This is a genomic window from Hyphomonas beringensis (genome assembly GCF_000682755.1).
Lineage (GTDB): Bacteria > Pseudomonadota > Alphaproteobacteria > Caulobacterales > Hyphomonadaceae > Hyphomonas > Hyphomonas beringensis.
Window position 1 is genome coordinate 1 of sequence record NZ_AWFF01000087.1, and the last position, 57330, is coordinate 57330.

A 57330-nucleotide genomic window follows, 5' to 3' on the forward strand; every position below is an offset into this window, starting at 1 on the left:
CTGAGGCATTTGGAGCGGCTGGCGGGGTGAAGAGGGCCTGAAGGCGTCAGGACCGGGCCGGTTTGGCGGCGGGTGCTGATGGCGCGTCGAGCAGGTCGTCGATGAAGACGGAGACCAGCATCGCCTGGCTGCTCACGTTGGCTTTGGCGTAAATCTGGCTGAGCTGTGATCGGATCGTTCCGGCTGCCGCACCGCGAAGCCGGGAAATCTCGGCCACGTCGCAGCCCTTGAGGGCGAAGAGCGCGACCTCTCCCTCACCTTTGGTAAGGCCCCACTCCTTGAAACGCAGATCGATATGCTCTGCGAAAGCGCCCCGGGCCCGTGCCAGTGCCTGCTCCTTTCGGCGCAGATCGCGGGTCAGTTGAACGATGTTTCGGGAACTCAGGATAACGCCGGTCAACAATGCCATGGCGATCACGCTTTCCATCGCGAGTTCGAGCTTCAGTCCATTTGTGCTGGCCACGATCCAGTCTTCGATTCCATCTGCAACAAAGAAAGCGGCCGCCACGAGTTGCAGCGTCATGATCCCGATTGGAAGCATCAGCGACAATTCAGGAAGCCGAGCCGTATGGCGGGCGCCGCCTTGGGAAGCATTTTTCATAGGACATCCGCTTAGTAAGACCGCTTTAAGCGCTCGCTTATGGGCTTTTCCACGCGCCATGGTTTAGCAGCGACACAGGATTTCGATCAACCAAGGAGCTGAGGCGTGACTCAAACCGATAAAGACGTATTGACCAAAGTACCCGCGATCACCTTCGGGTTCTGGGTCATCAAGATTCTGGCGACCACGTTCGGCGAGACAGCCGGAGACAGTGTGTCAATGTCATGGCTTGGCGAGACGACGGCCAATGCGTCTACCTCTTTCTGGCAAAGCGGCTATCTGATCGGCACGGCGATGTTCGGTTCCATTCTGGCGCTTCTGGTATACGCTCAGATCCGCGCCAACCGGTTCAACGCATGGCTATATTGGGCAACCATCATAGCCTCGACCACTGCCGGCACGACGATGGCTGACTTTGCCACCCGGTCGATGGGGATCGGCTATCCGGGCGGAGCGCTCGTCCTGCTGGTGGCCGTCCTGGCGTCTTTGCTGGTTTGGCGCAAGGCATTGGGCACCGTCTCGGTCAGTTCGGTGCACGAGCCGAGAGCCGAGCTCTTCTATTGGATAACGATCACTTTTTCGCAGACGCTTGGCACGGCTTTGGGCGATTGGATAGCAGATGGGTCGCTCGGTTATCTCGGCTCTGCTGTGATCTTTGGTTCACTCCTCGCACTGATCGCGCTGGCCTGGTTCCGCACATCGATCAACCGGGTTGCACTGTTCTGGGCCGCCTTCATACTGACGCGCCCGCTCGGGGCCGTCGTGGGGGATTTTCTGGACAAGCCCTACGCGCAGGGCGGGCTTGAGCTGAGCCGCGTCTGGGCGACGGTGGTGCTCGGCAGTGCCATCGCCGCGCTGATCCTTCTGGTCCGTCAAAAAGCGGCCACTGCCGAGGCGCGGGAGGCGTGAAGGTCTGGTAGTCAATGCCCACCCGAAGAGCTGGAGACGCCGGGCGCGGAAGCCTGCCTCTCCAGCCAAACTGATCGGCAAGCCCGAAGGCCGCGCAAGGGAACTGACACTTCAGATGCTGCTGAGGCATTTGGAGCGGCTGGCGGGGTGAAACAGTGAAGCGCTATCCGTGCCGCTTCATCCTTCGACTTCGCTCAGGATGAGTCTGCACGGGAGGGACTCGCCGTGCCTGGGCTGAGAGATGTCGAAGCCAACGCGCAAGAGGGAGCGTGGTAGTCAGCAATATCCCGAATGCAGATATTGGCGTTTCAAGTCATGAAAGGCGGAAATTCGCCGGAAGCGGTCATTAGGCATTTTGCGCCCGGTGTCTCGAATGAGCGCAAAACGAGGTGAAAGATGATGAAAGCCCTTATTCAGTTTCACTTTGCTTTTGGTGCGTTGAAGTCATGAAGTCGATGAAAGCTACAGCTGCCCCTACGGCCAGTCGCGCGTGTCGGGGTTCCAATCCTTTGTGCTTACCATCTCGTCCGTGACCAGAGCCATACAGACCGCGAAGCTCAGCAAGATATTGGCTCAACGCTGAGAGATTTCGAAGTATAAGCCTTATAGTCTCTGCGCCTTTTGCCTCGTTCGATATGCCCTCTGGCACGAGCCGCAATTCAGTGGTCACCATCTTTGTGAGCTTCGGCAGGTCAGTACCATTAGGTACTGTAATATCGCGTCGATCTAGAATGCTCTTACAGCAGCTTTCTAAAAGTTCTTTGGCGGTGCCAATGGCTAATGCTGGATCGGTTTCGATGGCATTCTCTGCGCGCTCTATTTCCTTTTGCATCCAGCTGGCATTTAGCGCATCGGCAACAGTTCGGGCCCTAGAGAAAGAACGTGCACTTGAGTGCTTTACTGAGCGTGGAACGAATCTTGGTCGACCGGCAATCTTCTCTTCTTCAACGAGTTGCCATCCCTCAGGCCTAAGTTGGTCGTTAAATTCGCCAACTAGCTTCAGCGCTTCGTTCCGATCAGGTCTTACTACAGGGTGAACGATTTCACACAGAAATCGAAGGAAGGTGTCAGTTGGTCCGCCCAGCAAATCGAAACGTTTATCACTGTATATCCAGTCGTCTTCCCAATCGAAATTATTAATCCGATGCTGCCAGATGTCGCCGGATGCCGTTTTGAAGCGGCTATCGTCCGACGGAAGCGCTTCTAGGTCGAATATGCGCCCCAGAAAATCAACATCGTTCAACCTACCGCACCAATGCACTTCATCAAGCTTAAGACCATCGACTATATTGCGCCGTGCTCTCATTGAGACTTCGCCTGCTTGCTCTCGCCAGTCCGGCTCCACCGAAGTGCGTGGGGTTAATGTCACATTGAACCAATCGCCACTGAATTGCGCTACGATTGGATCAAGACGATTTTTGATCTGCCCCTGCAGTACTTCCCTTCCGCTGCCGAGTTGGGCGTAGTCCGCAGGATCAATTTCTAAGTAGATAGTCCAGATTCGTGTTCCGCCGTCCCAATTATCGTACCCAGTTTCTTCTACGGATACCTTGGATGAGCGAAGAACGCTTGCCGCTTCGGTCATGTTCTCTGCGTCCAGCATTCTGGCCGCTGTCGCTAAATATGCCTCCGGTTTTTCTGCGATGCGTTTCATCAGCTATAAGTAGTACGCGCAGCCAAAAACGCCACTGCGCAAACTATAAAAAGCTAACGGCTGGTTTCGGGACTTTCTTGTCGTTGGCTATGGGCCAAACTAGAGCGTGCTTAGGGCCAACTCCGGTTGCCGAAGACATTAATTCCTATGCCTCATTCTGCGCCCACCCCAGACTCCATCACCCCAACTTCACCGCCGCTTCTTCTGCGAAATACGTGATGATCCCGCTTGCGCCGGCGCGTTTGAAGCACATGAGGGATTCCATCATGACGCGGTCGCCGTCGATCCAGCCATTCTGGGCGGCGGCCTTGATCTGGGCATATTCGCCGGACACCTGATAGGCCACCGTCGGCACACCGAAGGTGGACGAGACACGGTGGACAATGTCCAGATACGGAAGACCGGGTTTCACCATTACCATGTCCGCGCCCTCGGCGAGGTCCATGGCGACTTCGCGCAGCGCCTCGTCAGAGTTTGCCGGGTCCTGTTGATAGGTTTTCTTGTCTCCCTTGAGAGAGGCGGATGAGCCGATGGCATCGCGATAGGGGCCGTAGAAGCCGCTCGCATATTTCGCCGCATAGGCCAGGATCATCATATTGGTGAAGCCTTCATCCTCGAAAGCCTGGCGGATCGCGCCGATGCGGCCATCCATCATGTCAGACGGCGCGACGACATCCGCGCCTGCGGCGGCATGGGCCAGCGCCTGCTGCACCAGTTTCTCCGTGGTCGCATCATTCGGAATGGTGCCATCATCATCCAGCAGGCCATCATGGCCGTGGCTGGTATAGGCGTCCAGCGCGATATCGGTGATCAGGCCCACTTCCGGTGCGGCGTCCTTCATGGCGCGCAGCGTGCGGGGGACCAGCCCGTCCGGGTCCAGCGCGCCAGAGCCGGTCTCGTCCTTGCCCTCTGGCCCGATATAGGGGAACAGCGCGATCGCCGGAATGCCGAGCTCTCTCGCCCGCACAGCGGCTTTTGCGGCTTCATCCACGCTGAGGCGGTCCACGCCCGGCAGGCTATCCACCGGCACGCGGCCCTCGCCATCATGCACGAAGACAGACCAGATCAGGTCAGCCGGGGTCAGCGTGTTTTCGCCGACAAGCGAACGTACCCATGGGCTCTGCCGAAGGCGGCGCAGACGGGTGGCGGGGAAGGTTTGCGGGAAGTGTGTCATGCCGCATTAAGTGGTGCAAAATCGCGCCGGCTACAACCAGCCAATTTTACGCACCATGAAACAGCGTTTCGACACGTCCAGATCCTCGGCCTGGATCTGCTCCAGTTCCAGCATCCAGTCTGTCATGTCGTTGTGACTGATCTCGCGAAAGCCATGCTTGGCATAGAACGGGCCGTTCCAGGGCAGATCGCGGAACGTGGACAGGGTCACCCGGCGCAGTTTACGGCGGCGGGCTTCGGTCGCCACATGGTTAACCAGCGCCCCGCCGATGCCGCGCTGTCCATGGTCTGGATGTACGCTCAACTGGTCCAGATACAGCGTGCCACCGCGCAGCGAGACCAGCGCGAATCCCACCGGCGTCTCATCTGGCAAACGTGCCACGAACAGGTCTCCTGCTTCGGCGGCGGCGTGCAGAATTTCGTCCGGCACATGGTCTTGCAAAGCCTCTTCCGACAACAGGCCGGTCGGGGCGAATAGCTGGCCTGCCGCGAGATCAATAAGGATCAGGGCCCCCACATCAGATGTGGAAGCCTTCCCGATTGTGTATCCGGCAAGCGCTCTTTGCATTGACTTTCTACCCAGCCCATTCAATTCCCAAGGGACGTCTTAGGCGATTATGAGGGTAAAAGCCAATGAGTGCATTGTTTTCCGACGAACAAATAATGATCCGCGATATGGCGCGGAAGTTCGCCGAGGATCAGCTGCTGCCACACTCTGAGGAATGGGACGAGAAAAGCCACTTTCCGGTGGACGTGATCAAGCAGGCCGCCGAGCTGGGGTTTGCCGGAATTTACGTGAGGGATGATGTCGGCGGCAGCGGCCTGACGCGCACAGATGCGGCCCTGATTTTTGAACAGCTGGCCTATGGCGATGTCTCCACGGCGGCGTTCATTTCCATCCACAATATGGCCAGCTGGATGATTGATACGTTCGGCTCCGATGCGCAGCGCCAGGCCTGGCTGCCGCGCCTCACCAGCATGCAGCTGATCGCATCTTATTGCTTAACAGAGCCGGGCGCAGGCTCCGATGCGGCCAGCCTCAAGACGCGCGCTGTGCGGGACGGCGATGACTATGTCATCACGGGCACCAAGCAGTTCATTTCCGGCGCGGGCACCTCTGACATCTATGTGCTGATGGCGCGCACGTCCGATGATGGCGCCAAGGGCGTTTCCACCTTCATCATCGAAAAGGACACGCCCGGCCTCAGCTTTGGCGCGAATGAGCGCAAGATGGGCTGGAAGAGCCAGCCGACGCGCCAGGTGATGCTGGACGGCGTGCGTGTGCCTGCCGCCAACCGTATCGGCGAGGAAGGCCATGGCTTTCGCTTTGCCATGGCGGGGCTGGATGGCGGCCGTCTGAACATTGCGGCGGCCGCGCTGGGCGGCGCTCAACTCGCCCTCGACAAGGCCGTTGCCTATGCCAAGGAACGCGAACAGTTCGGCAAGCCTATTGCGGACTTTCAGAACACGCGCTTCAAGCTGGCCGACATGGAAACAGAGCTGCAGGCGGCACGTGTGATGCTGTACGAGGCGGCTGGCCGGCTAGACGGCAAGGCGCCGGACGCGACGCGCTGGTGCGCGATGGCGAAGCGCTTTGTCACGGATACCGCCTTCAAGGTGGCCAATGACGCCCTGCAGATCCATGGCGGTTATGGCTATCTGGCAGACTATGGCGTGGAGCGTATCGTGCGCGATCTGCGCGTGCACCAGATCCTGGAAGGCACAAACGAGATCATGCGTGTCATCATCAGTCGGGACATGCTGAAAGACTAGTCGGACGCGCCGGTTTTCTTTCTGCGCTTGTAGATCCATTCCGCGCCAAAGCAGGTTGCCATGATGCCGCCTGCGATCAGCAAATTGATCTTGCTCGTCTGGTAGTTGTGGGCGAGCAGGGCGGCCAATGCGGCAAAGCATAGAATGGCGCCAAAGCCGGGAATCCATTTTGAGCCCTTGATGTCGGAAGCCTTCCGCATGCCGACCAGATTCACAATGGCGAAGATCAGCAGGAAACCGATACTGCCCGTTGTGGAGATGCTCTCCAGCTTCAGCGTGTTGACCAGAACCAGCGTTGCGAGGGTCGTGAACATCAGGCCGATCGGCTGGTTCCAGAATTGCGCCGTGAATTCATGCGGCAGTTCATCATCCTCGGCGATCTCATAGCTGACCCGGCTGCCGCCATAGAGCGACGCATTGATGGCGGAGAAGGTGGAGATCAGCGCCGCAATCGTGATGATCGTAAAGCCCAGTTGGCCCAGCATCGGCTTGGCGGCCTCGGCCAGCACATAATCCTGCGCGGTCTTGATCTGGTCAAAGGGCAGGGAGCCCACGGTGATGATCGCGATGGCCAGATACAGCAGGATGACGAAAATGACCGAGATATAATAGGCGCGGGCGATGTTCTTCTCAGGCGATTTGATGTCCGGCGCGGCATTCGCGATCAGCTCAAACCCCTCATAGGCCACGAAGATGATCATGCCCGCCGTCACCAAAGTGAGCGGGGATTCCCAATGCTCCATGTTGAGCTGGCCGAGATTGGCATTGCCGGGCAGGCCCGCTGCGCCGATGCCGACAAAGCCGAGCAGGATGATCAGCTTGATGATGACGGCGAAGGATTCAATCGAGCCGACAATCTTGATGCTGTAATAATTGACCGCCGTCGCGAGGACGATGATCGCGCTGGAATAAATGTGTGTGTCCAACTGGGTGTTCCCGGTAATGGACCACAAATTCGGCGCATAGGATCCGAAGGCGGAGGCATAGAGCGACAGCATGATGATGTAGCTGACCCAGAGCAGATTGTTGATGCCGCCACTGAAAACGCCTTTGCCAAAGCCCTCATTGATGAACCGCACCGTGCCGCCCCGGTCGGGATAGGCGCGCGACAGGTGCACATAGCTGTAGGAGGTGACGAGTGCGATCAGGCCCGCGAACAGGAACGCGACCGGCGTGCCCCCCTTTGCCAGATCCGCCGCCAGGCCCAGCACGGCAAAGATGCCGCCGCCGACCATGCCGCCAATGCCTATGGAGACCGCTTCGCGCAGGCCGATCTGATCATTGTCCGCCATAATATATGCTTCCCTTCAGCCGCCTTGCTTCCAAAGATATAGGCTGCGTCGCAGGATACGGCCAGACGGGCTTGCTCAGGAAGCATCCATGATGGGCGATCAGGTTCCAGTTAGAGGCTTCCTGCTGCGATTGCACTGGAAAGAGTTTGAACCCTGCCGCGATCTGCGGCACCGTGCAGGCGATGTTTTCAAATCGGGAGAGGTATTTCGTGCGGGCTTTCAAAGGACTTGTCGTTTCGCTGCTGGCAGCGCTCATTCTTCCGGTGGCGGCGGCGCAATCCGGGGATTGGGAAAAGGAGACAGCCAAACTTGTCCACAAGGACGGCTTTGTTGATCTCTATCTGGATAGCGATGGCGGGCGCGTTCTGGCGGCTTTCCCGGCGCCGGATGAAGACGGCGTTTCGCTGCGGGCGATCCATTCCAGCGGCCTGACGGCCGGGCTCGGCTCCAACCCGATTGGCCTTGACCGGGGCCTGGGCGATGGCGGTGCCATCCTGGCCTTCCGCAAGATGGGCAACAAGCTGGTCGCCCAGCAGGAAAACTGGTCCTACCGTGCCACAGCAGACAATCCGCGCGAGCGTAAATCGGTGCGTGAGTCCTTCGCGCAGAGTTTCCTCTGGTCCGGCGAGATCATCGGTACCGGCGCCGAGGGCGAGTTGCTGGTCGATATGTCCAGCTTCCTGACACGCGATGCCCTGGATGTGCGGGCATCTTTGAGACGACACCCGAAGGGCGGATCGTTCCAGCTGTCGCAGAGCCTGTCCATGCCGGATGTCTCCGCCGCGCTGGCCTTTCCGGACAATGTGGAGTTTGACGCCTTCCTGACCCTGACGAGCGACGATCCGAAATCTGAGGTCTGGGCCACGGCGGCTGATCCGCGCTCTGTCACGCTGGTACAGCATACGTCCCTCGTGCGTCTGCCGGATGATGGCTATACGCCGCGCATGTTCGATCCGCGCAGCGGCACCATCGACATGCCCTTCTATGATTTCTCCGCGCCGCTGTCCGGACAGGTGCGTCAGGCCTTTGCGCGCCGCTTCCGCCTGGAAAAGCAGGACCCGACCGCAGAGAGCAGCCCGGCCAAAGAGCCGATTGTCTTCTATGTCGACTCCGGCGCACCCAAGGAAATCCGTGATGCGCTGATCGAAGGCGCATCCTGGTGGGCAGAGGCCTTTGAGGCCGCAGGCTTTCCGGACTCCTACCGCGTAGAGGTTCTGCCCGAAGGCGCGCATCCGCTGGACGCGCGCTACAATGTGATCCAGTGGGTGCACCGCCAGACACGCGGCTGGTCCTATGGTGGCGGCGTGGCAGACCCGCGAACGGGGGAGATGCTGAAGGCGAATGTCATCCTCGGCAGCCAGCGCGTGCGTCAGGACCGGATGATCTTTGAAGGCCTGGCTGGTGCATCCAAAACCGGCACCGGCGCAGCCGATGATCCGGTAGAAATTTCCCTCTCCCGCATTCGCCAGCTGGCCGCGCATGAAGTGGGGCATACGCTGGGCTTTGCCCATAATTTTGCCGCGTCTACGAACAATCGCGCCTCGGTGATGGATTATCCTGCGCCGCTGGTCTGGGTTGGTCAGGATGGCAATCTGGATTTCTCGGATGCCTACGCCACCGGCATCGGCGTGTGGGACAAGGTTTCCACCATGTGGCTCTATCGCCAGTATGCGCCTGGCACGGATGAAAAAGCGGCGGGCGGTGATCTGCTGAAATCCGCCTATGCCAGCGGCCTGCGCTTTGTGGACGATCCTCAGGGACGCGGCGTCGGCACGGCCAACCCCTATGCCAGTGTCTGGGACAATGGCGCAGACCCGGTGGCCGCGCTGATCGAGGCGATGCAGGTGCGCAAGGTGGCGCTGGACCGGTTTGGCCTCGACTCCGTGCGCGCAGGGCAGCCGACGTCACACCTGCGCGCCGTGATTGTGCCCGTGTATCTCTACCATCGCTATGAGATCGCGGCAGCGTCCAAGATGATTGGCGGATATGATTTCCGCTATTCCGAAAAGGGCGATGGCGGTGAGCGCGGCAAGGTTGTGCCGGCTGACCAGCAGCGCGGGGCTCTGACAGCCCTGGTCGCCACGCTGGACCCGGCCGTGCTGGACATGCCGGATGCCACGCTGAACCTGCTGACACCGGCGCTTGGATCCTTTGGCTCAGGCGGTGGCGGTGCGGAATATTTCCCCGGCACAACAGGCGCGCAGTTTGATCTTCTGACCGCCGCAGACACCGCCGCCACTGAAACACTGACCGCCTTGCTGAATCCCGCCCGTATCGGCCGTCTGGTTGAGCAGGAACGCCGCAACCCGAAGGCCCTGACCTATGAGGACGTGCTGCGCGAGATTGAGCAGGCCCTGTTCGAGAGCGCTGACACGCCGCGCCAGGCAGAGATCCTGCGCCGCGAACAGATGCGCTATGTGTCAATGTTGATTGATCTGGCGGCGGGTGGACAGGCGACGCCGGAAATAACGGCCCGCACCAATGCCTATCTCAGCGCGCTGGGCCGTCGGGTGGTTTCACGCTCGCGCAAGGCAGACCCGGTCGATGTTGCCACGCGTGACGAGATTGCCCGCCGCGTGCTGGCGCATCTGGACCGGCCGAGCCTGCCGGCGATGCCCGTGTCACCTGCGGTCGACGTGCCGCCGGGCAGCCCGATTGGCGCAGGCGCTTCGGAAGGCTGCTGGCATTGTGATACAACACTGCTGACAGAGGGGCCGTAAGCGCTCCGCAGGGAGACCCGCATGACGCATTACCATCCGCAGGCAGAGCTGGAGACGCACACCGTCTCCAACCAGCCCGCCCCCTTTGGCGACGTGAACCTGTTTGCCACAGATCGGGCCTTGATAGGGGCGGTCAAGGCGGCAGGGTGCAGCGTGCATGCCGGGCACCTGTCTGAGTTCGGGGCAAAATGCGGTGCGTTTGAAACGCTTGAATGGGCCCGTCAGGCGCAGGAGAGCCCACCAAAGCTGAAGAGCTTTGATCGGTTCGGCCACCGGCTGGACGAGGTGGAGTTCCACCCCGCCTATCACAAGCTGATGGCCATGGCGCTGGACAATGGCCTGTCTGCCGGGGCGTGGACGCAGCCGCAGGCGGGCCATGTGTTGCACGGCGCCATGATGATCCTGATGAACCAGGCCGATGCTGGCGTGACATGTCCCATGTCCATGACCTATGCCTGCGTCCCGGCGCTGATGGCAGAGCCGTCTGTTGCCGAAGACTGGGTGCCCCGGGTCAAGGCATCTTCCTATGACGGACGGTTCCTGCCGGCAGAGCAGAAGACTGGCGTTACCATTGGCATGGCGATGACGGAAAAGCAGGGCGGCAGCGATGTTCGCGCGAATACAACTCGCGCCGTGCCGGACGGGCAGGGGGATTACATCCTGACCGGTCACAAATGGTTTTGTTCCGCGCCTATGTCCGATGCCTTTCTGACGCTGGCCTATACCGAAGAGGGGCTGACTTGTTTCCTGGTGCCGCGCTGGCGCCCGGATGGCACGCGCAATGGCATTCACATCATGCGCCTGAAGGACAAGATGGGTGACAAGTCCAATGCATCCTCTGAGATTGAGTATCATGCTGCCTGGGCCCGGCGCGTCGGCCCGGAAGGGCGCGGAGTGCGGACCATCATCGAGATGGTTCAGCACACGCGCTATGACTGTATTCTCGGCTCGACCGGTGGCATGCGCGCCGCGCTGGTTCAGGCCCTGTGGCATACTTCCCAACGGCGTGTGTTCCAGAAGACCCTGCAGGATCAGCCCGCCATGCGCGCCGTGCTGGCAGACCTTGTGATCGAGAGTGAAGCGGCCACAGCCATCGCCCTGCGTATCGGGGCCAGCCTGGACCGCGCCGCAGACAATGCGCACGAGGCGGCCTTCATGCGGCTGGCCACACCAATTGCGAAATACTGGGTGTGCAAGCGCCAGCCGGGCTTTGTCTATGAGGCGCTCGAATGCCATGGCGGCGCGGGCTATGTGGAGGAAGGCCCGATGCCGCGTCTCTTCCGTCAGTCGCCGCTGAATGCGATTTGGGAAGGCAGTGGCAATGTCATCGCGCTGGACGTGCTGCGCGCCCTCTCGCGGGAGCCGGACAGCCTTGAAGCCGTGCAGGCAGAGCTGAAAAAGCCCGTCGGGGCGCATGGTTTCTATGATGCACATATTCAGCGTCTGTCAGACTATCTTCAGCCCGGCAGCCTGCATGAGGGCCGTGCCCGCGCCTTTGCGCAGGATATGGCGCTCGCCTTGCAGGCCGCCGCGCTTCATGGTTCTGCACCGGACTTCGTGTTTCAGGCCTTCTGCCTTCAACGCCTGGACCCGGCTCGCAAGGGGCTGATGTATGGCGATATCGCAGAAGGCGTCGATCAGGTGCGCCTGATTGAGCGGGCGATGCCAACGCCCTGATGGGCCCTCTCGTAGAGGAAAGGATTTCCTCATTGCGTACAGCCTCTATAGTGGTGGCTGCAGATGCCAAAAATGGCACGCAAGGGAGGAAACCATGCAGATTGAGACCTTGCCCGGTGTGGGCGCGGAGATTACCGGCGTTGACCTGAAACGCCTCAGCGATGCGGAATTTGACGCGATCCGGCAGGCTTATGCCGATCATGGCGTCATCTTCTTCCGCAACCAGGATCTGAGCGAAGACGACCATATCGCCTTTGCCGAACGCTGGGCACCGATCAATGTGAACCGCTTCTTCGCCGCGCACCCTGATTATCCGCAGATCGCCATGGTCGTGAAGGAGAAGGACCAGAAAGACAATATCGGCGGCGGTTGGCACACGGACCATTCCTATGATGAGGAACCGGCCATGGGCTCCATCCTCGTCGCGCGCGAGCTTCCGGAAAGCGGCGGCGACACGATGTTCGCCTCCATGTACCGGGCCTATGAAACGCTGGACGATGCCACGAAGAAAGAGATCGAAGGCCTGCGCGCCGTTCACTCCGCCAAGCATATCTTCGGCTCCGGAGAGGACACGTTTTACAAGACCACGGATGCTGGCGGGATACGTATCGGCAATGCGGCGGCGGCGGATGTGCTGGCCGATGTCACGCACCCGGTGGTCATCACCCATCCGCTCAGCGGCAAGAAGGCGCTTTATGTGAACCCGGCATTTACGGTGAAGATCATCGGCAAAAGTGATGAGGCCTCAAAAGAGCTGCTCTCGCGCCTCTATGCCCACGCCATGCAGCAGGAGAATGCCTATCGCTTCCAGTGGCAGCCGGGCTCGGTCGCCTTTTGGGACAATCGCTCCACCTGGCATTGGGCGCTGAATGATTATCATGGCCAGCGCCGCATAATGCACCGCATCACGCTGGATGGCTGCGCGCTCCACTAGGGGCCGCGCCCCTTGTTCATGTGTTGAGACCAGCTGAGACTAGATGAATTCGATGCCGGTTTCGCGGCCACTCTGCCAGCGACGCAGGCAGGGGCGTGCGCGTTTCTGGCGGGCAATGCGAATGGAGAATTCTTCTGGCAGGTCCATGCCATTCGGGGTAACGATGCGCGCCCCGCCTGAGGAGAGATCACGGATCTCGCATTGCACCTTCTTGAACAGGCCCAGTTTCAGGGTGCCCTTTTCAATCACCGGCGTGCGGCGGCCACGTTGGTCTGGCCCGGATGCGTTGTGTTCTCTCATACTCAGGACTTATACCTAATATGTGTAAATATTCGCGCATCGGGAATTTCGCGAATTCAAGAATCTCGTTCGGATATTGTTAAGAATTTCCCCGTGGGCAGACTTGATCGCGCGAATCGCGGCGGTAGGTCTACGGGGCAAGGCAACAGAAGGTGCGCGCAAGGCGCCAGGATAAAGGGTTGGAGTATGTCAGACGAGGTATCGATCAGTGTGCAACGCGGTGTCGGGCATATCACCCTGACCCGGCCAAAGGCTCTGCACGCCCTGAACGCCCCCATGTGTGAGACCATTCTCGCCGCGCTGGAGCGGTGGGCCGATGACCCGACCGTCTATCTCGTCATGATTGACCATCAGGACGATACGCGCGGCTTCTGCGCCGGGGGCGACATCCGCATGCTGGCCGAAAGCGGGCAGCGCGACGCGAGTGAGGCGCGCGCCTTTTTCAATGTCGAATACCGCATGAATGCGGCGCTTCAGTCTTTCCCCAAGCCGGTTCTGGCCATCGCGGATGGCGTCACCATGGGCGGCGGAGTTGGCCTGTCGGTTCATGGCTCTCATTGTATCGCGACCGAGCGCACCGTCTTTGCGATGCCGGAAACCGGCATCGGCCTGTTCCCGGATGTCGGCGGAGGCTGGTTCCTGCCGCGTCTATCGGGAGAGCTTGGCACCTGGCTGGCGCTTACCGGGGCCCGCCTCAAGGGTGTGGATGTGGCCGCGGCGAAAGTGGCAACACATTACTTGCCGTCCGAACTGGTGCCCAATCTGAAGACACAGATTGCACGGGCAGACTTCTCTATTGGGGCTGCTGAGATGCTGAACGAGATTCTGGGCAGTCTGACCCATGCCGTTCCGGCCGGCAGCTTTGAAGAGCATCGTGACATCATTGATGCGTGCTTTGCCAAGGATACCGCCGAAGAGATCGTCGCGGCCCTGGAGGCCGAAGGGGGCGACTGGGCGCTGAAGCAGGCCGAGACGATCCGCACCAAGTCGCCGGAAACGGTGAAGGTCGCGCTGCGCCAGGTACGCGAAGGCGGTAAGCTGCGTGACTTTGAAGACAATATGCGGATGGAATACCGCATTGGCTGGCGCAAGGTGCAGAGCCATGACTTCATCGAAGGCGTGCGCGCTGTGATCATCGACAAGGACAATACGCCGAACTGGAATCCGCCCACGCTGGAACAGGTCAGCGACGCCGATGTCGCCCGCTATTTTGAGCCGCTCGGCGAGGATGAGCTGACCTTCGGGGACTAAGCGGGTAGACAGACCCTGTCTTCCTGAGTGTATATATTGCAGCAGTTCAGGGTGGCAGACATGCGCGGTCAGGTATTGAAAGCAGACTCCAATAACGGACAAGGCCTGATCCTTGGCGATGACGGAGTCCGGTACAGTTTTACCCAGCAGGAAGCCCGGGATGGCAATCGTCTTGTGCCTGGCCATACCGTGGATTTTGTTCCAACCGGTGGAGAGGCGCGCGACATCTATCTGTTGGGCGCGGGCCATGCCGCCGCGCCGTCGGCAGCGCAGCCGAGCTATGTTCACCCTGCCAATACTTACTCGCCCCCAGTAACGCAGAAGAGTGAAGGCATCTTCACTTACTTTCTGAGGGCGATCTCTGTCAGGTACTTCAAGTTTACAGGGCGGGCACGCCGACGGGAATATTGGGGCTATGTTCTGTTTTCCTGGCTGGTGACAGTCATGGCCTTTGTTGTCGACATTGCGATCATGGCCAGTCTGTCTGAAATGGCCTCAAGCTCCGATGCCTTCTTCTTCCCGATCTTCACCACACTCTGGGTGCTCTACAATATCATTCCGGGGATATCGGTCACGGTGCGCCGCTTGCACGACCAGGATCTGTCGGGATGGATGTATTTACTTAACTTCATTCCCTATATCGGCTGGTTGATCGTATTGGTCTTCATGTTCATCGACAGTCGTGCCGACCCGAACAAGCACGGGCCCAGCCCGAAATATGGCATTCGCAGCACAGCCGACACATTCGCCTGAGCGAATACTACAGACTTATCCACAACTCAGCGCGCTGAAATCGTTACGCAATAGTAACGGTTAATGTATTCGTCCGAATATTAACCATCATCACTTGAAAAAGAGGCATGCTTATCAATTCATTAGGATTGGCGGTGTATTTCTATTCAAACTACAACAAAAGTTGAGTGGTGGTGAAAATGATGATTGCTGAATTGCAGGAAACTGCAGACCTTTCCCTTGGTGAGTCTTTCCTTAAGTCTCTCTCTTTACTTGAGCAGGCGCACCGTCGTCTTCATGACGTCGTTAAAGACGATCTGGAGCGCGCCGGTGAACGGTCTCTGACCGGTGTCCAAGCCCTGCTTCTTTACGAAATTGGCGAAGGGGAAGCTCCGGCATCCGTCCTGCGTGCCCGTGGCGCTTTTGCCGGCACCAGCCTCTCCTATAACGTGAAGAAACTTCAGGAAGGCGGCTATCTGATCCAGACCCGCTCTGAAGACGACAAACGTACCGTGACGCTGCGCCTGACCGAGCGCGGCCTGAAAGTCCGCAAGCGTGTTGAGTCCCTGTTTGAAAAGCAGGCTGGCGCCCTTGAGCCGACCGCCAGCGTTCGTCCGGACGACCTGTCCCAGCTGAACAAGACCATTTCGCGCCTTGAGCGCTTCTGGTCAGACCAGATCCGTTTCCGCCTCTAAGGCCCCGAACGGTTCCTGCATGATGAAGCCCTGCCAGCTTGCTGGTGGGGCTTTTCGCATTTGGCCGCTCGCCCAGCCAGGAACACCTTCTGGTGTTCTACGTGCCGGAGGCCCACGCGTTGCAACAGGCGGTTGCGCAAATGAAGGCTGCGGGCTTTCTGCCGGTAGTCTCTCTAAATTCATACTGGGACGAGGTTGGCTACACATTTGAAGACCCGGACGGGTACCGGACTGTTCTGGAGGGGCGGGCCTGGCCCGTCTGAGCAACAAAACTGTTTTCAACCTGAAATTCCTGAATTAAATAGTAAGGGATGAGGGGTTTTTGGGGGATCGCATGCGGGGGCCTGTGCTTGGCCGAGCCAGCTTGGGCTGGGCCATGGGCACAGGAGCAGGGCAATTGGTACCTGCAAGCCACCGTAACGCAGGAAGAGCTTGAAGACATCGATGGAAATCGGGTCGAGCTTTATGGCGAATACGGCTTTGCGGATGGCTGGCTGGTGACCGCAAAGTCCGAAGCCGTGACCTATGACAGCGATTATGATCTGGACAAGGAGGCCGCCCGTCTGACGGTGCGCCACCAGCTGCTCTCCCACAAGGGGTGGGCCGTCGGCGCAGAGGGCGGCCTGGTCTATGGCAGCTCGGTGGCAGGCATCTTTGGCTGCGATGCCTGGGGCGCCGAGGCGCGGCTCAGCGGCGGTCTCTCGGGTGTTCGAGGGGCACGCAGCTTCTACACGTTTGCGGATGCCGCCGTGGTTCATCACGAGGATGGCTGCACACGCTATCGCGCCGAGATCGGCTATGGCGTGGATTTGTGGAAGAATGTCTTTCTCAGCCAGCAGCTCTGGATCGAACGTGGCAATGATACAGCGGACTCAAACAAGTATGAGACCAAGCTCGGCTATCACTTTCCCTGGGTCGATCTGGCCCTTGGCTACCGGCAGGAATTTGCCGGGGAGTATGACGAGCAGGCCATCCTGCTCGCCATGACTGTCAAACACTGACTATTCGTCAGCCGGCATCTTGGATGCGTCATATCCGGTTTCGGACATCAGATAGGCGACGACCGCGACCCGGTCTTCCGGCTTGCGCACGCCGGCAAAGGTCATGCGGTTACCGGCCAGGAAGGTGTTCGGGTTTTCCAGCCAGTGATCCACCTTGTCCGGGGTCCAGATGAAGTCAGCTTCCTGCAGGGCCGGGGAATAGGCAAAGCCTTCCAGAGAGCCAGCCTCACGACCGAACAGGCCGTAAAGGTTCGGGCCGACCAGATTGCCGCCGCCTTCCTTCAGGATGTGGCAGGACTGGCAGAGCTTGAACGTGCGGCGACCGCGATTGTAGTCAGCCGTGTTGTACGGTGCCGGCAGGTCTGCGAACGGAGAGGCCGCATCCGCAATGGCCGCTGACGTATCGGCGGCAGGCGTAGCTGCTGCTGTGTCGGTCTCTGCAGCAGGGGCCGGGGCCGTTTCGGCGGGGGCTGCAGCAGGCGTTTCTGCAGCCGGGGTTTCGGTGGCCGCCGGCGGCGTCGGGTCAGACGCAGGCGCGTCCTGCTTCCCGCAGGCTGCGAGGGCCAGGAGAGAGGCCGCTGCAATGGCGGTGGAATGATAAATCTTCATGGGAAAACAATGCTCCAGCTGTTGTCCGGCCGCATAGTGGGCGTGTACGCGGCAATTTGCAAACTGCGCTGCAGCCTGCCGTGAACCGGCTTATAATGCAATGAATACAACAGGTTTGGTCGCAGAGTGGGGTGTGCGCTTGTGCGCTGCGGCAACAGGCCGCCGCTAGGGAAAGCCCGTATAGGCAGGCTTTGTGGGCTCGTCTTGAAGGGCGCGGGGACGACGCACGCGTAGGGCTGCGGGCGTGGGTGCGTGGCGGACGGGGACAAAATCCGTCCGCCGCGTTATCCTGTTCACATGCCTGATTCTGTTCGTTCCAGACCCGAAATTCGTAGACTATCCCCTGATGTTGTGAATCGTATCGCAGCCGGTGAGGTGGTTGAGCGTCCGGCTGCCGCAGTGAAAGAGCTGGTCGAGAATGCGCTGGATGCGGGCGCGCGGCGCATCTCCGTTTCCATTGAGGCGGGCGGCCTGAAGCGGATGGTCATCGAGGATGATGGCTGCGGCATGTCTGCCGAGGATCTGGTTGTGGCGCTGGAGCGGCATGCCACCTCAAAGCTGGTGCCGGATGATGCGGGCCGGGTGGACCTGTTGAACATCCACACAATGGGTTTTCGCGGAGAGGCATTGCCCTCTATCGCCTCGGTCAGCCGGATGAGCATCTCGTCCCGCGCGGCGGGCGAGGATGCCGCCGAAGTGTTCATCGAGGCCGGCCGGATCGAAGGGCCGAAGCCGTCTGCCTTTACCGGACGCGGCGAGACGGGCACGCGCGTTGAAGTGCGCGACCTGTTCCATGCGACGCCTGCGCGCCTCAAATTCATGAAGGGTGAACGCGCCGAGAGCATGGCCGTGACGGACACGATCAAGCGCCTGGCCATGGCGAACCCGGAAGTGGCCTTCAGCCTGGAGAATAATGGTCGCAACAGCCTGCGCTATGGCGTCGAGGCCGAGGGCGCAGAGGGCCATCTGGCGCGTCTGGGGGCCATCATGGGGCGGGAATTCAAGGATAATGCGCTGGAGGTAGACGCAGAGCGCGAAGGCGTGCGTCTCAGCGGCTTTGCAGGCCTGCCGACACTGAACCGTGGCAATGCGCAGATGCAGTTCCTGTTCGTCAATGGTCGCCCCGTGAAAGACCGTATGCTGAACGGCGTGATCCGGGCGGCGTATCAGGATTTCCTGGCGCGGGACCGGCATCCACTGGCCGCGCTGTTTGTGGACCTGGACCCCGAATATGTGGACGTCAACGTGCACCCGGCGAAGACCGAAGTGCGCTTCCGCGATGCCGGGAATGTACGGGGCCTGATGATTGGTGCGCTGCGCCATGCACTGGCAGCGGCCGGGCACCGGGCGTCCACTACGGTAGCGGACTATGCGCTGGGCAAGGTGAAGATCGAGGAGGCGACTGCGCCCAATCTCTGGTCTGTGCCGCCTGCGCCAGAGCGGCAGGCTTCGCCCTCTTCCTATTATCGCCAGCCCGTCGGGCCGGATTTGGATGCACCGCTGGAGCCGTCAGGGCTGCATGGGGCAGGGTTTCAGGAAAGCCCTGCGCCCTCTTATGCGCAATCCTACGCCCCTGACTGGCGCAATGATGGCGCGCCCTCTGCGCGGGTGGAGACGGACGCGATGGCGCCACAGGAGACGCCAAGAGACTTCCCGCTGGGCGTCGCCCGGGCGCAGCTGCACGAAACCTATGTGGTGGCGCAGACGGCGGATGGCATTGTCATCGTCGACCAGCACGCCGCACATGAGCGCCTCGTCTATGAGGACATGAAGCGCCAGATGGCGGCAGGCGGCGTGAAGCGCCAGGCCATGCTGATCCCCGATGTGGTGGAATTGTCAGAGGATGAAGCCGAGCGGGTGCTGGAGCGCGCAGAAGAACTGGCCGAGTTGGGGCTGGAGATCGAGCCGTTTGGCGTCGGCGCCGTCTGTGTACGGGCAACCCCGGCCCTGTTCGGGGAGATGGACGCTGCAGGGCTGATCCGCGATCTGGCCGATGATTTCGCCGAATATGATGCGGGCCTTGCCCTGAAAGAGCGCTTCGAGGAAGTGATGGGCAATATGGCCTGCCGGGGATCTGTTCGGGCGGGTCGCCGCCTCAATGGCGAGGAGATGAACCATCTTTTGCGCCAGATGGAAGCGACGCCGCATTCCGGCCAGTGCAATCATGGTCGCCCAACCTATGTGGAGCTGAAACTGGCCGATATCGAGAAGCTGTTCGGGCGCCGGGGCTAGCGGCGCACGGGGCATTTATGTTTCGGCCAGCAGTTTTGCCCGGCATGGCGGTGGCCATCCGGTAAGGGGAGCTGAATTCGGCAGAAAGTTCCGTATCAGGACGTGTTGGGGGCCGGCTCGCGGTAAGCCGTGCGCAGTTCTGCGATTGTCGCGTGCAGTGCGTCTGTCAGCGCGTTCAGGATGAACGGCTGGGTATCTTTGGCAAACTCAATTGGCAGATCGCTGCCCAGCGCCGGGCGTTCCCAAGCGGGCACAGCGGGCGCTTCATATTTGTAGAGATTCTTTGGTTTTGGCTTCGGGCGGTCGGACGCATATTTCAAATGGACGGAGCCGTAGCGTGTGATGCGCAACAGGAAGTGCTGGCCGGTCTCTTTCTGATATTTCGCGATGGCCCAAAGCTGCAGCCACAACCACGGCCAGAAGACCGGGTGGACATAGGCAAAAGCCGGGGCGAAGCGCGGATCCGTCATGTTCCCAATATACACCGGGAACGGAGGGTGTCGGACAAGTTTATTTTTACCCCAGTGTTTGCTGCAGGTTGGGGGTGATTTTTTGTCGGATAAGTTCTGTGATGTGTCATCCCGGCCAAGCGCTGCGAAGAGCCGGGACGCTACGAAGGATGACAAGGATGGCGCAGGCCCTATTCCATGATGGAATAGATTTCCGGGGTGCAGGTGCCTTCGGTGATGAGGTCTCGCTTCACCGTGAACGTATCCCCTACGGAAGGTGTCGTTTCGAAGTCGCTGAGGGACATATAGAATTCGCCATCCGGTCCATCGAAAATGATGTCCGTGTCATCCACTTTGCGAATGGTGGCCTCAAAAACCGTGCTGTCATAGCTGCAGGGGCCGCCGACCACCGGGCCGCGGGGATCGCAGGCCGCAAGGGGAATGAGCAGGCCGAGAGCCAGAAGTGTCGTGCGCATGAAATGTCCTCCCACAAGGTTCAGGCGCAAAGGCTAGTCTCATTCGGGCTTTTCGCAAAGCAGCAAGACTTCTGATTGCCTGATGGGGAAATTGTGCCTAGGCTTGATCCATGAGCCGGGTTGGGAATGCCATTAACATCAGCGATTTGCGTGCAGCGGCGAAGCGCCGCCTGCCGCGCATGGTGTTCGACTATATCGATGGCGGCGCGGAGGACGAGTACACGCTGCGCAGCTCTGTGGAGCGGTTTGCCGATTATGGCTGGCAGTGGGACTCTCTGGTCGATTCCTCTCAGATCGATACGAGCTGCACCGTGTTTGGCCAGAGAATTTCCCAGCCTTTCTTTATCTCTCCGACGGCGGCCTCGCGCCTGTTCCATCCGAGAAAAGGCGAACTGGCCGTCGCGGCGGCGGCGCAGAAGGCGGGCATTGCCTATAGCGTTTCGACGCTGGGCAGCCAGACGCTTGAAGACATTGCCGCCACGGCGCCGGACGTGCCGAAATTCATTCAGCTCTATGTCTGGAAGGATCGCGGGATCGTGCGGGATTTCATGGCCCGCGCCAAGGAAGCGGGCTATACGGGCTGTATCCTGACGGTTGATGCGACGGTTGCCGGGCAGCGCGAACGCGACCCGCGCAATGGCTTTTCCGTGCCACCGAAGATCAACCGGAAAACCGCGACACAGGCGCTGGCAAAGCCTGGCTATCTGTTCGACATGTTGACCTCGTCAAGCATTGGCCCGGCCAATTTCGAACAGGTCGATACGGGCGGGCGCGACGTGATGGGCGTCATCAACGAATTGTTCGATCCAACGATGAGCTGGAAAGACCTCGACTGGTTCATCAATGAATGGGGCGGACCGTTTGCCGTGAAGGGCCTTAGTACGGCTGAAGATGCAAGGCGTACGGTGGACAGCGGCGCCAGCACGGTATGGGTGTCAAACCATGGGGGGCGGCAGATTGATACTTCCGTGCCCGTCATAGATCTGTTGCCGGAGATCCGTCAGGCGGTTGGCGCAGGCGTGGAGATCATTGCCGATGGCGGCGTGCGCCGGGGCGCGCATGTGCTGAAGCTGATCGCGCGCGGGGCCAATAGTGTGGCGCTGGGCCGGGCCTATCTGTTCGGGCTTGCGGCAGGCGGCGAGGCGGGCGTGACCCGCGCGCTGGACATATTGGCGGCGGATGTCAGGCGCGGTCTCGCCTTGCTGGGCGTCAATCGCGTGTCAGACCTGGACGGGCGGCTGCTGCGTCAGTTGCGCTAGGTGCTGATCACGCGCTGCGGGTTCATGATATTGTTCGGATCGATCGCGCGCTTGATGGCGCGCATGGTTTCGGTCGCGGCCTTGGGGCGGATGCGTTCCAGCTCGTCCCGCTTCAGGCGGCCGACGCCATGCTCTGCGCTGATCGAGCCGTCAAAGGCCATGACCTGATCATAGATGATGCGGAAGACCGCTGATTGCTGACCGGCCAGGACATGCTCGCTCGCATCGGCTGGTTCGCAGACGGAGTAATGCAGATTGCCATCGCCGACATGGCCGAAGATGACGAATTCCGATTTGGGGATCAGCTCCAGTATGGCGGCGTTGCAGCTGTCGATGAAATCCGGAATGCGGCTGACCGGCACGGAGATGTCCTGGTTCAGGGCGGTGCCATAGGCGCGCTTTGACAGCGGGATGGTCTCGCGTATGTGCCAGAAGCTTTCAGCCTGGGCGACGCTTTCGGCAATGACGGCATCCTTGACCAGCTCTGCCTCATAGGCTGCCCCCAGCGCCTCTTCGATGACCTCGCGGGCATGTGCGGCGCGCGACATGGACACTTCCATCAGGACGCGCCAGGGCAGGTCTGATGGCAGGGGATCGCGCGTGTCCGGAACATCTGCCTGCACCATGGCGATGGCATTGGCGGGGATGATCTCGAAACTGGTGACGGTGTCGCCTGCATGATCGCGCACGAGGGCGAGCAGGGCGACGACATCTTCTGCGCTCTTGCAGGTGACCCAGGCACTGACGCGCTGGACCTTCGGGAACAGTTTCAGTGTCGCGGCAGTGATGATTCCGAGCGTGCCTTCGGCGCCAGCGAAGAGGTGTTTCAGATCGTACCCTGTATTGTTTTTACGCAGGCCGGAGAGGCCGTTCCAGATCTCTCCGCTCGGCAGCACGACTTCAAGGCCGAGGATCAGATCACGCATCATGCCATAGCGCAGCACGGCAACGCCGCCGGCATTGGTGGAGATCAGCCCCCCAATCGTCGCTGTGCCTTCCGAACCGAGCGAAAGCGGGAAGAGGCGCTTCGCCTCATCGGCGGCCTGCTGGGCCGTGACGAGGGGCGCGCCGGCCTCTATCACAAGGGAATTGTTGACGGCATCGACCGAGCGGATGGCCGTCATGCGCTGCATGGAAATGCAGATCTCGCCATGCGGGGTGCCTGCATCGACAAGGCCGGTATTGCCGCCCTGGGGCGTGATCGCGACGCTGTGCTGGTTGCACAGTTTGACGAGGGCGGCGGTCTGCTCTGTCGTTTCCGGCTTGGCGAGGAATGGCGTTTCGCCCTTATAGGTGCCGCGCCAGGGAGAGGCGACCTTTTCCAAATCTTCCGGGTTTTCGCTCCACCCTTTCGGGCCGAGAATGTCTTTTGCGGCGGAGAGAAAGTCTGGGCTGAGCTGTTTCATGGTTTCAATTTATGCATTTCGTCAGCGATTGCGAGGCTGAGCGGATCAGGCGCGTCATTTAGCGCAGAGATCACTCCCTGACGCGCGGCTTCGGGTTTGTTCTGGTTCAGCTTGCGGATGCCTTCAAAGCGTGTGGCTGTCAGCTGGAAGCCGGTAATGGCGGTCAGCATGCGGGTGAACTTTGCGGGGTCCATCTTGTCGCGTGTCCAGGCGGGCTTTGGCGCAAGGGTGGCCTCGTATACAGCAGAGAGGTCGTCCAGCAATTGGGTGGTGCCATCGGCAGTGAGCGGCGTGGCCGGGCCTTCGGCCTCAACCGAGATATAGTTCCAGGTGCCGACCTGATCTTCCTGCCCGTACCAGTCTGGTGAGACATAGGCATGTGGGCCGGTAAAGACGACGAGCGCTTGCCCCGACTGTTTCAGGGCCTCGGTCGCCGGGTTCGCATTGGCGAGGTGGAAGCGGAGCTGGATATCCTCACCGGCCTGATCCAGCAGGACCGGAGCATGCGCCGCAAACGGGCGATTGTTCAGGCAGCTGATGATGAGGGCAAAGGCGTTCTGCCGGGCCGTTTCCAGCAGCAAGGCCCGGTCATGTTCGTGGAAGACGCGGGAGGGGTGCATGGCCTGTCAGTCCCGATAGGCGGCGCGGGCGAGGCGGTCATTGATGGCTTCGCCGAGGCCTTCATTCGGGATGCGCGCAACGGCGATCCGGTCAAACCGCGCATCCAGGGCGCGCAGCATGGCGAACAGTTTCGTCGCCGCTTCGGCAAGATCTCCCGTGGGGGAGAGGTTGAGGCCAGTATGGCTGTCCGGGCCGAAGCCGAGCCAGGCTTCGCCTTCTTCCGGGGCGTCTGCATTGAGGCGCAGGGTAGCGTCTGGCGCGTAATGGCTTTTCAGCTGGCCGGGCGCGACGATGGAGTCATCTGTGTGCAGGGCGAGGTGTCCGCCAATGGCTGCGTTCAGGGCAGATGTTTCGATGCCCCCTGTGCGCAGCAGGGTGGGCGTCTCCCCCGCGAAGGAGACGATGGTGGACTCGATGCCCGTGGCGCAGGGGCCGCCATCGATGATCAGATCGATCCGGTCTCCCAGATCTTCCATCACATGCTGGGCGCGGGTGGGGCTGACATGGCCCGAGCGATTGGCCGAGGGCGCAACGACCGGCTGCCCGAAGGCGGCGATCAGGCCCTGCGCTGCGGGATGGCGTGGATAACGGATGCCGATCGTGTCGAGGCCGGCGCGGGCGAGATCACACACCGTTCCGGTGGCTGCGCGGGGCAGAACCAGCGTCAGCGGGCCCGGCCAGAATTGGCGCGCGACGGTTTCGGCCTCCTCGGACAGCATGGCTTCCTGCTTTGCCATGTCCATGGCAGCAACATGGGCGATCAGCGGATTGAAATGCGGGCGGCCTTTGGCCTCGTACAGCCGGGCGACGGCCTGCGGATTGGAGGCATCACAGGCAAGGCCATAGACGGTCTCGGTCGGCATGGCGACGAGGCCGCCCTCGCGGAGGATTTCCGCAGCCAGGGCCAGCGTCTGGGGCAGTACGGGGACAATCTGCGCAGTCATGAAAGCGGGCTTACCACCCATGGGCAGGCCCCGGAAGGCGCGTCCGTCACTATTTGCGGGTCGCTGTGCCGGTCACGGTGACGGTGATGTCCTGGCCAACCCAGCTGCCGGAAGGATCCGAGGACTGGCCGAGGTCCAGTGCCTTGCGGTTCAGCACGGCAGAGCCATCCAGCGTGGCGGTGTCTCCGTCGATCTGCAGGGTGAAATTCAGCGGCACGGTCTGCGTGATGGATTTGATGCTGATTTCGGCGTCCGCGACATAGCCCTCGGCGGTTTCGCGGAAATTGGTCAGACGGATATTGGCGTCCGGATGCGCATTCGTGTCGAACCATTCGGCGCCCTTAAGACTGTCATTATAGAGCTTCTTGCCGGCATCTGCCGATGCGGTGCGGACGGTGACACGCACATCTGACTTGGCGAGATCATCCGGATAGAAGGCGACATCGGCGGACCAGTCATCAAAGGTGCCGGTGAATTCCTTCTTGTCGTAAATGCCGGTGAAGCGGATTTCGGAAGTGTCGTAATTGACGTCCCAGTTTGACTGGATGCCTGTTTCAGCGGCGGCCGGCTCAGGGCTTTGCGCGGCGGACCCGCCAGAACCCATCAGCGGGATGGCTGCGATCAGGCCGAACAGAATAATGGCCGTGCCGAAGGCGACGGGATAGCCACGCGCGGCGCGCTGGGGGCCGTCCGTCTTGCCGAACAGGCCGGGGATCATGCGTTTGACGACGCCTTTTTCGGCGCCGATTTCATGCTTCACAGCGCCCGCGACGTGCAGGGCCAGAAGTACGATCAACACCCATGCGCCTTTCGAGTGGATGTTCTCGATAATCACATGGGCGATGTCGGAATGTAGAAAGCCGGGGACAGGCAGGTGCGGCCAGCTGATCGTGCCATAGAGCACGGTCGGCACCTTGAACTTCGAGGTCGACACCAGGAGCCAGCCTGCCAGCGGCAGGATCACCATCAGACAATAGAAGGCCATATGCACAAGATGCGAGGCGAGCTTTTCACGGGCTGGCATGTCATCTGGCAGGGGAGGCGGCGGATTGCGCCATCTCCACAGGATGCGCACGACTGTCAGGAACAGGATCGTGATGCCGATGGATTTGTGCAACTGAAAGCGCACTTCATTGTCATCCATGTTCCAGCCAAGCCAGATCATGAACAAAAGAAGTGCCGCCATCACCCAGTGAAGGATGATGGCGACGATGGTGTATCTTGAAGATTCTGCCTGCATGGCGAGTCAGATAACCTTATTCGGAGGCTGCGTCAGCAAGTTCGAATTCGGTTTCGATCACGATTTCAACTTCATCACCCAGATTCGGGACCATGATGTCGAGGCCATAATCCGAGCGCTTCAGCGTTCCGGTGGCAGAAAAGCCGATTTTCGGTTTCTCTGGAGCCCATGGGAAGGTCGCCGTGCCATTATAGGTGACGTCCAGCGTTACCGGCTTTGTAACGCCCCGGAAGGTCAGGTCGCCGGTGACGGTGCCAGTGTTCGGGCCGGTGGTTGTCACTTCGGTGGATTTGAATGTGATTGTCGGGAATTCGCCGGAATTGAAATAGTCTCCGCTCTCGCTGATTTCCTGATCGAACGTGTCGTACGGGGAATCCGGGTGGCCTGCCTTGAAGTCTGCCGGATAGTCGGTTTCGACAGAGGTCGGGTCGATGGTCACGTCGAGAGAGGTGGCGGAGGCATCATCGGGGTTAAAGACCAGCGTGCCGTCGACCGAGTTGAGACGGGCGGTATAGTTGGACAGGCCGAAATGGTTCACTTTCCAGATCAGGGAGGTGTGCGTCGGGTCCATGGTGTAGGTGCCGGCCGGGCCCATTTCCGGGGCTTCAGCAGCTTCGGCTTGTTCTGCCGGGGCAGCTGTCGGTTCAGCGGTTGTGGTCGCCGGGGCTTCCTGGGATTGCGCCGGGGCAGTCGTTTCGGAAGCACCGCAGGCCGCAAGGGCCAATACAGATGCGGAAAGCAGAATATTACGCATTTAAAATCATCTCCTGAGTGTGTGGTATTGTGTCTGGGGGTGATTATAGGGCGCAGTTGGCGACATGCCAGTGGCGCGCTAAGGGCTAAGTTGGATATGACTTATGTGGATTCTGGGAGAAATAGATGGCCTATAATGCCCCGCTTGATGATATGGCGTTTGCGCTTCAGTCCGTTGCCGGGTTGCCAAAGCTGCAGGGACTTGAGGCTTTCGAGAATTACGATCCGGACCTGATCACCCCGATTCTGGATGAGGCGAACAAGCTGGCGCGGGATGTTCTGGCGCCGCTGAACCAGTCCGGCGATGCGCATGGTGCGGTGCTGACAGATGACGGCGTGACGGCCGCCCCCGGCTTTGCCGAAGCCTATGCCCAGTTCCGCGATGGTGGCTGGATGGGGCTTTCCGCGCCTGAGGAATGGGGTGGGCAGGGCCTGCCGAAAGCCCTGGCGCTGGCCGTGATGGAGATGTTCCATTCCGCCAACATGGCGTTCGGCCTGTGCCCGATGCTGAGCTTTGGTGCGATTGAAGCGCTGCTGGCGCATGGCACGGACGATCAGAAGCAGACCTATCTGCCCAATCTGGTTTCCGGCACCTGGACCGGCACGATGAATCTGACCGAGCCGCAGGCGGGTTCCGATGTCGGCGCGTTGAAGACAAAGGCCGTGCCGAAGGAAGACGGCAGCTATGCCATCAGCGGCCAGAAGATCTACATCACCTGGGGCGACCATGACGTTGCCGACAACATCATTCACCTCGTCCTGGCGCGCCTGCCGGATGCGCCTGCGGGCTCTCGCGGTGTGTCTCTGTTCCTGGTGCCGAAATTCCTGGTGAAGGAAGATGGCAGCCTGGGCGAGCGCAATGGCGTGAAATGCATCGGCCTAGAGAAGAAGATGGGCATTCATGCCTCCCCGACCTGTGTGATGGAATATGAAGACGCGACAGGTTGGCTGATCGGGCAGGAGAACAAGGGCCTCGCCTGCATGTTCACGATGATGAACTCGGCCCGCCTGAATGTTGGCCTGGAAGGCGTTGCTGTGGGCGAAGCGGCCTATCAGGCCGCGTTCGACTATGCGCAGGAGCGCAAGCAGGGCAAGGCCTCTGGCGTTGATGGTCCGGCGCCGATCCTGCACCACGCCGATGTGCGCCGTACCCTGACGACCATGCGCGCCCGCGTCGCAGCGGCCCGGGCGATCTGCTATGCCTGCGGCGTGGCGGCGGACCTTGCCGAAGCGGCGCCGGATGAGAGCACCCGCGCCTCTGCCAAGCTGCGCGAAGACCTGCTGACGCCGATTGCCAAGGCTTGGTCCACGGATATGGGCGTCGATGTGGCGAGCCTGGGCGTGCAGATCCATGGCGGCATGGGCTTCATGAACGAGACACTGGCGGCGCAGCTTTACCGCGATGCGCGGATTGCCCCGATCTATGAAGGCACGAACGGCATTCAGGCGATTGACCTGGTGGGCCGCAAACTGTCGGGCACGAATGGCGAGTCCATGCGTGTGATGCTGGGCGAGGTTGAGGCCACGGCAGCGAGTGCGCGGGCAACAAATGATCCGCAGCTGGTGCAGATTGCTGACCGGTTGAGAGAGGGCGCCGAAGCGCTTCGTCAGGCTACGGACTGGATGCTGGAAGCCATGAAGGAACGCGACCAGGACAAGGCGCTGGCCGGTGCGACGGCCTATCTGTCGCTGGCCGGGGATGTCATCGGCGGTCACTTCCTGACGCAGGCGGCGGTGTCCGCGCGCGGCGAAGAAGGCGGCTTCCGTGCACGTCAGCTGGCGCTGGCAGGCTTCTTTGCAGAGACCGTACTGGCGACCGCGCCGGGCCGCGTCTCCGGCATCACGCAAGGCGGCGACAGCTTCCTGGAGAACAGTGAAGCGCTGTTCGGGGTTTGATGGAGGTCAACTGCTGACCGGCCAGACTGAATTTTCTGTAGCGTTCATTCGTACGCTCTGGACTGATCCGATGGCCGGGATGCCGCGTAGAAGAGGCATGAAAAAGCAACTTCCCGCCTTCGCCGCCCTCGCCCTCATCACGGCCTGCGCCACACGGCCGCCTGTGCCGGATGATGCCGGGGGCAAGACCTTCGTCATCGAACGGGACCTTGCCGGCGCCCATGTGGCGCGCGGCGAGTTCAACTCGATCACCGGCGTGCAGCGCCCCTTCACCGCGCAGCTGAATGGCACCTGGGACGGCGAGACGTTCACACTGGTCGAGGATTTCGCCTATGATGATGGCGAGACGGACACGAAGACCTGGAAGCTGAAACGTGTCGCGCCGGGCGAATATACTGGCACCCGCGAAGACGTTGTCGGCACGGCGCGTGGCTATCAGGACGGGCGTGCCTTCCGTCTGGAATATGACGTTCGGCTGCCATCGGAAAATGGCAAGGGCCGCAAGGTTGGCTTCCGGGATGTGCTGGTCAATGATGGCGGCGGAAACGTGCTGAACACGGCGACCGTCGGCTGGTTCGGCTTCCGCGTCGGGTCCGTCTCGCTGATCATGGAACCGGCGCAGGAAGAAGCGGAATAGGCCTCCAGCTACAGCAACTGGCCAGACCCGCGAGAAAAACGCCGTCCCGATGGGACGCGGCTTTTCCTGACTTTATCGTCCGGTGAACAGTCGAAACACTCATCCATATGTTGCGACCGCAGGGCCGCACCGATATGACGGAGCCAATTGTGCAGGAGGCGCGCACGGCCATGAGCTGGACCAAGACATATACCGGCGCGGAAGCTCTGCGGATCAACAAATGGCTGGCCGAAGAGGGCGTCTGCTCTCGGCGTGAGGCCGACGCGCTGATCCTGAAGGGCCTGGTGAAGGTTGACGACGAGACGGCTGTGGCGGGTCAGAAGATCATGGCCGGGCAGACGCTGACCATGGCGGGCAAGGCCGGGCGGCAGCTGGACAACCAGATCTCCCTGATCTTTCACAAGCCTGTGGGCATCGTTTCCGGCACGCCAGAAGAGGGCGAAATTCCCGCCGTGCGCCTGATCACGCGCGACAGCCTGTCCGGCAAGGCGCGCGCCATTCCAGGACGCTACAACAAGCTGGCGCCGCTGGGCCGTCTCGACAAGGATTCGCGCGGCCTGCTGATCATGTCTGAGGACGGCGTGCTGGCGAAGGCGGTGATCGGGCCGGAGAGCGAGCTGGACAAGGAATATATCGTCAAGGTGAGGGGCGATGTGACGCCCGAGAAGCTGGCGAAACTGCGCCACGGGCTGGAGCTGGATGGCCGTCAGCTGAAGCCTGCCATCGTGGAGCAGCTGAAGGCCCAGGAACTGAAATTTGTGTTGCGGGAAGGGCGTAATCGCCAGATCCGCCGCATGTGTCAGCTGGTGGATTTGCGCGTGGTGGATCTGATGCGCACGCGTATCGGGCCGCTGGAACTGGCCGGCCTGCCGGAGGGCAAATGGCGCCCGATTGGCGGGCGCGAACGCGCGGCCTTGCTGAAGGCTGAAGCCCCGCGCGAGCGAAAGCCGCGTCCGGAGGGAGACCGATCTGATCGGGACCGGCCAGATCGGGAGCGGCCTGCACGCGCCGAACGACGCGATGGGCCACCCAGAGGCGACCGCCCGACACGCGGTGACCGTCAAGGCGGGCCGCGTACCGGCAAGCCTGGGGGCAAGCCAGGCGGCAAGTTTGGTGGCAAGCCGGAACGTTCAGAGCGTTCAGACGGCAAGCCTGACAACACGGTCTCACCGATGAAGGGCGAGAAGTTCAAACGCACCAAGCTGGGCCCGCGCAAGCGGACGCCGATCAAATGAAAGAGCTGATCGTCATCATGGGCGTTGCTGGCAGCGGGAAGACCTCTATTGCGTCTGCGTTGGCAGGACAGACCTGGTGGCCTTTCATGGAAGCGGATGAGCATCACTCCGCCGCCAACAAGACAAAGATGGCCGCTGGCACACCGCTGACCGATGAGGACCGGGCGAGTTGGGTCGACAGTATGTGCAAGGTATCGGCGGCCATGCCGGAGCCCCGGATCGTGCTGGCCTGCTCTGCGCTGACGCCCTTTGTGCAGGCGGGGCTAAGAGAGGGCAGTGGTCGGCGGTGCCGGTTCGTGATGCTGGATGTTCCGAAAGCGGAACTCGCCCGGCGGATTGCGGCGCGGGCCGATCATTTCATGCCGGTCAGTCTGCTCGATAGCCAGTTGGAGGCGCTGACCGTGCCGGAGGATGCCCTGCGCATTGCAGCTGACAGAGAGCTGGAAGACATTGTCGCGGATATCCAGGCCGCTTTGGACGCACAGGCCTGACCTTGCGGAACGGCTCGACGGCCTTGCGGATGCAAGTATCATCCTGAAATGGATGGATTTGAAACTGCCCCGCCGAAGCGGCCCAGGCTGGACTACCCCTTCGGGCGGACCGAGCCGGAAATCGGCAACAGCGTGCAGATTGCAGAGCGTGTCGAATGGGTGGCGATGCCACTCAATTTCTCTCTAAAATTCATCAATAACTGGCTGATCGATGATGGTGACGGGTGGACGATTGTCGACACCGGCATTGCCTATGACGAGACGCGCGATGCCTGGCGCAATTTGCTGGCGGATCGTGTGACGCCGGACAAGCCGCTGAAGCGCGTGATCGTTACGCACATGCATCCCGATCATGTCGGCACGGCGGGCTGGCTCTGCCACAAATACGGGGCCGAGCTGTGGATGACTCGGCTGGAATACACAACCTGCCGGATGTTGGTGGCCGATACGGGCCGCGAGGCGCCGGAGGTGGGAATCGATTTCTATCGCCGGGCGGGCTGGTCCGAAGCGCAGCTGGATACCTACAAGAAGCGGTTCGGCAATTTCGGCCGCGGCGTGACGCGCATCCCCGAATCCTTTTTCCGCCTGTCAGATGGCGACACATTCGAGATGGGCGGCAAAAGCTGGGAAGTGATCACGGGCAGTGGCCATTCGCCGGAACATGCCTGTCTCTTTTGCGAGGAGCTGAACATCGTCATTTCGGGCGACCAGTTGCTGCCGCGCATTTCTTCCAATGTCTCTGTCCACCCGACAGAGCCACTTGCCGATCCGCTGGATGACTGGATCGAAAGCTGTGAGAAGCTGAAGCGACGCCTGCCGGAAGACGTGCTGGTGCTGCCTGCGCACAATGAGCCGTTCCGCGGCGCACATCATAGGCTGCAGCACCTGATCGACGGGCATTATGTGACGCTGGAGCGGCTGAAGGCGAAGCTGGCGCGCGGGCCGATGAAGGTGACGGATACGTTCACGACCATGTTCGCACGGGCCATCGGGGATGATGTGATCCATATGGCAACGGGCGAGGCCCTGGCCCATCTGAACTATCTGATCCATCGCGGCGACGTGACCGTCAGCCGGGGCGAGGACGGCGTGGATCTCTACCATTTGGCCTGACCCGAAGCGGGGCTTTGTAAGGCTTTTACAGCATGCGGGCAGTTTACATCTTCGCAATCATGGGCGCTTTCGTCTAAACAAGTGGCACGTTGCTAGGACGAGAGACGAGGTTCCCATGACATCAGATGGCAGCACCGCCACGCAGGGCGAGGCGGAAGAAGACCTGTCTTTCGGCAGCAAACTGAAGCGGGAGCTGAGGGAATGGGCGATGACGCTCGCCTTCTTCGTGCCGGCCTTCATGCTGTTCACGGGCCTGTTCTACGAGCAGCGGGTGATTCCCTCCGAGAGCATGGTGCCGACCCTGCAGGTGACAGATCGGGTTGCGGTGACCAAGTTTGCTTATGGCTATGACCGCTATTCGCTGCCTTTCTCGCTTGGGCGTTTCATCCCCCTGCCGGCTGGCCGGATCTTTGCCCGCATGCCGAAGCATGGCGATGTCATCGTGTTTGAACACCCCCATACGGGTCGCGTTATGATCAAGCGCCTGATCGGCCTGCCGGGCGATACGGTGCAGATGATCGGAGAGCAGCTGTATCTGAATGGCGAACCGGTCGACAGCGAACTGGTGCGCAAGGTGCGCTACACGCCGCATGGCACGAACATTCTGCGCACCGCCTTTGAGTGGCGCGAGACCATCGGCGACAAGAGCTGGTTCACCTATCGCGGCAACAAGGGCGATTGGGGCGACAATACGGATCTGTTCGTCGTGCCAGACGGCTATGTCTTCATGATGGGCGACAATCGCGACAATTCTCTCGATAGCCGCTTCCCCAGTGGGCACTGCCCGGCGGAAAATGGTGTCGTTGATCGGGCCGGATGCCCGCTGCGTGTGCCTGCAGAAGAGGCATCGATCGGGTTTGTACCGCTGGATCACCTGATCGGACGGGCAGATACGGTGCTGATGAGCTTCTATTCCTGCAAATTGCAGGATGATGAGAAGTGCGCAAAGCGGGTCTGGAAAGGCCTTTGATTGGCGCTTCAGCCCACAAGCTGGAACATGTCTGAGTTGAAAGGTGCCTTGCCGTGCCGGGGCAACCCCGTTAGGGCAATTCCTTGAGTTTTACGCGCGGGTCTCCGCAGGAACGAGTATACGATTGATGGCGATGCCAGACCCGACATCGACAGAACGGAAACGCGGGCCGATCATTGTATCGCGCCATGGCCGCCCGGCGCTGGACCGGACCGCCGGCCCGCGGCTGAACTGGCGTGAGTATCGTGACTGGTGGGACCGGTATGAAGCTGGCGCCCTTGCCGAAGGTCAGGTCGCGCCGGAAGCGCTGAAAAAGGCTGTTGCTGACGCTGATCTGGTATTTGCCTCTGCGCGTCTGAGAGCGCAGCAGACGGCCGCCCGCGCCGCGCCGCACATGCAGGCGCAATATGATGCAGTTTTCAATGAAGCGCCGCTGCCGCCGCCGCTGCTGCCGGGCGTGCGCTATCTGCCGAAAACATGGAATATCCTGGCCCGGGCTGCCTGGCTGAATGGCCACGCGCTGGACGGGGAAAGCGTGAAGGCGGCGCGCCAACGGGCAGCGCAGGCTGCGCAGAAACTGCACGACGCCTCAGAAGATACGAAAGTCTATCTGGCGGCCCATGGCTGGTTTAACCGCATGCTGAGGCCGGAACTGAAGAAGCTTGGCTGGAAATGCGCCTATGATGGCGGAGACAGCTATTGGAGCTTCCGGGTTTACGAATATCGGTGAAACCCGCCTTCAAATGGTTGTGGAGCCCAGACCGGGGCTCTAGTGTCATCTGAAATTCTGACAAGCGAGACATAAGGCATGGCTGACGCAAAAGAGAAACCTGTCGACAAGCTGACATTCGAGGAAGCCCTGGCTGAACTCGAAGGCATTGTGCGCCAGCTGGAAGCCGGTGAAGTCGAACTGGAAAAATCCATCGCGATCTATGAACGGGGCGCCGCCCTCAAGGCGCATTGCGACTCCCGCCTGAAATCCGCCGAGCTGAAGGTGGAGCAGATCGTGCAGGGGGCCAACGGGCCAGCTACCGAACCTGCCAGCTTCGACTAGAGAGGGCCCCGTATGGCGGACGTTGTCGATTTCGAACAGCGCCTGAAAGAGGTTGCCGACAAGGTAACGGTCGCGCTGGACCAGTTGATCCCGCCTGCGAGTGGACCCGAGGCTGATCTGATGCGCGCCATGCGCCATGCTGCGCTGGCCAATGGCAAGCGGATGCGGCCCTTCTTCCTGCTGGAAACCGGCGCGATGTTCGAGGCGCCCGAGAAAACCCTTTTGCGGGCGGCAGCGGCGCTGGAATGTGTGCACTGCTATTCCCTGGTGCATGATGACCTGCCCTGTATGGATGATGATGATTTCCGGCGGGGCCAGCCGACCGTTCACAAGGCCTTTGACGAGGCCACGGCCGTGCTGGCTGGCGACGCGCTGCTGACGCTGGCGTTCAAGATCCTCGCCTCACCTGAGACCCATGATGACGCCACGATCCGCGCCTTGCTGGTCGAGCGGCTAGCCGATTCTTCCGGCGCGCGGGGCATGGTGGGCGGCCAGATGATCGACATGCTGGAGAGCGACAGCCCCCGTGATCTCAACACGATTACCCGCATGCAGCGCCTGAAGACTGGCGCGCTGATCTCCTATGCGACGGAAGCGGGCGCAATTGTTGGCCGGGCGCGGGAGGCTGAGCGCAACGCGCTGGCAGGCTTCTCCAATGACCTTGGTCTGGCGTATCAGATTGCCGATGATTTGCTGGATGCGACAGGCCATGAGGAACATGTTGGCAAGCCCCTGCGTACTGATGAAGAGGCCGGAAAAGCCAATTTTGTGACGATCCTGGGAGTAGACGGCGCGCGGCAGCGGGTGCGTATTCTTGCTGCACAAGCGAAGGAGCATCTCGCAATTTTTCGCGAAAAGGCCCATATACTGCTGCAATCGGTCGATTTTGTACTCGACAGAACACATTAAACAGGACGTCAGAAGACCGAAATAAAAGGTCCAGAGAAAAACATGACCGAGACACGACCGAACCGCTTGCTGGATGCGATCAACTCGCCGGACGACCTGAAAGGCCGCTCGCGGGAGGAACTGAAACAGATCGCTGCCGAAGTGCGCGATGAAGTCATTGACGTTGTGTCTGTGACGGGCGGGCACCTTGGCTCTGGCCTCGGCGTTGTCGAGCTGACCGTAGCGATCCATTCGGTTTTCAATGCCCCGGCTGACAAGCTGATCTTTGACGTTGGCCACCAATGCTATCCGCACAAGATCCTGACCGGGCGGCGCGACCAGATGCGGACTCTGCGCCAGGGCGGCGGCCTGTCCGGTTTCACCAAGCGCGCCGAAAGCGAATATGACCCGTTTGGCGCGGCGCATGCGTCAACTTCCATTTCCGCAGGCCATGGCTTTGCCAAGGCGCGTGACCTGCAGGACGGCGAAAATCACGTTATCTCGGTGATCGGTGACGGCTCCATGTCTGCCGGCATGGCCTATGAGGCGATGAACAATGCCGGGGCCGACAAATCCCGCCTGATCGTGATCCTGAACGACAATGACATGTCGATTGCCCCGCCGGTTGGCGCGATGAGCAATCACCTGTCAAAGCTGGTCTCCTCGCGGCCCTATCGCGGCCTGCGCAAGATCGCCAAGAAGATGGTGTCTCCAATGGGGCTGGAAAGCCCGGCGCGGCGCGCGGAGGAATATCTGCGCGGCTTCGCGATGGGCGGTACCATGTTCGAGGAGCTGGGCTTCTACTATGTCGGCCCGATTGACGGGCATGATCTGGATACGCTGATCCCGATCCTTGAGAATGTGAAGGCGATGCGGGAAGGCCCGATCCTGATCCACGCCGTCACGCAGAAGGGCAAGGGCTATGCACCCGCCGAGAATTCTGCCGACAAGTATCATGGCGTTTCGAAATTCTCTGTCGTCACTGGCGAGCAGTCCAAGCCGAAGCCCAAGGCCCTGGCCTATCAGAAGGTTTTTGGCCAGACGCTGGCCAAGCTGGCCGAGACGGATGACAAGATCTGCGCGATTACGGCGGCGATGCCGTCCGGCACATCCACCGATGTTTTTGCCAAGCAATTCCCTGACCGGCATTTCGATGTCGGCATTGCCGAACAGCACGCGGTGACCTTCGCCGCCGGCCTTGCGGCGGACGGGATGCGCCCTTACGCGGCGATCTATTCCACCTTCCTGCAGCGCGGCTATGACCAGGTTGTCCATGATGTGGCGATCCAGAAACTGCCCGTGCGCTTTGCGATCGACCGGGCTGGCCTGGTGGGCGCAGATGGCGCGACCCATGCTGGCAGCTTTGACATTGGCTATCTCGGCGCACTGCCGGGTATGGTCTGCATGGCGGCCGCCGACGAGGCAGACCTTGCCCGCATGGTGGTGACCGCGAACCAGATTGATGATGCGCCGTCGGCTTTCCGCTATCCGCGGGGCGAGGGTATCGGCATCGAGATTCCGGAAAACCCGCAGCCACTGGAAATCGGCAAGGGCCGCATCATGCGTGAGGGGACGACGATTGCCATCCTGTCCTACGGCACGCGCCTGGCAGAGGCCCAGAAGGCGGCTGATCTGCTTGCTGCGCAAGGCCTGTCCGCGACTGTGGCCGATGCACGCTTTGCCAAGCCGCTGGACGCGGACCTGGTCGAGCGGCTGGCGCGCGAGCATGAAGTGCTGATCACGATTGAAGAGGGCGCTACAGGCGGCTTTGGCAGCTTTGTGCTGGAGCATCTGGCCAAGGTGGGCGCGCTGGACAAGGGTCTGAAGATCCGCCCGATGACGTTGCCGGATGAGTTCCAGGATCAGGATACCCCGTATCTGATGTATGAGGCTGCTGGCCTCAATGCCCGTCATATTGCTGCCCGCGCCATCGAGGCTCTGGGCCGGGGCGACATAGCCGAGATCAACCGGCTGGCCAGCGCCTGAGTTTCTGACTGAAAAGCAATTTGCCGCCGGGCGCGAACACGTCTTATGTGCCGCCCCATGCGATACATTTCTCTTTCAACTGTTGCGGCGGCAGCCTTGCTGCTGGCTGCATGTGCCACAGCGCCGGAAGCGACGGATACGGGCCCTCCGCCGGAAACCGTCATTGCTCAGGCGATTGCGGAGACGAACCCCTATCAGGCCGAAGACAGCCTGACGGAACTTCTGGCCAGATCCAGCCTCACGGATGCACAGCGCGCTGAGGCACTGTACCATCGCGGCAGTTTGCGTCGTCAGGGCGCAGATGATCGCCGGGGTGCGGTAGAGGATCTGGAAGCCATGCTGGCGCTCGCGCCGAACCATCCGCTGGCGGCAAATGCCAGGGCGGAGCTGGAATTCGCCCGCAAGGATGTCGCCGCGATTGAAGCCTCCATGAACCGCTTCCTGACGCTGGCGCAGTGGTTTGACGGCACATGGGTGCTGGGGGATCACGAATTGGCGGTCGAGCGCTACAAGACATCCGGCCTGGCGCCGACGCCGGAACAGGTGAAGACCCTACGTGAGGCGGGCTATATCTGCCAGACGGGCACCAGCGAGTCTTCGCTCAAGAAATTTTCCGGTGACCGGGACGATCTTGATGGCCTGGATTGGTGCGCAGAAGAGCTGACCAGCTGAAAAGTCACACAAAATCCACAATACGGCCCTGTGCGCGCACTGCTTGTTTCTGTACGAACGGGGAAGATCACAGCCCAGTCCTGATGGAGACACCCTTATGATTCGTTCCGGCCTTGTCCTTGCTGCCTCAGCCCTCGCGCTGGCGGCCTGCTCTTCTGCGCCCTCCACGACGGACAGCGCGGCGACCCCCACGGTAACCCAGCCTGTTGATGAATTTGCCCTCGCAATGCAGACGGTGAACCAGCTGGTCGATGCGGGAAACACCCAAACGGCGATTGACCGGCTGACCCAGCTGACCGGTGATCCGGACCTCACCCGTGAAGAACTGGCCGATACGCTGCTGCGCCGGGGCGAGCTTCGCTTCAGCGAACAGGGCTATGATCTGATGGGTGCAATCAGCGACTTTGAAGAGATCATCAACGATCTGCCGGACACCGAGGCCGTTGCCGCCGCAGTTCCGATGCTGGACATTGCCCGCGGCAAGGCGACGTCTCTGAACACGCTGCTGGCGCAGCCGGAAACGACGCGTCAGGAGAAGTTCAACATCCTGATGGAACTGGGCCAGCATCAGGAAGCAATGGATTTGATGATCCAGAGCAATTTGACACCGGACAATGACACGCTGGTGGCGATGTATCAGATTGGCTATCTCTGCGAAGGTGATGAGCTGACCGGTCGCGAATATGATGCGATCGAGCCGGATGGCACCCAGCGCACGCTGCGATTCTGCGATTTCGGGAAATAGGGGCACAGCGCCTTTCCCTGACAGGTTTTGAAAAATATGGCCCCTGAACTTCCCGATATGGGTGGTTCGGGGGCTATTCTGTCGCAGATGCAGTTATTTTGCTGAAAATTCGTCGCTGATCACCGAGTTTTGTCTTCATTCCTCAGCCTTGGCGTGATTGTGTGTAGGAAACATACATTCAGAGGAAACCCATGCCCGCCGATACTTTGCCAAACTGGCCCGCCATGTCGATTGCCCAAGCCAATGAAATGCTGGCTGGGCCGGGCTCTCCGCTTGAACTGGAAGATGCCGTCATCGATGGCGTCGAGATGAAAGTTTACAAGAACGCGCCGCCGACCATTCCGTTTATCCTGGCGCTGGCTGAGACCCAGTTCCCTGATCGGGATTATATCGTTTACGAGGATGAACGCGTTACCTTCAAGGCGATGGCGAAGGCCGTCCGTGCCATGGCCGCCGTGATGCGCGACACCTATGGCGTGAAAAAGGGCGACCGGGTCGCCGTCGTGATGCGGAACTATCCGCAATGGCCGGTCGCTTTTTATGCTGCGCTCAGCCTGGGCGCGATCGCCACCCCGATGAATTCCTGGTGGACGGGCGAAGAGCTGCACTATGGCCTGTCTTTCGCCGAAGTGAAGCTGGCCGTCGTCGATCTGCATCTCTATGAGCGCGTGCGCGGGCACTGGGATAATCTGCCCAATCTGGAGCACATCATCATCGCGCGCGATTCCGATGAAGAGCATAATGATCCCCGGATCGGCTCTATGGAAGACTATATCGGCGACGCCAATAGCTGGAAGGATTTGCCGGACGGCAGCTGGCCGGAAATTGATCTGGGCCCGGAAGATAGCGCCACGATCATGTACACATCCGGCACGACGGGAAAACCGAAAGGCGCCCTGGCAACCCATCGCGCCGTTATCTCCAACATGTTCAATTCCATGACGTGTCAGGCCCGCATGTTCCTGCGCAAGGGAGAGGCCCCGCCAGAGCCGGACCCGGAAGACCGCCGCGCTACGTTGCTGGCCATTCCGTTTTTCCATGCGACAGGTGCATTCGCCATTCTGCTGCCGTCGGCCCTTCGCGGTGACAAGATCGTTTCCATGTACAAATGGGATGCGGACAAGGCGCTGCCGATCATCGAGAAGGAAAAGATCTCTGCCGTGGGCGGCGTGCCGACCATTGCGTGGCAAATCCTGGAACATCCGGACCGGGATAAATATGACCTCTCCTCCATTCAGGCCATCTCCTATGGCGGTGCGCCCTCTGCGCCGGAACTGGTCTCGACGATCAAGAAACGCTTTCCGGAAGCCGCACCCGGCAATGGCTGGGGCATGACTGAAACCTGCGCCACGGCCACGCTGAACATTGGCGAGGATTATGTGAACCGCCCGGGCAGTGCTGGCGCGCCGCCCAAGGCGGTCGTGCTGAAAACATGTGACCCGGACGGCAATGAGGTGCCGGCCGGTGAAGTGGGCGAGCTGTGGTGCAAAGGCCCGATGAATTGCAAGAAGTACTGGAACCGTCCGGACGCGACGGCTGAAACCTTCCGCGATGGCTGGGTTGTCACCGGAGACCTTGCACGCCTGGATGAAGAGGGCTTCCTATATCTGGTCGACCGCGCCAAGGACATGCTGATCCGCGGCGGCGAGAACGTCTACTGCATCGAGGTGGAGAATGCGCTCTATGAGCATCCGGCCATCATGGACGCGGCTGTCGTCGGCATTCCTCATAAAGTGTTGGGTGAAGAAGTTGGCGCCGTTGTGCAATTGAAGCCCGGCATGAAAGTGACGGAAGAAGAGTTGCGCCACTTCGCCGCCACGCATCTTGCGGCGTTCAAGGTGCCGGTCGAAATCCACTTCATGGACGAGCCGCTGCCGCGCAACGCAAACGGCAAGATCCTGAAGCCCGTCCTGCGGGAGCAGTTCAAACCCAGAGGATAAGTCCCCATGGTATCCAAGCGACGCATCGGAGACAGTCAGGTCTATCCGGTTGGCCTCGGCTGCATGAACATCACGCATGCCTATGGGCCGCCCTTGCCGGAAGACGAGGCCAAGGCCCTGCTGGTGCGGGCGCTGGACCTTGGCTATGACTTTCTGGACACGGCCACTCTGTACGGCTTTGGTCGCAGTGAAGAACTGATCGGCGAGGCGTTGAAGGATCGCCGCCAGGAATACTTCCTGGCCAGCAAGTGCGTGCTGGGCTTCAAGGATGGCCAGCGCACGCTGGACGCCCGGCCAGAGACGATCAAGGCGGCCTGCGAAGCCAGTCTCAAACGTCTGCAGACGGATGTCATAGATCTCTACTACATGCACCGCCCCGATCCGAACGTGCCGATTGAGGACTCTGTCGGCGCGCTGGCGGATCTGGTTCAGGAAGGCAAGATCCGCATGATCGGCCTGTCTGAAATGGGAGAGGAGCATCTGCGCCGGGCCCATGCCGTGCACCCCATCGCCGCGATGCAGAGCGAGTATTCCCTCTGGGTGCGCAATCCCGAGATCGCCATCAAGGCGGCGTGTGAGGAGCTGGGCGTGGCGCTGGTCGCGTTCTCACCTGTCGGGCGGGGCTTCCTGGCCGATCCGCCTGTGGATCCGGACAAATTCCATAAGAGCGATCTGCGCGGCACGATCTTCCCGCGCTTCTTTCCTGAGAATTATTCCGGCAATCTGCCGCTGCTGGAAGAGGCTCGCGCCTGTGCCAGCGAAGTCGGATGCAGCGTGGCACAGCTCGCGCTCGCCTGGACGCTGGCCAAGGGCGGCAATGTCATCCCGATCCCCGGCACAACCAGCCTTCAGCATCTCGAAGAGAACTGGAAGGCGGGTGGCATTGAATTGTCGGAGGATATGGTCGCGCGCCTTGATGCGCACTTCCTGCCGGAGAAGGCTGTCGGGCCGCGCTATAATCAAATTGGCCAGTCCGTCGTCACAACTGAAATGTACGATTTTGAGACCTCCCAGTGAGTGACACCCCGGACAAGACCTACCCGAAAGCCGGGGACGGTAAGCCTGTTGCTTTGGAAGCGCGGAATGAGGCGGAAGACGGACGGCGCTATTCGCCCTCGGTCGCGCGCAATCGGGAACCGATCCTGGACGTCTTCCGCCAGCATGTCGCCGAGGCTGGGCAAGTGCTGGAGATCGCCTCCGGCACGGGCGAGCATGGCGCGTTCCTCACCGACTCCCTGTTGGGCCTGAACTGGACCTATTCCGATATTGATGCGGCAAGCCGGGAGAGCCAGGCCGCCTGGCGTGAGGCCGCGTGGCATGAGCGTTTGCATGGCCCGTATATAGTCGATGCCTCGGCCCATTCCTGGGGGCCGGTCGAGTATCCTGACTATTGGGATGTGATCGCGTCGATGAACATGATCCACATCGCACCGTTTGAGGTCGCGCTGGGTCTGATCGGCGGGGCCGGGCGCCTGCTGAAGCCGAAAGGTAAGCTGTTCCTCTACGGACCGTTCGCGCGGCATGGAGAGATTGCGCCCTCCAATGCGGCGTTCAGCGAAAACCTGAAGTCACGTGATGCGCGTTGGGGCGTGCGGGATCTGGATCAGCAGATTGTTCCGCTGGCGGAAGAGGTGGGGCTGAGACTGCAGCAGGTCATCGAAATGCCTGCCAACAATCTCAGCGTCGTGTTTCAGCGTCAGGCCTGATCGCCGCCGCCGAATTGCTCGGTCCATTCCTCGACCTGGGAATCCTCGATCTTCTGGAACAACACGTCCGGCGGCGTGATGGGCGCGCCATGGGGCAGGGCGTCCAGCAGCGCGGCGATGCCGGCATCCGACATGTCTTTCGGCATGTTGCGATGCTCTTCCGGAATGCCTAGCGCGTCGAGGATCTTAGCCGCAGCATTCGGGATGATCGGCTGGGCGATGATGCCGAACAGGGCGGCCAGATTCAGGCCGGTACGTACGCCGACCGCGGCCGCATCGACATCGGTCTTGTACTTCACCCAGGGCTCTGCCTTGGTGAGGTATTCATTGCCTGCGGCCCAGATGGCGCGTGTCTCTGCGGCGGCCTTGCGGAACTCCATTGCTTCATAATACTCGACCAGGCGCGGCAGGCGTTCTTTCAGTTCTGCCACCATCCACGCTTCCGCATCGCCCGGTGTGCCGGCGCCCGGAAGCTGGCCGTCGAATTTTGAGGCCGTGTATTTGGTGATCCGGTTCACGAAATTGCCCAGCACGTTTGCAAGGTCCGAGTTGACCGCGCTCTGGAAGCCTTCCCAGGTGAAGGCCGCGTCAGAGCCTTCCGGCGCGTTCGCAATAAGATACCAACGCCAGTAATCGGCCGGCAGTAGGGACAGCGCTTGGTCCATGAAGACGCCGCGCTTGTTGGAGGTGGAGAATTTACCGCCATACCAGGTGACCCAGTTGAAGGCCTTCAGCTTGTCGACCGTCTTCCATGGCTCATTCGACCCCAGCATGGTGACGGGGAAGCTGACCGTATGGAAGGCGACATTATCCTTGCCCATGAACTGGACATATTCGGTTTCGTCGGCGCCCTTGTCTGTGCGCCAGAGCGCTTCCCAGTCGCCGCCCGTGGCCTCGGCCCATTCCTGCGTGCTGGAAATGTAGCCGATGGGGGCATCGAACCAGACATAGAAGACCTTGTCTTCAAAGCCGGGGCGTGGATTGCCGTTTGCATCCGTCACGTCGATGCCCCAGCTGAGGTCCCGTGTGATGGCGCGGTCGATCAGGCCCTCATCCAGCCATTTGTTGGCAATGGAGACGGCGAGGTTCGGCCAGTTCTTGCCCTTGCTATTCACCCATTCGCGGATGCGGTCCTGCATTTTGGCCTGTAGCAGGTAGAGATGATTGGTCTCGCGGATCTCGATATTCTTGCTGCCGGAAACAGAGGAATACGGGTCAATCAGGTCGACCGGGTCCAGCAGGCGTCCGCAATTGTCACACTGGTCGCCGCGGGCCTTCTCAAAGCCGCAGGTCGGGCAGGTGCCCTCAACATAGCGGTCCGGCAGGAAGCGCCCATCATCGACGGAGTAGACTTGCTTGGAGGTGCGCTCCTCGATCAGGCCATTGGCTTCCAGGGCCTGCGCGAAATGTTGCGTGGCTTCGCGGTTGGCTGCGCGGGACGTGCGCCCGAACCAGTCGAAGGCCAGGTTGAAACCTTCCCCGGCCTTGCGCTGAATCTCGTACTGCTCGTCGCAATATTCCTGAACACTGATGCCTGCCGCCTGCGCGGCGAGTTCGGCCGGGGTGCCATGCTCATCCGTGGCGCAGATATAGGTCACCTCATGGCCCATCAGGCGCATCATGCGGGAGTACACGTCCGCAGGCAGCATCGAGCCTGCGAGATTGCCGAGATGCTTGACGCCGTTGATGTAGGGCAGGGCTGAGGTGACGAGAATGCGCCGGGCTTTTGTCATGGAGATGAGGTCTTTCCCAAATAGCTTTACGGGCAGGGTAAATCATACATCCCTGCCATTGTGCACCTTTTAGCGGCGCGTGCCGGAAAAGAAAGAATTGCCCGCCGGGAAATAACATGCGCGCAGAAAGAAACCCCCGAATGGGCTGCAGGCCATTCGGGGGTGGAGGGCGGTTTCAGGACGCGGTGAAACTCCTGAAGCCGTTGGGAGGAAACGGTGGGACTTACAGGCCGTAGCCGGCCTTTGCCTTGACCTTCAGGTCCACACGGCGCGCCATTGGCAGGGCGATCGTGTCAGACAGCTGGGTCTCGGAAACAGGCACGAAATCCGTGCGGATGTCTTGCGGGCGGATACCGCGCGCGGTGAGCGCGTCCAGAACAACTGCGGCACGATCTTCCGACAGACGGGCGGTAGGGCCGGAGCTGGCCGCATCTGCGGAAACGATGGTCGCCTGGATGTCTGAAATGGTGCAGCCTGCCAGCTGATCGCCTGCCGTGTTCAGGGCGCGCATGGAATAGGAAGACAGCGCGGCATCCTGATTGGAGAAATAGACGGTGATCTGCATGTCCTCACAATTCTTTTCGTAAGGGACTTTCACCGGCTCCATGGGCGGGGCCTTCGGGGCGTCCGACATTGCGGGAAAAGCGAGTGCAATGGCGCCTATGCTCAGGCCGGCTATAAATTGTGCGCGTTTCATCATCTTCTTCCTTCAGGCTTTATGTGCCTCTTGGGACACCCATCATCGCCACCTTGTTCGTGGTCTTGAGTGTCTAGGTACGCGCGCTTTGGGGCGGAAATGTGCGGGGGATGAGGCGAATGGGGCAGTCATGGGGAAATAGAATGGAATCTTCGTACACGCGGCCGAGCCCTGCTTCGACGCGGTGAAAGCTGCATTTTCTGCGGGATGACCTGCCAGAACAGGCAATCATGGGTCATTTCGACTGGAATGTGCGCTTGCACGCCGCGCCCGATCACAGTAGTGACACGGTTTCCAGCAATGGCCGGCTTAGCTCAGCTGGTAGAGCATCTGATTTGTAATCAGAGGGTCGGGGGTTCGAGTCCCTCAGCCGGCACCACGCTACCCGCGCAGCGGTGCAGCGGTGCAGCGGCTGTAGCGCAGGAGCCGAAATGGCAAAAGATCGTATTGATTGGGACAAGCTGCGCGTTTTCGTTGTTGTGGCGGAGCTTGGCAGCATGACGGCCGCCGCCGCCCGCCTCAAGGAATCCACGCCCACCGTCAGCCGCAAGATTGATGAGTTGGAGAAGACCCTCGACAGCCAGCTGTTTGAGCGCTCCACGCGCGGCATGGAGCTGACGGAAGCCGGCAAGACGACGCTGCGCTATGCGCGCCAGATGGAAGAAGCTGCCAGTCAGGTGCTCAGCAAGGCGTCCGGCCATCAGGACAAGTTGCAGGGCCGTGTCACCATTGGCAGCGGCGATGGCATCGGCCCGCTCTGGGTTGGCCGACAGCTCAAGGAGTTTCGCGACAAGCATCCGCGCATTCAGGTGCGCATGCGCGTGCAGGATCACACGCTGGATCTTCTGAATGATGAGGCGGATATCGTCATCCGCTTTACGGAACCGCGTGAGCCGGAAATCATTTCACACAAGCTCGGCACGGCGCATTACATGGCGTTTGCCGCGCAATCCTATCTCGACAATCAGGAAAGCCTGCCGTCGAGCATTTTCGAGTATCATCACCATCGCTGCATTCTTCATGAGTCGTACGCCCACCAGATTGAGCGCTGGGCCCCGAAGGCTGTTGAATTGACCAAGATGATCGACTTTGCGGTGATCACAAATTCAGCCACGGCGATGATCGAGCTGTGCCGTCAGGGCGGCGGGATCGCGATGCTGCCGAGCTATGTTGCCGAGATCTATCCGGACCTCGTGCCACTGGATATTTCGGAAGTCGCCCCGATCCAGTTCTGGATTTCCTATACCGATAGCGCGCGCAGGAATCCTGCGGCGCGGGCTGCGGTAGAATGGATTCGGGGGCTGTTTGACGCCGATGTGACGCCTTGGTTCCGGGATGGCTTTATTCATCCCAAGGAAGTGATGCCCTCACAGGAAGGGCCGCAAACTGGAGATATCCCTGAGGATATCTCCAAGATTGCCTAGTCTGCTGACATGACCTTCAGAACCTTGGCCATCATGCCGAGGCGTTCTGTCGATCCTGTGCGATCAATCCAGGAATGACATTCGGCGCGGGCCTTGGCGGACGGGTCTGCCGTCTTGTTTTGCGCCTGGTTCTCGTCTTCGAAAAGGCTGGCGATTGGCACGCGCAGGACATCTGCCACATTTGACAGCATGCCAGCTGAAAGCCGGTTCGTGCCGGTTTCATATTTTTGCAATTGTTGGTGACTGATGCCGAGCTCGTTGCCGAGTTCAGCGAGTGTCATGTTGCGATCCAGTCGAAGCCGACGGATCTTCTCGCCCACCATCTGGTCGATAGCGGTAGGCGCTCGGGAAGTAGATTGTCTTGTATTTTTAGGCACGTCATAACTCCATCAGAAGTTATGTCATTTCTCCCTCAAGATGTTATAGCAACCAATCAGGTACCAAAAAACTTGGAACAGTAGATAACATTATGAAACGGAAGAGGCTCTTCGTATTACTGTAATGTGCATTACCTTTTGTCAATCGGTATGCAAAAAACTGTAACCGTTTGTATTTCTGAGTGTTTTGTATTTTAGAGAAAAAATCGGCACGCAAAGAGCCAATATATTGGGGTATCGGCCTTCGGTTGAAGCCGGCTAGTAGTCCTTTTTCCACTTTACCGTGACCTTTGCCTCACCCGTGGTGGTGGTTTTGGAGGTCACTGATATTTGTGGTCTTGGCTCCCATTCGACCTCTACTGAGCTGCCAGAAGCGCCTGCTGAGTTCAGTTCGAGGTACACATCATCGGCCAGGTACTGGCCGACACCCACTTCTGCGGCGCCCGATTCGTTCGTTCCGAATGACAATCTGTCGACTCCGAGCGCAGATTGTAGCTCGGCCGTGGGGTCAAATCCTGAGCCGTTGCCACTGAGCCGCGCGATGGAATTGGCCAGCTGCGCAGCTTCCAGGGCGGACAGGTCAACGGAGGAGCGGCCAAACAGCAGCCGCGATAGGATTTCATCCTGCGGTAGTTCCGGATTACTGCTCAGTTCAAATTTGGGCTTGGTCGGCGACCCTGTGAGCGCGACACTGGCTGTGAAACCATTCACGGTACGGTCTGCCTGCACATCCAGTCGTGCCCGGCTGATCGGGCCGTTGAAGGTGACGCCGCCCTTGTCGAATACAAAGGGTCGGCCAGCCAGGTCCAGTGTGCCACGGCGCAGTGTGGCCTGCCCATTGAGGCGCGGAGAGGCCGGCGTGCCGGTCAGCTTCAGATCCAGCCCCCATTCGCTCTCCAATCCGCGGCCCGACAGGAAGACGCGGCGAGGCGCATCGATCTTGAGGTTCAGGGACAGAGATTGCCTCAGCTTGCTAGCGCCTTCGGGTTTTGCATCGTCTTCGACCCAGCGCACATCAATCGCCTGTGGCCGTGAGGAGGGCAAATTGTCCAGAGAGAAGCGGGCGTTCCGGATATTGATCTGGCCGCCCACTTCGCGAGAGGTCTCGTCTCCGGTCAGGCTGACCTTGCCGCCCGCGCGCAGAGTGTCGCCGTCACGATTGTACAGCAGCAGATTGGTGAAGGAGACGCCGAGATCGCTTTTCTTGTTTGAAAGCGTTCCGGAGAAGTTGGTGGAGCCGCCATCGGCGCCGTTTGCCTTGCCGTTTATGGACAGCTGAAGGTCCTTGTACGCTGCATCAAGCGTCAGATCCGTCAGGCGCAGGCCCGTGGTGCCGAATTCGTAGATGCCGTTCTGAATGTCTGCGGTCGCTTCAAAGACGGGTTTCTTGAGTGTTCCCGTCAGCGTGGCCTTGGCATTGATTTGTCCGCCAATGTCATGCCCATAGGCCAGCGCCACAGAGCGCAACGCCGCAAGGTTTCCCGTCATGACCGTTTGCCCTTTCAGGGGCTCCGTCATGGAAGGGCGGGCAACATCCCCCGGGCGTGCCTCGATTGGGATGGACACGTCGCTGACCAGTTTCAGCTCTCCGCCATAGGAACTGACTTCGTTCAGCACCAGCTTGCCCTCGCCAAGGCGGCCGGTGATGTCCAGCGCGAAAGTTTCCTTCACGCCTGGCAGGGGCCCGTTGGCGGCAATGACAAACTTGCCGTGCGGGTCTTCTCCGAACAGATAAAGATCTCCGCCGCCGCTGATTACGGCATCCGGCGCCGCCAAGCCCAGGGCCGCCAGAACAGGCTCCAGGCTCAGCTTGTCGATCTTGAAGGTCAGCCGGGCATCGTCTTTGTCTTCTTCGACATCGGCCTGGATCAGTCCGCCCAGAACCAGAAGGTTCAGGTCAACTGCCGGCGCATCGCCCAGCCGCCACGTGATGGGGCTTTGGGATTTGATGGGTTCGCCCAGCAATGTGCCATCCATCTCCAATTGGCCATTGGGATAGTCGCCGTCAAAACGGGCCGAGCCGAGCAGGGTCAGCTGGGTCGGGCGTTTGTCATGCTCGCGCTGCACGTCGATGGAGAAATTATACCCCTCGGGCGCGTTGCTTGCCTTTCCGCTGATCGTGTCAAAGCGCAGGCCCTGGGAGAGCCAGATATCATTTATGATGCCAGAGGCTGAGACGGACAGCGCATCTTTCGTGTCCCTGCGCAGGCTGATGTCCAGATTGAACTCGCCGATATGGCGGTCGCCGAAATTCATCTGCTTGCCACTTGCGACAAAGTCTGCGTTCAGGCCGCGCTCATCGCCATAGATCAGGCCGCCTGACAGGTTCACCGTATCATATGTGCCCTGAACATCTTGCAGGGAGAAGACGCCATCGGCCCAGGAGAGCTGGCTGGTAATGTTGACGGCATCGCCGTCATTCATGCCCTTAAGGGTGACCGGGCCAGCCCATCCGGCATTTGTATTGTTAAGCTCCAAATCTGTTTCCAGATCGGTCAGGTCGATGCCATTCCGGCTCAGCGTGCCGCCCTGCGAAGTCAGGCTGATTGTGTCGACGCCGCCTTTTCCGGTGATCTGTATCTTGCCGGATGACAGGTTGACGTCCGTGCCTGACAGCGTCGTGGTGTCGGTCTGGGTAAAGTCCGCATTGAGAGCGATCTTCCCGTTGGGGCCATAAGTGCCCTGGCCATTCAAGGCCAGTACGCCGCCTTCAATGTCCGCGCGCTGTATCCGGTAGACATCGCCCGCCTTCACCACATTCGCGCGAAGGTGCGGCGTATCACTGACCAGTTGCGCCACGGTGGCGTTGAACGCTTCCACGCCTGTCAGATCGACATCCGCTGCGATCTGGGGCTGAGAGAATGTGCCGGTGACGCCGACACTGCCGGATGCCGACAGTTCAGGCGTAGAGGCGAGCAGGCCGGAAACCTGCTTCAGCTGACTTTTCAGGTTCAGCGTCTTCTGCCGTGTGTCGATCGTGCCATTGGCGGCGAGGCTGCCGCGCGCCAGCTGGACCGTAGAGGGCGAGAGCGTGAGTACGCCCGCCGCGCGGTCAAAGCTGCCAGAGACACTCAGCTTCGGCGCCTTGCCCACCAGGCGGCTGCCCGTTTTGTTGTTCTTGAGAACGCCGGTTCCGGTCATGTTGGCGGTGAAGTCCACCGCCTCGCCCTTGCTGGAGACCTGCACCGGGCCTTCCAGCGTCTCGAAGGGGAGGGAGCTGCCGGCATTGGCGGTCAGCACAGCTGTGCCATCTGCAGAGAGATTGCCGGTTGGCTCTGACACCTGGCCGTTGAAAGCGACGGCCGCCTCGAAACTGGCGATGTCTTTCAGACCGAAGAATTTCAGGTCCACATCCAGCGGGCCGTCAAACTTGCTGCGTTTGCCATCCTGATAAGTGCCGGCGACCTTCAGATGGCCTGTGGCGAAATCACTGGTCAGGGTGAACGGTGTGCGTTTGCGTTCAAGGTCCGCGTCCAGCTTCAGCACGGCGGACGTACCAATGAGATCCCGGATCGTGTGGGAAACGGGCAGGCGGCTTGAATCCAGATTGGCGTTGGCCAGCAGGTTTCCGGAGGTGATCTTGGCGGTGATCTCGGCGGTCTTTTTCCCGTCGATCTTCAACACGGCAAAGCCGTCGCCTTCGTCCATCGTGCCGCTGGCACTGGCCTTGAGGTTTGCACTCTCGCCCTCGGCCAGCCCGACCAGCGTGGCGATGGTGCCGCCAGACGGCGCGTCTATGTCTGCCTCGATACTGAAGGCACCGCTCGCGCGGCGTTGAAGGTCCGCTGTGATCCTGTCGCCTGCGCCTTCCAGCGGCAGGGCGTCCAGAGAGGCCGTCAGGGTACGGTCTTCCGGAACCTTGAGGTGGCCTTCAATCTGAAAGGCGGCCGCGGGTCCGGCGACGCCTTCTTCCAGGCGCAACTCGTCAATCCGCAGGTCCGCCAGTGAGACAGACCAGCTTCCGGAGGAGGATGAGTTGGACGTTTCCGGCGTCATCACAGGTTTGCGAATGACGTGGATCTTGTCCGCGCTGACCAGGTTCAGCTTCAGCTTGCGAGAGATCAGCGCCATGGGGGACCAGGCGAGTTGCAGATCGCTGGCTTCCAGCCACACGCCCTGTTCGTCCGTCAGCGTCAGGCGCGCGACCTTCATGTCTTTCAGCGGATCGCCCGACAGGCCGTCAATCTCGATCGTGCCGACCCGGCCTACCTTGCGGCCATCGATCTGCGCTTCAACGAAATTGCGGCCGCCATCGGTCTTCGTCCAGATGCGCGCGCCGCCGACCAGCAGAGCCATAACCAGCAGGATGCTCACAATCAGGACCAGCCAGATGTGTTTGCGCAGGTAAGAGAAGAAGGGCCGTGTGCCTGCCATCAGAAGGCCTGCCCGATAGAGATGTAGAGGTGAACAGGCTCATCGCCCTCGCGCGGGTTCAGCGGCGTGGCAATATCCAGTCGGACCGGCCCGAAGCCCGGATAGTATCGCACGCCAAGTCCAAAGGCAGAGCGCATGCTGCTTGCCGCGGTCTCAAGGTCTGAATCGGCAGCGCCTGCATCAATGAAGGCCACATAGCCCCAGTGCTCGGATTTGCGCCAGCGCAGCTCGCCGGAGACATTCAGCATGGCGTCGCCGCCAATCGGTTCCCCCTTCGGGTCCTTTGGGGAGAGGGACTGGTAATCATAGCCGCGAACCGTGCCACCGCCGCCAGAATAGAATTTTCGGTCCACGGGTACGCTGTCATCGCCCAGGAAGCTGCCGGCTTCCAGACGCAGCGCGGCCACCAGGCGCTTGGTCATCTTCTTGTAAGTCGAGACCGAACTCTGGATACGCGTATAGGAGGCGACTGTGCCGGTCCCGAAGGAAAAGCCTGGCTCGACGCCCAGATAGGCGCGGTTGCCGCCTTGTGGGTCCAGCGGGTTCCTGACCGTGTCATAATTGGCGCCCAGCGGGAAAGACAGCGTCACCTGATCTTGCAGGCTGTTGATGCCCTGCGCGCGCAATTCGTAATCTGTCGACCGCGTGGCATCGACGGCAGCGCCAGCAGACAGGGTGAAGTTCTTGTTGAAGGGTTGCGCCAGATTGGCGGCGACCTTGATGCCCTTCAGGTCGTAGGCATCCGTTTCCTCGTCACGCACCCCGGCCTCTGCCGTCAGGGTACGGCCATAGCGTCCGATGTTCGGGCGCTTATAGGTGACCTTCAGGTGCCGGGCGAGCGTTGCTGCCTGTGCCTCGACCCCAAGCGTATCTGCCATACCTCTGAAATTGCGGCGCTCCCAGCTGGCATTGGCGCCTGCGCCGTCCGAGGTGGAATAGCTGAGGCCCGCGCCAATCGTGCGCCGTTTGCCTTCAGACAATTTCAGATCCACTGGATTGGTGCCGTCTGCATCCGGCTGTTCGTTGATCTCCACGCCGATGCCATCGAACAGGCCCGTGCTGCGAACACGCGTTCGCAGGGTTTCCATCTTCTCCGGCGAGTAGAGGTCTCCCTCATCCCAGTTCTGCAGCACGCGGATGGCTTTGTCCTTTGTGCGCAATCCGTCAGGGATGGTCATTTCGCCCAGCCGGACCAGTTCTCCGGGCTTCATGTTGTAGGTCAGCTCAACATTCTTGTCTGCGCGAGAGGCCAGCGCATCGATGCCCTTGCTCTCGGCAAAGGCATAGCCGGAGTTTTGGAGCTGTCTGAGGAGCAGACTCTCCAGAGCTTCAATCTCCGTCGTCCGTGCCCAGGCGCCGGGTTTCAGCGTTTCGAGGGCTGAGCGGATACGCTGCTGAGCCTGCGGTGTTACATCGTCGGTGCCGGATACTTTGATGGAGGCGATGCGGAAGCGCTCTCCCACGCTGACATCCAGGCGGGGGCGCGTATCCGTGGATTCTACCAGCTCCGGAGACACGGCGGCGGCGAAATAGCCTTCAGAGGCAAGATATTCCTGCAATGTATCGGCAGCTTGCGTGGCGCGGCGACGGGCTTCCAGCACGCTGTCGGCCTTGTTGCCATGTATCTGGAGCGCGCTTTCCGCGCCGCGTTGCAGATTGTCGGGAAGGCCGGAGATCGTTACCGGCATATAGGTGCCGCCTGCGCTTTCGCCCTCGGCAGAGTTTCCGCGGAAGGTAGCGCAGGCTGATGTGGCTGTGAGCAGCAGGCAGCACAAGGCAGTCCTGTTCCAGGACAGGTGCCGGGTGGATGCAGGGCGTTCTGCCCGATTTACCATAGTGTCGCCCATCATGCTGTGTTTAGGGTGATTTGTGCCTGAGTAAGCTGAGTACAGGGTGAACGGTATTGAGAAAATTTGTCTCATCTGCGCCCTGCGCTGTATTTTTCCGGGAAACTACGCCTCATCCCACGATTATCCAGCCTTAAGCGCAGGGCGGTCTGATTGCACGGCTTCGCAGACTCCCCATATTATAGGGCTAACTCTTTCCTGTGGGGAAATGCATGACATATCTTATGGTGCTTGGCGGCCTTGTCCTCCTTTTTATCGGAGGTGAGGGGTTGGTCAGGGGCTCCGTCAGTGTTGCTCGCAGGCTCAACATTTCAGAACTGGTGATCGGCCTGACACTGGTCGGGTTCGGAACATCTGTGCCGGAACTGGTGACCAGTCTGCGCGCCATTGATTCAGGTGCGGTTGGTATCGCGGTCGGGAACGTCATCGGGTCCAATATCGCCAACGTCCTGCTCGTGCTGGGCGTGGCGGCGGTGATCCACCCCATTGTCACCAATCCGCGCGCGCTGATGCGCGACACGGGGGTGATGATCCTGGCCACCCTGCTGCTCTGCTTCATGATCTGGTTTGACCTGTTTTCGCGCGGCGCAGGCATCGCGCTTACGATCTGCCTGATCGGTTACATCATCTTCTCGCTCGTCGCAGACCAGAACCGTCCGGATGAAGTGGCCCACATGCACGCCGAAGAGGGCGAAACGGTTGAGGCCAATTATGGCATCGGCATTGGCATCCTGATCGCGATTGTGGGGCTTGCCGGTGTTGTCTATGGCGCGAAGCTGCTGGTAGATGGCTCTGTTTCCATCGCGCGGGATTTCGGCATCAGCGAGACCGTGATCGGCCTGACCATCGTCGCAATCGGCACCAGCCTTCCGGAACTCGCAACCTCAGCCATCGCGGCGTTTCGCGGCAAGTCAGATGTCGCGCTGGGCAATATTATCGGCTCCAACATCTTCAACATTCTGGGCATTCTGGGTGTTACGGCGCTCGTGCATCCGTTCAGTGTCCGCCAGCCTGTCTCTGGCGATGTCGCGGCCGGGGCCATGGTGCAGGGCGAAACGGCCAGCCTGATCAGCGTTGGCGATATTTCCGCGCTGATCCTGTCTGTTGCGCTGATGGTGTTGTTTGCCATCACGGCCGGGCGCATCGGGCGCTGGGAAGGGGGCATTCTCCTTTTGGGCTATGCGCTCTATATGGGCCTGACATTCAAACTCATTCCAGTACCGGCGCTGATCCCTCATGGCTGACAATCCGATCTATCAGAACCTTGGCCAACTAGGCCAACACACCGCGCAACCGCAAAGCCCGGAAGAGGCTGAGCTGGAGCGGGTCCCCAATCCGCACGCGGGCGAGTTGTATCTCACGCGCTTTGTCGCGCCGGAGTTTACATCGCTCTGCCCGGTCACCGGCCAGCCGGATTTCGCGCATCTCGTGATCGATTACGCGCCGGGCGACTGGCTGGTGGAATCGAAAAGCCTGAAGCTCTACCTGACCAGCTTCCGCAATCATGGCGCGTTCCATGAGGAGTGCACTGTTTCCATCGGCAAGAAGATCTTTGACTTCACCGAGGCCAAATGGCTGCGCATCAGCGGCTATTGGTATCCGCGCGGCGGCATTCCGATTGACGTGTTCTGGCAGTCTGGTGAGGTGCCGGCCGGGCTCTATGTGCCCGACACCGGCGTCGCCTCCTATCGCGGGCGGGGCTAACTCTTCCAGCGGGTCACTTTTTCAGAGATATCGGCCCGGGCGCGTTCTGGCGGGTGGACCTGTGACGTTCCGAGATAGATGAACCCCGCGACGCGCTCACTGCCCGTCAGGCCCAGCACCTCAGCCACTTGCGCGTCAAAGGCGGGCCACTCGCTCAGCCATGAGCCGGCAAAGCCGCTCGCATTGGCGGCCAGCAGCAGATTGTAGCAAACAGCCCCGGCAGAGAGTTCCTGTTCCCAGACCGGCGTGCGGCCATCATCGACGGGAGACGAGATCACCGCCACCATGACCGGCGCGCGCAGAGGCAGGCCAGCGGCCTCGATCAGGTCTTTTGATTCCACGTCTTTCTTCGTCTCGCCAATAATGCGCGCGAGTTCCTTGCCGAATTTCGCCCGTGCCTCGCCCTCGAACACAATGAAGCGCCACGGGGAGAGCTTGCGGTGATCCGGCACCCGCGCGGCGATGGTCAGGATTTCGTCGAGCGTTTCCGGGCTCGGCCCCGGCTCTCCAATGAGTTTCTTGGCGGCAGAGCGGCGTAGGGCCAGAAACTGGCGCGCTTCGGCGCTGGGGCGGACTGGCAGCATCGGTGTGCCGACTTGCGGAGCGGGGGGGAATGTCTTGGTCATTCTCGCTAGATAGGGGCGTATCCATCACAGGGAAACCGTCATCGCCAAATAACAGGCTTGCCGGAAATGCATGGACAGAGTAGTTTAGTGAACACTGTTCACTTTTCGAACACTCATTTTCCCAAGGTGGGGCATGCAGACAGATATTCCCGTTGATAAGACCCCGGCCGGGCGCCGCCGCAAACGCGTGCGGGAATCCATCATCGCGGCTGCGGAGAAGGTCTTCGCGCGCGAAGGGGAAGATGGCCTGTCCATACGGCGTCTTGCTGAAGAAATCGATTACTCGCCGTCTGCGATCTACAAATATTTCGAGTCCAAGGAAGAGCTGATTGATGAGCTGAAAGAGGCGTTCTTCGAGCGCCTGATGGACCGTGTGGACACGAGTTCCAGCGCCGACCGTCCATTCCTGGACAGGGCACGCGACTGCCTGATCACCTATGTCGAAACGGCGACCCATCGCCCGTATCATTATGCTGCAGCCTTTTCCTCCATCCAGCAAAAGGATGAGTGTGCATCACTGATGCCCAAGGATTGGGAGGCTTTCATGACCACCAACAAGGGCAAGGCCTTCAGCATTCTGGTCGACATGGTGGAAGAGGGCCAGGCACTGGGCGTGTTCGATAACGCGCTGGAGCCAGCCCAAGCGGCAAAATCCCTCTGGGCCTCGCTCCACGGCGTAGCGCAGCTGGTGATCCATGTTCCACATTTTGAGCAACTGATCCCCGATGCGGGTAAAGACTCCACAACAGATTTCATAACATTCCACGCCAATTTGCTGATCCGGGGGCTGCAGGCCCAGCCGGTGGCAGAGGCGAAAGATATACAGGCAGGGTAGGGGCGATGAGCGAGACAGATAACATAACCGGTGATGCCGTGCGGGAGAAGCGGCCAGGCCCGGCAAAGGGGCTGATCTTCCTGGTGCTGCTTTTGCTGACCATTGGGGCCATGCTGTTCGGCGCGACCCTGTTGCGCAGCGAGGAAGGCCCGAAGGTTGCCGTCACTGCGCCGGAGCCGCTGACGGTGCCGGTGCGCCCGGCCCAGCTGACAAAGGCTTTCACCTTGCAGGAAACCTATTCCGGTCTGGCAGAGGCGCGGCGCACAAGTGAACTTGGCTTTTCCACCGGCGGCCGGATTGAAGACATTGCCGTTGATGTCGGCGATCAGGTGAAGACCGGGCAGACACTGGCACGCCTTGATACGCGCGGCCTGCGGGCTCAGCTCGCATCCGCCCAGGCCGTTGTGGAAGAGGCCCGGTCGGCCCATTCTCTCGCCCTGAACACCGTCGAACGCCAGCGCCGGCTGAGCCTGCAGGGCCATGTCTCACCACAGGCGGTTGACGAGGCAGAGGCGCAGGCCGAAACCGCGCTCGCCCGCGTCGAGGCGGCGAAGGCTCAGGCAGACATTCTTCGTGTGCAGATTGATCTCGCGCGGATCACTGCGCCGTTTGACGGCATGGTCACGGCCCGCACCTCTGATGAGGGCGCGATTGCTGGCGCGGGGCAGCCCCTGCTGCAACTGGTTGAGACCGGCCATCTGGAAGCGCGCATCGGCCTGCCAGCGGCAACCGCTGCCCGTCTTCAGCCGGGCGATGTCTATGATCTCCGCGCCGATACGGGCACGGTCGAGGCCACCCTGCGCAGCGTCACCGGTGTGATTGACCCCAATCAGCGCACCGTTGCGGCGATGTTCGATATCACCAATTCCGGCGCGATTGCCTCTGGCGCCGTGGTGCGCCTGTCGATGTCGCGCGACATTGACGAGCCGGGCTTTTGGGTGCCGGTCAAATCCCTTTCCACCGCGTCGCGTGGCCTGTGGACGGTCTATGTCGCTGCGCCGGTCGATGGCGGGTTCGAGGTTGAGCCACGCCCGGTCGAGATGGTGCACACCGATGGTGAGCGCGCTTTCGTGCGCGGTCCGGTGAGCGATGGCGAACTGATCATCATTGACGGCCTGCAACGCATCGTGCCCGGAATGTCGGTTGAACCACGTGACAGCCAGCAGGCTGCCACGGTCAATGGCGGGTAGGGGAGCGCCCGCGTCATGACCACGCTTTTCTTCAAACTGCCCCGCCTCGCGGTTCTGGCCATTCTCGTCGTCCTGATGGGCGGCCTCGGCGCAATCCTGACGCTGGGCCGTCAGGAAGACCCGACCCTGATCGAACGCTATGGCTATGTGCTGACGCCATATTCCGGCGCTGATGCAGAGCGGGTCGAGGCGCTGGTAACAGAGCCCCTGGAAGCCGCCCTGATGGAGCTGCCAGAGGTCGACGAGGTCACATCCGTCAGCCGCAATGGCTTCTCCCAGGTCTCGCTTCAGATCCGGGATGACCTGACCGAATCCGAAGTGGATGATGCCTGGACGCTGATTCGTGCCAAGGTCGAGACGGCGCGCTCGGAATTTCCCCAAGGCGTCGGTATGCCTGACGTGACACGGCAATATGTCGGCGCTGCCACTTTGGTGATCGGCCTGACCTGGGAAGGCGATGCCGCGCCGCCGCTGACCGTGATCCGCCGT

The 57330-nt window shown here is 60.5% G+C and carries 53 protein-coding genes and 1 tRNA gene (1 of these 54 only partly in view); 34 read left to right on the plus strand and 20 right to left on the minus strand.

Translation table 11 applies throughout. The annotated features are described in order from the left end of the window. Nucleotides 1-46: 46 nt before the first annotated feature. Nucleotides 47-601, minus strand: coding sequence for a helix-turn-helix transcriptional regulator (locus HY29_RS16190; protein ID WP_206741988.1), 555 nt, complete (start codon nt 599-601; stop codon nt 47-49). A 105-nt stretch (nt 602-706) separates the two neighbouring features. Here HY29_RS16190 and HY29_RS16195 point away from each other — a divergent pair, with 105 nt between their 5' ends. Beyond that, a complete protein-coding gene (locus HY29_RS16195) occupies nt 707-1510 on the plus strand; it encodes a COG4705 family protein (protein WP_034798910.1) in 804 nt (267 codons plus the stop codon). Nucleotides 1511-1919: 409 nt separating this feature from the next. On the opposite strand, the gene HY29_RS16200 is transcribed toward HY29_RS16195, so the two are convergent. The 3 genes from HY29_RS16200 to HY29_RS16210 form a co-directional block, all read right to left on the minus strand. Further along, nucleotides 1920-3164, minus strand: a complete 1245-nt coding sequence (locus HY29_RS16200) for an abortive infection family protein (RefSeq protein WP_034798912.1) — start codon at nt 3162-3164, stop codon at nt 1920-1922. Between the two features lie 178 nt (nt 3165-3342). Continuing rightward, entirely contained in the window at nt 3343-4338 is a 996-nt protein-coding gene (hemB, locus tag HY29_RS16205) for a porphobilinogen synthase (protein ID WP_034798914.1), read from the minus strand. Between the two features lie 30 nt (nt 4339-4368). Then, the gene (locus HY29_RS16210) at nt 4369-4905 is read right to left on the minus strand and encodes a GNAT family N-acetyltransferase (protein ID WP_034798916.1); all 537 of its coding nucleotides are present in this window, start codon (nt 4903-4905) and stop codon (nt 4369-4371) included. Between the two features lie 65 nt (nt 4906-4970). Here HY29_RS16210 and HY29_RS16215 point away from each other — a divergent pair, with 65 nt between their 5' ends. Further along, a complete protein-coding gene (locus HY29_RS16215) occupies nt 4971-6110 on the plus strand; it encodes an acyl-CoA dehydrogenase family protein (RefSeq protein ID WP_034798918.1) in 1140 nt (379 codons plus the stop codon). Here HY29_RS16215 and HY29_RS16220 read toward each other — a convergent pair. Beyond that, entirely contained in the window at nt 6107-7402 is a 1296-nt protein-coding gene (locus tag HY29_RS16220; protein ID WP_034798921.1) for an APC family permease, read from the minus strand. The two genes, HY29_RS16215 and HY29_RS16220, sit on opposite strands and share 4 nt — an antisense overlap. A 209-nt stretch (nt 7403-7611) precedes the next feature. Here HY29_RS16220 and HY29_RS16225 point away from each other — a divergent pair, with 209 nt between their 5' ends. From HY29_RS16225 to HY29_RS16235, 3 genes are all read left to right on the plus strand, one after another. Next, nucleotides 7612-10122 (plus strand): zinc-dependent metalloprotease, encoded by a 2511-nt coding sequence (locus HY29_RS16225; RefSeq protein ID WP_034799135.1) that lies wholly within the window; start codon nt 7612-7614, stop codon nt 10120-10122. 21 nt (nt 10123-10143) lie between these two features. Then, nucleotides 10144-11799: an acyl-CoA dehydrogenase family protein gene (locus HY29_RS16230; protein ID WP_034798924.1), complete on the plus strand. Its 1656-nt coding sequence runs from the start codon at nt 10144-10146 to the stop codon at nt 11797-11799. 94 nt (nt 11800-11893) lie between these two features. Next, nucleotides 11894-12733, plus strand: coding sequence for a TauD/TfdA dioxygenase family protein (locus tag HY29_RS16235; protein ID WP_034798927.1), 840 nt, complete (start codon nt 11894-11896; stop codon nt 12731-12733). A 39-nt stretch (nt 12734-12772) separates the two neighbouring features. Here HY29_RS16235 and HY29_RS16240 read toward each other — a convergent pair whose 3' ends face one another. Then, nucleotides 12773-13033, minus strand: coding sequence for a PilZ domain-containing protein (locus HY29_RS16240; protein WP_034798930.1), 261 nt, complete (start codon nt 13031-13033; stop codon nt 12773-12775). A gap of 186 nt (nt 13034-13219) precedes the next feature. Here HY29_RS16240 and HY29_RS16245 point away from each other — a divergent pair, with 186 nt between their 5' ends. From HY29_RS16245 to HY29_RS16265, 5 genes are all read left to right on the plus strand, one after another. Next, nucleotides 13220-14284, plus strand: a complete 1065-nt coding sequence (locus HY29_RS16245; RefSeq protein WP_034798933.1) for an enoyl-CoA hydratase/isomerase family protein — start codon at nt 13220-13222, stop codon at nt 14282-14284. Between the two features lie 60 nt (nt 14285-14344). Then, the gene (locus HY29_RS16250) at nt 14345-15037 is read left to right on the plus strand and encodes a DUF805 domain-containing protein (protein WP_051601671.1); all 693 of its coding nucleotides are present in this window, start codon (nt 14345-14347) and stop codon (nt 15035-15037) included. Nucleotides 15038-15216: 179 nt separating this feature from the next. Continuing rightward, nucleotides 15217-15711 (plus strand): MarR family winged helix-turn-helix transcriptional regulator, encoded by a 495-nt coding sequence (locus HY29_RS16255; protein WP_155838389.1) that lies wholly within the window; start codon nt 15217-15219, stop codon nt 15709-15711. A 44-nt stretch (nt 15712-15755) separates the two neighbouring features. Continuing rightward, nucleotides 15756-15974, plus strand: coding sequence for a VOC family protein (locus HY29_RS16260; RefSeq protein ID WP_338390436.1), 219 nt, complete (start codon nt 15756-15758; stop codon nt 15972-15974). A gap of 87 nt (nt 15975-16061) precedes the next feature. Continuing rightward, nucleotides 16062-16712, plus strand: coding sequence for a hypothetical protein (locus HY29_RS16265; protein ID WP_034798937.1), 651 nt, complete (start codon nt 16062-16064; stop codon nt 16710-16712). Here HY29_RS16265 and HY29_RS16270 read toward each other — a convergent pair whose 3' ends face one another. Next, complete coding sequence (locus HY29_RS16270) at nt 16713-17321, minus strand: c-type cytochrome (protein WP_034798939.1); 609 nt, start codon at nt 17319-17321, stop codon at nt 16713-16715. 297 nt (nt 17322-17618) lie between these two features. Here HY29_RS16270 and mutL point away from each other — a divergent pair, with 297 nt between their 5' ends. Further along, the gene (gene mutL, locus HY29_RS16275; protein WP_034798941.1) at nt 17619-19553 is read left to right on the plus strand and encodes a DNA mismatch repair endonuclease MutL; all 1935 of its coding nucleotides are present in this window, start codon (nt 17619-17621) and stop codon (nt 19551-19553) included. A 95-nt stretch (nt 19554-19648) separates the two neighbouring features. Here mutL and HY29_RS16280 read toward each other — a convergent pair whose 3' ends face one another. Further along, nucleotides 19649-20023: a hypothetical protein gene (locus tag HY29_RS16280; protein ID WP_155838390.1), complete on the minus strand. Its 375-nt coding sequence runs from the start codon at nt 20021-20023 to the stop codon at nt 19649-19651. 170 nt (nt 20024-20193) lie between these two features. Beyond that, nucleotides 20194-20478, minus strand: coding sequence for a hypothetical protein (locus HY29_RS16285; protein ID WP_034798946.1), 285 nt, complete (start codon nt 20476-20478; stop codon nt 20194-20196). 110 nt (nt 20479-20588) lie between these two features. On the opposite strand from HY29_RS16285, the gene HY29_RS16290 reads away from it, so the two are divergent. Then, nucleotides 20589-21737 (plus strand): alpha-hydroxy acid oxidase, encoded by a 1149-nt coding sequence (locus tag HY29_RS16290; protein ID WP_034798948.1) that lies wholly within the window; start codon nt 20589-20591, stop codon nt 21735-21737. On the opposite strand, the gene HY29_RS16295 is transcribed toward HY29_RS16290, so the two are convergent. Genes HY29_RS16295 through HY29_RS16315 form a run of 5 tightly spaced genes read right to left on the minus strand, consistent with a single transcriptional unit; the run spans nt 21734 to nt 26702 of the window. After that, nucleotides 21734-23143 (minus strand): FAD-binding oxidoreductase, encoded by a 1410-nt coding sequence (locus HY29_RS16295; RefSeq protein ID WP_034798950.1) that lies wholly within the window; start codon nt 23141-23143, stop codon nt 21734-21736. The two genes, HY29_RS16290 and HY29_RS16295, sit on opposite strands and share 4 nt — an antisense overlap. Then, a complete protein-coding gene (locus tag HY29_RS16300) occupies nt 23140-23763 on the minus strand; it encodes an FMN-binding negative transcriptional regulator (protein ID WP_051601675.1) in 624 nt (207 codons plus the stop codon). The genes HY29_RS16295 and HY29_RS16300 overlap by 4 nt, the downstream gene beginning before the upstream one ends. A 6-nt stretch (nt 23764-23769) precedes the next feature. Further along, complete coding sequence (locus HY29_RS16305) at nt 23770-24729, minus strand: L-threonylcarbamoyladenylate synthase (protein WP_241765244.1); 960 nt, start codon at nt 24727-24729, stop codon at nt 23770-23772. A 28-nt stretch (nt 24730-24757) separates the two neighbouring features. After that, nucleotides 24758-25948: a cytochrome b/b6 domain-containing protein gene (locus tag HY29_RS16310; RefSeq protein WP_034798953.1), complete on the minus strand. Its 1191-nt coding sequence runs from the start codon at nt 25946-25948 to the stop codon at nt 24758-24760. A 16-nt stretch (nt 25949-25964) separates the two neighbouring features. After that, nucleotides 25965-26702: a YceI family protein gene (locus tag HY29_RS16315; protein WP_034798956.1), complete on the minus strand. Its 738-nt coding sequence runs from the start codon at nt 26700-26702 to the stop codon at nt 25965-25967. A gap of 125 nt (nt 26703-26827) precedes the next feature. Between HY29_RS16315 and HY29_RS16320 the strand changes: the two genes are divergently transcribed. The 15 genes from HY29_RS16320 (at nt 26828) to HY29_RS16390 (ending at nt 42034) form a co-directional block, all read left to right on the plus strand. Then, nucleotides 26828-28597: an acyl-CoA dehydrogenase gene (locus HY29_RS16320; protein ID WP_034798958.1), complete on the plus strand. Its 1770-nt coding sequence runs from the start codon at nt 26828-26830 to the stop codon at nt 28595-28597. A 97-nt stretch (nt 28598-28694) separates the two neighbouring features. Further along, entirely contained in the window at nt 28695-29234 is a 540-nt protein-coding gene (locus HY29_RS16325; protein ID WP_051601677.1) for a DUF3833 family protein, read from the plus strand. Nucleotides 29235-29368: 134 nt separating this feature from the next. Next, entirely contained in the window at nt 29369-30469 is a 1101-nt protein-coding gene (locus tag HY29_RS16330; RefSeq protein ID WP_241765245.1) for a pseudouridine synthase, read from the plus strand. After that, on the plus strand, nt 30466-30960 hold the full coding sequence (locus HY29_RS16335; RefSeq protein ID WP_034798960.1) for a gluconokinase: 495 nt from the start codon (nt 30466-30468) through the stop codon (nt 30958-30960). Before HY29_RS16330 ends, HY29_RS16335 begins: the two co-directional genes overlap by 4 nt. Before the next feature lie 48 nt (nt 30961-31008). Then, nucleotides 31009-32073, plus strand: coding sequence for an MBL fold metallo-hydrolase (locus HY29_RS16340; protein ID WP_034798963.1), 1065 nt, complete (start codon nt 31009-31011; stop codon nt 32071-32073). Between the two features lie 115 nt (nt 32074-32188). Beyond that, a complete protein-coding gene (lepB, locus tag HY29_RS16345) occupies nt 32189-33043 on the plus strand; it encodes a signal peptidase I (protein ID WP_241765246.1) in 855 nt (284 codons plus the stop codon). Between the two features lie 127 nt (nt 33044-33170). After that, on the plus strand, nt 33171-33773 hold the full coding sequence (locus tag HY29_RS16350; RefSeq protein ID WP_034798966.1) for a histidine phosphatase family protein: 603 nt from the start codon (nt 33171-33173) through the stop codon (nt 33771-33773). A 78-nt stretch (nt 33774-33851) separates the two neighbouring features. Continuing rightward, entirely contained in the window at nt 33852-34097 is a 246-nt protein-coding gene (locus HY29_RS16355) for an exodeoxyribonuclease VII small subunit (RefSeq protein ID WP_034798969.1), read from the plus strand. A gap of 12 nt (nt 34098-34109) precedes the next feature. Further along, a complete protein-coding gene (locus tag HY29_RS16360; protein WP_034798970.1) occupies nt 34110-35006 on the plus strand; it encodes a polyprenyl synthetase family protein in 897 nt (298 codons plus the stop codon). Between the two features lie 42 nt (nt 35007-35048). Next, entirely contained in the window at nt 35049-36971 is a 1923-nt protein-coding gene (dxs, locus tag HY29_RS16365; RefSeq protein WP_034798971.1) for a 1-deoxy-D-xylulose-5-phosphate synthase, read from the plus strand. Between the two features lie 57 nt (nt 36972-37028). Further along, the gene (locus HY29_RS16370; protein WP_155838391.1) at nt 37029-37643 is read left to right on the plus strand and encodes a tetratricopeptide repeat protein; all 615 of its coding nucleotides are present in this window, start codon (nt 37029-37031) and stop codon (nt 37641-37643) included. Between the two features lie 97 nt (nt 37644-37740). Further along, nucleotides 37741-38388: a tetratricopeptide repeat protein gene (locus HY29_RS16375; protein WP_034798974.1), complete on the plus strand. Its 648-nt coding sequence runs from the start codon at nt 37741-37743 to the stop codon at nt 38386-38388. Between the two features lie 191 nt (nt 38389-38579). Further along, entirely contained in the window at nt 38580-40328 is a 1749-nt protein-coding gene (locus HY29_RS16380) for a class I adenylate-forming enzyme family protein (RefSeq protein WP_034798975.1), read from the plus strand. Between the two features lie 6 nt (nt 40329-40334). After that, the gene (locus HY29_RS16385; RefSeq protein ID WP_034798977.1) at nt 40335-41345 is read left to right on the plus strand and encodes an aldo/keto reductase; all 1011 of its coding nucleotides are present in this window, start codon (nt 40335-40337) and stop codon (nt 41343-41345) included. Then, entirely contained in the window at nt 41342-42034 is a 693-nt protein-coding gene (locus HY29_RS16390; protein ID WP_034798979.1) for a DUF938 domain-containing protein, read from the plus strand. Before HY29_RS16385 ends, HY29_RS16390 begins: the two co-directional genes overlap by 4 nt. Here HY29_RS16390 and metG read toward each other — a convergent pair. Next, entirely contained in the window at nt 42025-43767 is a 1743-nt protein-coding gene (gene metG, locus HY29_RS16395) for a methionine--tRNA ligase (RefSeq protein ID WP_034798981.1), read from the minus strand. The two genes, HY29_RS16390 and metG, sit on opposite strands and share 10 nt — an antisense overlap. A 223-nt stretch (nt 43768-43990) precedes the next feature. Then, nucleotides 43991-44464, minus strand: coding sequence for an OmpA family protein (locus HY29_RS16400; RefSeq protein ID WP_155838392.1), 474 nt, complete (start codon nt 44462-44464; stop codon nt 43991-43993). Nucleotides 44465-44767: 303 nt separating this feature from the next. Between HY29_RS16400 and HY29_RS16405 the strand changes: the two genes are divergently transcribed. Further along, nucleotides 44768-44843, plus strand: a tRNA-Thr gene (locus tag HY29_RS16405). A gap of 52 nt (nt 44844-44895) precedes the next feature. Continuing rightward, a complete protein-coding gene (locus tag HY29_RS16410) occupies nt 44896-45888 on the plus strand; it encodes a LysR family transcriptional regulator (RefSeq protein WP_034798985.1) in 993 nt (330 codons plus the stop codon). Here HY29_RS16410 and HY29_RS16415 read toward each other — a convergent pair. The 3 genes from HY29_RS16415 to HY29_RS16425 all read right to left on the minus strand — a co-directional run bounded on the left by HY29_RS16415 (nt 45885) and on the right by HY29_RS16425 (nt 52474). Further along, on the minus strand, nt 45885-46211 hold the full coding sequence (locus tag HY29_RS16415) for a helix-turn-helix domain-containing protein (RefSeq protein WP_081811465.1): 327 nt from the start codon (nt 46209-46211) through the stop codon (nt 45885-45887). The two genes, HY29_RS16410 and HY29_RS16415, sit on opposite strands and share 4 nt — an antisense overlap. A 312-nt stretch (nt 46212-46523) precedes the next feature. Next, nucleotides 46524-50639 (minus strand): translocation/assembly module TamB domain-containing protein, encoded by a 4116-nt coding sequence (locus HY29_RS16420; protein WP_034798988.1) that lies wholly within the window; start codon nt 50637-50639, stop codon nt 46524-46526. Next, nucleotides 50639-52474: an autotransporter assembly complex protein TamA gene (locus HY29_RS16425; RefSeq protein ID WP_162176751.1), complete on the minus strand. Its 1836-nt coding sequence runs from the start codon at nt 52472-52474 to the stop codon at nt 50639-50641. The genes HY29_RS16420 and HY29_RS16425 overlap by 1 nt, the downstream gene beginning before the upstream one ends. 224 nt (nt 52475-52698) lie before the next feature. Here HY29_RS16425 and HY29_RS16430 point away from each other — a divergent pair, with 224 nt between their 5' ends. Beyond that, the gene (locus HY29_RS16430) at nt 52699-53730 is read left to right on the plus strand and encodes a calcium/sodium antiporter (protein ID WP_034798992.1); all 1032 of its coding nucleotides are present in this window, start codon (nt 52699-52701) and stop codon (nt 53728-53730) included. Further along, nucleotides 53723-54190: a preQ(1) synthase gene (gene queF / locus HY29_RS16435; RefSeq protein WP_034798994.1), complete on the plus strand. Its 468-nt coding sequence runs from the start codon at nt 53723-53725 to the stop codon at nt 54188-54190. Before HY29_RS16430 ends, queF begins: the two co-directional genes overlap by 8 nt. Here the strand turns inward: queF and HY29_RS16440 are convergent. Continuing rightward, entirely contained in the window at nt 54187-54816 is a 630-nt protein-coding gene (locus HY29_RS16440; protein WP_034798996.1) for a nitroreductase family protein, read from the minus strand. The genes queF and HY29_RS16440 overlap by 4 nt on opposite strands. Before the next feature lie 133 nt (nt 54817-54949). Here HY29_RS16440 and HY29_RS16445 point away from each other — a divergent pair, with 133 nt between their 5' ends. The 3 genes in view from HY29_RS16445 to HY29_RS16455 are tightly spaced (at most 15 nt apart) and all read left to right on the plus strand, a layout consistent with a single transcriptional unit that may run on beyond the window. Continuing rightward, entirely contained in the window at nt 54950-55651 is a 702-nt protein-coding gene (locus HY29_RS16445) for a TetR/AcrR family transcriptional regulator (protein ID WP_034799005.1), read from the plus strand. A 5-nt stretch (nt 55652-55656) separates the two neighbouring features. Then, the gene (locus HY29_RS16450; RefSeq protein ID WP_081811467.1) at nt 55657-56841 is read left to right on the plus strand and encodes an efflux RND transporter periplasmic adaptor subunit; all 1185 of its coding nucleotides are present in this window, start codon (nt 55657-55659) and stop codon (nt 56839-56841) included. A 15-nt stretch (nt 56842-56856) separates the two neighbouring features. After that, nucleotides 56857-57330: the 5' end (the start) of an efflux RND transporter permease subunit gene (locus HY29_RS16455; protein ID WP_034799006.1), read on the plus strand. It continues 2646 nt past the right edge of the window; the window shows 474 of its 3120 coding nt (coding positions 1-474); the start codon lies at nt 56857-56859; the stop codon falls past the right edge of the window.

Coding starts and splice junctions, on each gene's coding strand:
- HY29_RS16190 (WP_206741988.1), bottom strand. CDS start 601: ATGAAAAATGCTTCCCAAGGCGGCGCCCGCCATACGGCTCGGCTTCCT.
- HY29_RS16200 (WP_034798912.1), bottom strand. CDS start 3,164: ATGAAACGCATCGCAGAAAAACCGGAGGCATATTTAGCGACAGCGGCC.
- hemB (WP_034798914.1), bottom strand. CDS start 4,338: ATGACACACTTCCCGCAAACCTTCCCCGCCACCCGTCTGCGCCGCCTT.
- HY29_RS16210 (WP_034798916.1), bottom strand. CDS start 4,905: ATGCAAAGAGCGCTTGCCGGATACACAATCGGGAAGGCTTCCACATCT.
- HY29_RS16215 (WP_034798918.1), top strand. CDS start 4,971: ATGAGTGCATTGTTTTCCGACGAACAAATAATGATCCGCGATATGGCG.
- HY29_RS16220 (WP_034798921.1), bottom strand. CDS start 7,402: ATGGCGGACAATGATCAGATCGGCCTGCGCGAAGCGGTCTCCATAGGC.
- HY29_RS16230 (WP_034798924.1), top strand. CDS start 10,144: ATGACGCATTACCATCCGCAGGCAGAGCTGGAGACGCACACCGTCTCC.
- HY29_RS16235 (WP_034798927.1), top strand. CDS start 11,894: ATGCAGATTGAGACCTTGCCCGGTGTGGGCGCGGAGATTACCGGCGTT.
- HY29_RS16240 (WP_034798930.1), bottom strand. CDS start 13,033: ATGAGAGAACACAACGCATCCGGGCCAGACCAACGTGGCCGCCGCACG.
- HY29_RS16245 (WP_034798933.1), top strand. CDS start 13,220: ATGTCAGACGAGGTATCGATCAGTGTGCAACGCGGTGTCGGGCATATC.
- HY29_RS16250 (WP_051601671.1), top strand. CDS start 14,345: ATGCGCGGTCAGGTATTGAAAGCAGACTCCAATAACGGACAAGGCCTG.
- HY29_RS16255 (WP_155838389.1), top strand. CDS start 15,217: ATGATGATTGCTGAATTGCAGGAAACTGCAGACCTTTCCCTTGGTGAG.
- HY29_RS16270 (WP_034798939.1), bottom strand. CDS start 17,321: ATGAAGATTTATCATTCCACCGCCATTGCAGCGGCCTCTCTCCTGGCC.
- mutL (WP_034798941.1), top strand. CDS start 17,619: ATGCCTGATTCTGTTCGTTCCAGACCCGAAATTCGTAGACTATCCCCT.
- HY29_RS16280 (WP_155838390.1), bottom strand. CDS start 20,023: ATGACGGATCCGCGCTTCGCCCCGGCTTTTGCCTATGTCCACCCGGTC.
- HY29_RS16285 (WP_034798946.1), bottom strand. CDS start 20,478: ATGCGCACGACACTTCTGGCTCTCGGCCTGCTCATTCCCCTTGCGGCC.
- HY29_RS16290 (WP_034798948.1), top strand. CDS start 20,589: ATGAGCCGGGTTGGGAATGCCATTAACATCAGCGATTTGCGTGCAGCG.
- HY29_RS16295 (WP_034798950.1), bottom strand. CDS start 23,143: ATGAAACAGCTCAGCCCAGACTTTCTCTCCGCCGCAAAAGACATTCTC.
- HY29_RS16300 (WP_051601675.1), bottom strand. CDS start 23,763: ATGCACCCCTCCCGCGTCTTCCACGAACATGACCGGGCCTTGCTGCTG.
- HY29_RS16305 (WP_241765244.1), bottom strand. CDS start 24,729: ATGGGTGGTAAGCCCGCTTTCATGACTGCGCAGATTGTCCCCGTACTG.
- HY29_RS16310 (WP_034798953.1), bottom strand. CDS start 25,948: ATGCAGGCAGAATCTTCAAGATACACCATCGTCGCCATCATCCTTCAC.
- HY29_RS16315 (WP_034798956.1), bottom strand. CDS start 26,702: ATGCGTAATATTCTGCTTTCCGCATCTGTATTGGCCCTTGCGGCCTGC.
- HY29_RS16320 (WP_034798958.1), top strand. CDS start 26,828: ATGGCCTATAATGCCCCGCTTGATGATATGGCGTTTGCGCTTCAGTCC.
- HY29_RS16325 (WP_051601677.1), top strand. CDS start 28,695: ATGAAAAAGCAACTTCCCGCCTTCGCCGCCCTCGCCCTCATCACGGCC.
- HY29_RS16330 (WP_241765245.1), top strand. CDS start 29,369: ATGACGGAGCCAATTGTGCAGGAGGCGCGCACGGCCATGAGCTGGACC.
- HY29_RS16335 (WP_034798960.1), top strand. CDS start 30,466: ATGAAAGAGCTGATCGTCATCATGGGCGTTGCTGGCAGCGGGAAGACC.
- HY29_RS16340 (WP_034798963.1), top strand. CDS start 31,009: ATGGATGGATTTGAAACTGCCCCGCCGAAGCGGCCCAGGCTGGACTAC.
- lepB (WP_241765246.1), top strand. CDS start 32,189: ATGACATCAGATGGCAGCACCGCCACGCAGGGCGAGGCGGAAGAAGAC.
- HY29_RS16350 (WP_034798966.1), top strand. CDS start 33,171: ATGGCGATGCCAGACCCGACATCGACAGAACGGAAACGCGGGCCGATC.
- HY29_RS16355 (WP_034798969.1), top strand. CDS start 33,852: ATGGCTGACGCAAAAGAGAAACCTGTCGACAAGCTGACATTCGAGGAA.
- HY29_RS16360 (WP_034798970.1), top strand. CDS start 34,110: ATGGCGGACGTTGTCGATTTCGAACAGCGCCTGAAAGAGGTTGCCGAC.
- dxs (WP_034798971.1), top strand. CDS start 35,049: ATGACCGAGACACGACCGAACCGCTTGCTGGATGCGATCAACTCGCCG.
- HY29_RS16370 (WP_155838391.1), top strand. CDS start 37,029: ATGCGATACATTTCTCTTTCAACTGTTGCGGCGGCAGCCTTGCTGCTG.
- HY29_RS16375 (WP_034798974.1), top strand. CDS start 37,741: ATGATTCGTTCCGGCCTTGTCCTTGCTGCCTCAGCCCTCGCGCTGGCG.
- HY29_RS16380 (WP_034798975.1), top strand. CDS start 38,580: ATGCCCGCCGATACTTTGCCAAACTGGCCCGCCATGTCGATTGCCCAA.
- HY29_RS16385 (WP_034798977.1), top strand. CDS start 40,335: ATGGTATCCAAGCGACGCATCGGAGACAGTCAGGTCTATCCGGTTGGC.
- metG (WP_034798981.1), bottom strand. CDS start 43,767: ATGACAAAAGCCCGGCGCATTCTCGTCACCTCAGCCCTGCCCTACATC.
- HY29_RS16400 (WP_155838392.1), bottom strand. CDS start 44,464: ATGAAACGCGCACAATTTATAGCCGGCCTGAGCATAGGCGCCATTGCA.
- HY29_RS16410 (WP_034798985.1), top strand. CDS start 44,896: ATGGCAAAAGATCGTATTGATTGGGACAAGCTGCGCGTTTTCGTTGTT.
- HY29_RS16415 (WP_081811465.1), bottom strand. CDS start 46,211: ATGGTGGGCGAGAAGATCCGTCGGCTTCGACTGGATCGCAACATGACA.
- HY29_RS16420 (WP_034798988.1), bottom strand. CDS start 50,639: ATGGCAGGCACACGGCCCTTCTTCTCTTACCTGCGCAAACACATCTGG.
- HY29_RS16425 (WP_162176751.1), bottom strand. CDS start 52,474: ATGGTAAATCGGGCAGAACGCCCTGCATCCACCCGGCACCTGTCCTGG.
- HY29_RS16430 (WP_034798992.1), top strand. CDS start 52,699: ATGACATATCTTATGGTGCTTGGCGGCCTTGTCCTCCTTTTTATCGGA.
- queF (WP_034798994.1), top strand. CDS start 53,723: ATGGCTGACAATCCGATCTATCAGAACCTTGGCCAACTAGGCCAACAC.
- HY29_RS16440 (WP_034798996.1), bottom strand. CDS start 54,816: ATGACCAAGACATTCCCCCCCGCTCCGCAAGTCGGCACACCGATGCTG.
- HY29_RS16445 (WP_034799005.1), top strand. CDS start 54,950: ATGCAGACAGATATTCCCGTTGATAAGACCCCGGCCGGGCGCCGCCGC.
- HY29_RS16450 (WP_081811467.1), top strand. CDS start 55,657: ATGAGCGAGACAGATAACATAACCGGTGATGCCGTGCGGGAGAAGCGG.